The organism is Paenibacillus forsythiae T98, assembly GCF_000520735.1.
GTDB classification, from domain to species: Bacteria; Bacillota; Bacilli; order Paenibacillales; family Paenibacillaceae; genus Paenibacillus_AQ; species Paenibacillus_AQ forsythiae.
The window spans coordinates 1-44,906 of record NZ_ASSC01000544.1 but is presented as its reverse complement, the minus strand read 5'-3'; the positions used below and the strand labels follow the sequence as shown (position 1 = coordinate 44,906).

Here is a 44,906-nt window from a genome sequence, read left to right as displayed (position 1 = left end):
GCTGGGCAGAGGGGCGGCTGGCTCTTGCGACGACGCATCAGCTGCTAAGATTCCACCAGGGCTTCGACCTGGTGATTATCGACGAGCTGGACGCGTTTCCCTATCATAACGATCCTATGCTCGCCTTTGCCGCCGAGGGGGCCTGCAAGCCCGGTGGAAGCTTCATTTACTTGTCGGCTACGCCGCCGCAGCCAATGCAGCGGGAAGTCCACCGGGGCAGGCTGGCGCATGCAAGAGTGCCCGTCCGGTTCCACGGCTTTCCCCTTCCGGTGCCGGCGCATCTCAAAATGCCTTCAGTCAGCGACTGCCTGAAGCGCGGGCGCTTGCCGGTCAAGCTCTTGAGAGCACTAAGGCAATCGCTTGAACGGGGGGCGCAGATTTTTCTGTTTGCCGCCCGCATCGCGCAGATTGACCCGCTGGTGCGGCTCCTGCGCCGCGCTATGCCCGGCGTCGTCATCGAAGGAACCTCATCGCAGGACCCGGGGAGGGCCGGAAAGGTGAACGCTTTTCGCCGCCGGGAAATATCCCTACTCGTTACGACGACCATTCTGGAACGGGGTGTCACCGTGCCGCGAAGCGATGTCTTCGTGCTGGATGCGGATAACCGGCTCTTTGACGAGGCCTCGCTCGTTCAGATGGCAGGACGGGCCGGCCGCTCCAAGGACGATCCCAAGGGCCGGGTCGTGTTCGCTTCCGTGCAGTGGAATCGTTCGCAGCGGGGCGCATGCGCGCAAGTAAGGACCATGAACCGGATTGCCCGCGCCAAAGGCTATCTGCATAAGGAGGGTTCCTGAATGGCGAGATTTCCGGCGCACATGGGCCGCTGGCTGCGCTCGGCCCATTCCCTGCTGGCCCCTAGACAAGAGAAGTGCCTGGCATGCGGACGCCCGGGACAACTGTCAGCCCTGCTCCCGGGAATCTGCGAAGCGTGCGTGCGGACCGTCCCCTGGATAAGCAAGCCCCGCTGCCGGAAATGCGGCCGCCATGTGGGCTGCCCGGACTGCGCCCGCGGAAACGATGCCTCCGCTCTGATATGCAACCGGAGTGCGGTCGCCTACAGCAGCGAGATGAGGGTCTGGTTAGGACAGTACAAATATAGGGGAGACGAACGTTATGCTGAAGCGCTTGGAGTGATGCTGGACAGAGCTTACCTTATGCTGGAGGCGGAAATGGAATCCCGGGAGAGGACGAATCCGAAACCCGAACACTGGAATACTGCCCCGAGCAGAAATCCGGCGGAACAACGAGTGAAGGGGAGCCTGCTGTCATGGCTTAATTCCCAATGGGGGGCGGCGCTGCGCTCCCGGGTGCCCGGTGCCGGAACGGCTTCGGCATCTTCAAGAGGATGGAAGGCCGACCTGCTTGTCCCGGTTCCCGTCAGTGATATTCGGCTTGCCGAGCGCGGCTTCAATCAGGCTGAAAGATTGACGCGGTTCATATCGGCACGCCGTAACATCCCCGTTATGGAACTGCTGGCCCGCGCGCACCATACCAGCAAGCAGAGCTTTAAAACGAGGGCGGAGCGGCTCGCCGATATGAAGCGTGTTTTTGTGCCGAATCCGGTAGAGGCGGAACAGTTTTCCCGGAGGCTTCTTTTTTCTGGAAATTCCGACTCCCCAATTCGAGCTCTCCCCCCCTCCTTTTTACCGCCGGTACAAATTATTGTGGTGGACGATATCTATACAACGGGCAGCACGATCCGGGCCTGTGCCGATGCACTGCAAGAAATAGCAATGTCCTCCGGGTGCCGGGCTGAAGTTTACAGTCTGACCTGGGCCCGGTCGTGAAGGAAATCTTTTCCGCAAGCTGCAGGAAGTAGACGAAACCTCCGCAATCATGTAATCTAGGAGCATAAGCAGTCTAATTACGGATAACAATGAAAGGAAGGGGGCTGCTGAATATGAATATCGATAATTGTCCCCGGTGCGGACGGATTTACGTCAAGAATATCATGGAGCTCTGCCAGTCTTGCATGAAGGAACTGGAGCAGCAGTATGAGACTTGCGTGAAATACTTGCGGGAGAACAAAGGGGCCAACATTCAAGAGCTCTCCGATGCTACCGGGATTTCGGTTAAAGAAATTACCCGTTTTATTCGGGAGGGACGGATTTCCATCGCCAATGCGCCGAATATGATGTACCCCTGCGAGGTGTGTGGAACGCTGATCCGGGAAGGGCATATGTGCGACAGCTGCCGCGGCCGGCTGACCAAGGATTTGATGAATGCGTCAAAGGAAGCCGCAGCGACGAAAGCCTCTCAGAAAAATTCCACGGGGGCCTACCGGGCGGTAGATAAGCTTCGCGGTCAATAATTTCCACAAAAAATACGCTTACAGGTATAAAGTATGTTTCAATCGGGGCCGATAAACTTAGTAAAGATTATCGGGCCTTTTTATTTTAGAAAGAAGGTGTAGGTAATGAAGGTTAATGATACCGGAAGAGTTAACCCGATTAATCCGTATCAACGCAGTATGGAATCACAAAGGCAGGATCAGATGAAAAAGAACACACGCAAAGACGAGGTATCGATTTCCACGGAAGCCATGAAGCTTCTGGAGGCGCAAAACAGCGGGAAAGCAGACCAAGAACGCGCTCAAAGAATTCAAAGCCTCAAGCAGCAGGTCTCCGCCGGTACTTATCAGGTCGATGCATCCAAACTCGCTGAGAAACTCGCCCCTTACTTCAAGCAATCCTCCGAGAATTAGGTGAACCCATCTATGTCATTGACAACATTGATCCAACTGCTGGAGCGGCTGGACGAGACGCATTTGCAAATGCTTGATCTGGCCGCTGCGAAGAAACAAGCTATTATGGATAATAAAGTAGAAGTTCTCATTGAAATCCTTAATCGCGAATCCAAGCTTGTGAAGCTTGTCGGGCAATTAGAGGAGCAGCGAACGCAAGCGGCTTATGCTTTCCTGCAGGGGGTGGGCATCCGTTCCAACCTCAATCTGAACCTTACCGAGCTATCCCGGCTTGTATTTGACCCTGAAGACAAAGCGCGACTGCTGCATATTCAAGGCCAGCTTGCCGATACGCTGGACCGTTTGAAGAAAGCCAATGAGCTGAATCAGAGGCTGATTGAGCAGTCGCTTGCATTTATAGATTACTCCCTGGATTTGCTAGTCGGCACACCGAATCAGGATATTACCTATCAGCACCCGGCCAATCGGGACCATGCGGCTAAAGGGCCTGGTTTTTTTGATGCACGGGGATAAATGAACCCGGCAGAATACCGTTTAGATACAGCAAACATAAGGGAGGAGCAGATAGATGACATCCACATTTCATTCCATAGAGACAGCAAGACGAAGTCTCTTTACCCAAACGGCTGCCCTGAATACAACCGGCCATAATATTGCCAATGCCAACACGGAAGGCTATTCGCGTCAAAAGATCAACATGACAACCTCTCTGCCTATCGAGGCTTATGGCTTGAATCATTCAACTGTGCCCGGACAGCTTGGCACCGGCGTTGAATTTTCCTCAATTGAGAGAGTCAGGGAACGCTTCCTTGATGAGCAGTTCCGCAACGAGAATAAGAGTTTGGGGTCTTGGAATGTTCAATATGACACGCTGGATAAATTGCAAACGATCATAAATGAGCCATCCGATACAGGCATTAGTACATTGGTGAACAGTTTTTGGAAATCATGGTCCGACTTAAGCAAGGATCCGGAGAGCATAACCAATCGTAAGATTGTAAAGGAAACTACGTTGGCTCTGACCGACGCCCTTAATCATACGAGCAAGCAATTGAGTGATTTAAGTTCGGATTTGACAAGTAATATAGAGGTCAATGTGAGTAAAATGAATACAATTCTGACCTCTATAGCCGATTTGAATTACCAGATCAACCGAATTGAGCGGCTAGGGGATAAGGCTAACGATTTAAGGGACCAGAGGGACTTGTTGACGGATGAACTGTCCAAACTTGCCAACATCCAAGTAACAGAGCTTTCTGACGGATACCAGATTTCTATGGGGGGTCAAATTCTCGTAACAGGACAGGTAATAACGGCTGCTACACCTGAGACGATGGAAACGGCCTTTGCTTCCGGGGCGCTAAACAGCGGTGAACTTTATGGTACTATCCTATCCCGTGATCGCTATGTTTCTGATTATCGGCAACAGTTAGATCAGCTTGCGAATACTTTGGTTAACGGAAAGATTTCTCTCACCATTCCTGCGGGAGCAGTCCTGCCTGAAGGAACAATACTAAACGGAGTAACTTACACAGGGGCCTCGCGAACTTTGACTTCCGATTTACCTGTTACTCTTGATGGAATAAATGCTTTGCATAAGCTGGGGTATGCATTAAGCAACGGTGCTCCTTTGGCGGGCGGGGATTTTTTTGCTGCATCAGACGGAGGAAATATTACTGCAGCTAATATAACGGTAAGCCAAGACATTCTTGATGACCCCAGTCTTATAGCGACTTCCTTCAGAACTACAGGCACTGGAAGCGATGAAAAGGTGGTTAAAGGGAACAACGGATTAGCGTTATTGATGGCTGATTTGAAGGATACTAAATTTGACTTTGGAGATGGTCTCTCATCTGCGACGACCATAGATGATTATTTCAAGGCACTTGTAGGACAGGTTGGTGTTCAGGCCAATGAGGCCAAGCGTCAGGCTGATAATGCATTGATCCTTACTAGCCAGGTTGACTCAAGACGTCAGTCAGTCAGCGGCGTCTCGCTTGATGAGGAAATGTCCAATATGATTATGTTTCAGCATGCTTATTCTGCTGCCGCTCGTTTTATGACGACCTTCGATGAATTGCTAAATAAACTCATCAACGGCACCGGTGTAGTTGGCCGCTAAATTTAGGGAGGTTAAACTATGGCTTTTCGTGTGACATCTAATATGATGAGCAGTCAGGTTCTTATAAATTTGAATAGAAATTTAAACAAAATGTCCGAGCAGCAAAATCAAATGTCCACAGGGCGCAAGCTCAACAAACCCTCGGACGATCCTGTTGGTGTAACGTATGCGCTTCGTTATCGTTCAGATTTGTCTGCCAACGACCAGTATCAACGTAATGTAGACGCTGCGCTAGGATGGCTGGACACCACTGATTCCGTGATGTCTCAAACAGAGAGTGTAATGAACCGTTTGAAGGAATTAACTGTTCAAGCCAGTAACGGAACTAATCCGCAAAACGCGCTGGACAGTATTGAGTCGGAAATTCAGCAGCTTAAACAGCAGCTTGCAGATCTTGGAAACACGCGAATTAACGGAAAGTATATTTTCAACGGACAAACCTATGACGTGAAGCCATACGACGCGTCCAATCCTCTGTCACTAGCTTCGGCTGAGACGGATTCGGGTTCGGTTGAATATGCGGTGGGACAGGGAGTTATCTTCCAAATCAATACTACAGGCAATGATTTTTTTGGCGATAAGAATGGGGGCGATAATGTATTTAACATCATCGACAAGCTCTCTATGGCAATGAAGAATTCCGATTTTGGTGCAATTGCCCAAGAAATCCCTAATATTGAGTCTAGAATGGATAAGATGGTATCCGTTCACGCCGAGACAGGGGCACGAACCAATCGCGTAGAGTTAATGCAAAACCGCTTGTCAAGCGAAGACTATAGTCTTACACAGCTTCAATCCAAGACTGAGGATGCTGACATTGCTGAATTAACTATAAAATCGAATGTGGCAGCTAACATATATCAGGCGTCGCTGTCTGCAGGAGCTAAGATTATTACTCCTACACTTGTTGACTTTATTCGTTAGTTTCTCTGCAGGTTATATAAATAGTATTTAATCTAAGCTATGAACAGAAAGCAGTTCGTAGCTTTTTTGTACAAGGAGGATAACTCTATAATGGCTAATTCGCTCCAAAATGAAATAGAAGTTAGTGAGGATCAAGTGTTTGTTTTTAACAAAGGGATCCCAGGCTTTGAAGATTTCAAGCAATTTACTATATACAATCACGATGAGCATTTTTCCTTCTTGCAATCCGTTGATGATGATCAATTGGCGTTCATTATCATCAACCCTTTTTTGTTCTTTGCCAATTATGAGTTTGAACTAAATCCTCTTGACATGGAAGAGCTTCTAATTAAAGATGAGAACGAGATTGCTGTCCGGTCCATCGTGACATGGGGTTCTGATACAGAAGTCACTGCAAATTTGATGGCTCCCCTTGTATTCAATGTAAAACAAAATTTAGGAAAACAGGTTGTATTGAACAAAACGGTGTATACAACCAAGCATCTGCTCTTATCTAATAACCGTAAGATAGGGGATGGTGAAGATCTGTGCTAGTATTGAGCCGTAAAAAAGGTGAGTCTATTATGATATCCGATACCATTGAAGTTATCATTTTAGAAACGGATGGAGATATGGTGAAATTAGGAATCAAGGCTCCTAAAGAAGTAGGAATTCATCGCAAAGAAGTTTATTTAGTGATTCAGGAGAGCAATAAAGAGGCTTCGAGTGATCGAAAAGCATTGGTAAAGAGACTGACGGATTGGCAAGAAAAGTAGTTGTTAATAATGAAAGGAAAGTAAATATGAAGATTGCGTATTTTATTATGGCACATCATAAGCCGGGGATGTTGCTAAGGTTATTAAATGCTGTTTACTCCGAGGATAATATCTATCTTGTTCATATCGATTCTGGTGCGGAAGAGGAACTTCAGAAGCTGGCACAGAATCTGATAGAGAGTAATTCCAATATCAGGATTTTGCCCTCGCGCTTTCTGACTTGGGGAGGATGGTCTCTCGTTCAGGCCGAGCTTGATGCAATGAATTATCTGTTAAGCTGGGACAGTGAGTGGAGCTACTATATTAATCTAAGCGGACAGGATTTCCCGTTGGTAACTCAACAGCGAATAAAGGATTTTCTGGCGAACTCGGACTCGAATTATTTGGATGCCAGATTAACTACGTCGATTCCAAAGCAGAAGGAATTGACTCAGGCGCATTATCACATAGAGGACTGCGGCAAATTGATAACGATGGAAGAGAGAAAGCCGTTTGAGGAATATTTTGCTCCTTACATTAAGCCCTATTATGGTTCACAGTGGAAAATTATTACCCGTTCGTTTGCGGAATATGCAGCAGCCTCTTACTTGTCATTTGAAATGCAGGACTATTTCCGCTATACGCTTATACCGGATGAAGCTTTTTTTCAAACCCTGCTGTTGAATGGGAGATTTAAAGATACGCATAACAATAACAATTACCGATTCTTAAATATGGAATGTTATGAGGAGGCATTGCAGCGCCCAGCCACATTAACCATGGACTATCTCCACGTTTTATTTAATAGTGAGACATTGTTTGCCCGGAAATTTGACGATGCTATAGATCCGAATATTCTGGATATCATTGAGAGAACATTAAATCTTTAAATAGGCTCAGATAAAAAATATGGGCTAATGATCTAAAAGATCATTTTTTTCTCTAAACAAATGCTTTAAGACTTCCGATATATTGATTAGAGCGGTGGAACGGGCGGCCGACCTATTAAACCGATCACCACAAGGACGTGGGCTAATACCATTTCAGGGAGGAAATTACAATGATTATCAACCACAATATCAACGCTTTGAACACGCATCGCAATTTGGGTCTGAACAACGTGGCTGCAGGCAAGAGCATGGAGAAACTGTCTTCCGGTCTTCGCATTAACCGTGCTGCTGACGATGCGGCTGGCCTGTCGATTTCCGAAAAAATGCGCGGTCAAATTCGTGGCTTGGAGCAAGCGCAACGGAATACTCAAGACGGTATTTCTTTCGTACAAACGGCTGAAGGCGCGTTGAATGAAGTAAGTGCGATGCTCGTTCGTATGAAAGAGTTGAATGTTCAAACAGAAAATGGAACTTACCAAACTTCCGACCAAGCCAACATTACTTCCGAGTTGGACCAGCTGCAGTCTCAAGTTAATGATATTCTATCCAATACCAAGTTTAACGGCGTAAACATTACAAGTGCTATTGATATTACGACGAATGATAATGCAGGTAAAATCAGCATCACTGCCTTGTCCTTTACATCGTTGTCTGCAACAACTCATGCTGCTGTTAGTACTGCTATTACCAGCGTTTCAACTGCACGGGGTACATTGGGTGCGTTCCAAAATCGTCTGGAATATACTTCCAACAACCTGGGAACTACCGTTGAGAACCTGACTGCTTCCGAGTCCCGTATTCGCGATACGGACATGGCGAAGGAAATGGTTAATCTTACCAAGAACAACATCTTGCTGCAAGCTTCGCAAGCTATGCTTTCTCAAGCAAATTCCCAACCTCAAGGCGTATTGCAACTGCTTCGTTAATATCAAAGTTTTTGAAGGGCTGCCTTTATTCGGGCGGCTCTTTTTTATTGGAATCTATAAAATAGTATCAATAACTTACCGATATATTAAGTAAATTAAAGCACTTACGGTAATGGAGGTTGTATCTATGAATATTAGGGTTGCAGGATCTGCTGTATCTCCGCAAGGAAATTTTGTACCCGTAAGGAAAAATACAGATTTATTATCTGCACCAACTGATCCAGTATTGGATACATCCGAGATGACCAGAAAAGAAGTGCGGACAGCGATAAATAACGGCGCCAAAATCTCAATTGGTGAAGAGCAGCTTATTCGAGCTATTGACCGGGCTTTGAAAGCAATGCAGGGACCTTCCACTGAGCTGGAGGTTTCTGTGCATGAGAAAACGCATGCCATTATGGTCAAAGTTCTCAATAAGGATACCGGAGAGTTGATTCGTGAGGTTCCTCCGGAAAAGACATTGGACATTGTCGCTAAAATGATGGAAATAGCCGGTTTGATCATTGACGAGAGAGTCTAGGGAGGAATGAAAAGTGCGGATTAGCGGATTATCTTCGGGTATGGATATCGATAATATGGTGGCCGAACTTATGCAGGCAAAGCGTGCACCTTTAAATAAACTGAATCAACAAAAGCAGCTTTTGGATTGGAAGAGGGAGGCGTACCGGGAGGTCAGCACTAAACTTGTCAGTTTCCGCAACGACAAGCTGCAAAGCAATATTAATGCGTTGAGAGCTCAGACCAAGAGTGCCGGAGTCACAGGAACAAATCCTGATGCAGTAAGCGTCACGGCTTCCAACGGATCAACCAATCTTGCGGTTGACATTAAGGTCAATCAGCTTGCTGAATCGGCAGAAGTTAATGTTCAATTCGCCGGTGTAGATGCTTCAACGACCAAGCTGATGACGGTTCTTGGAACGGACAGCAGTGTCACTTCCTCCAGTGTAACGGTTAAATTAAACGGAGTGGATAATCAAATTACATTTGATCCTACGCAAGATACTATGTCGTCATTAGCCAAGAAGATTAGCAGCGGCACAGGAGCAACCGCGGCATTCGACTCGGCTTCCGGCAAGCTGTTTATCAAATCCAAGGAAACGGGTGCGAATCAGGAAATAGAAGTATCCGGAGATTTGTTCGATCATGGAGTAGTGGATTCTGCCAATTATCAAGGCAAAGATGCGGAATACATTATTAATGAGAAGTGGGGGGGGACAGTTAAGACCAGCGCTTCTAATATACTGAGCTATGATGGATTGCAGATTACTATGAAGGCACAAGGAGAAGCTACAATCCAAACTCAAACAGACACGGATAAAGTTTTGAATACCATCAAGTCCTTCATCAGTGATTATAACACGTTAGTATCATCGCTGAATTCGAAACTGGGCGAAGAGCGCTATCGCACGTTTCTCCCTCTTACGGATGACCAGAAGAAGGAAATGAAGGAAGATGAAATCACGAGCTGGCAGGCAAAGGCCAAGAGCGGTATGCTTAAGAATGATGATATAACCAGCGGACTGGTAAGTTCCATGCGTACTGCCGTGACGGGATACGTTGCCACCGGTAGCGGTTCAATAAATATTAACTCCATCGGTATTGCAACAGGTAAGTGGAATGAAGGCGGGAAATTAGTAATTGAAGACGAGGCTAAGCTAAAGCAAGCCATAGAGCAGGATCCGGATCGGGTACTTGCATTGTTTACAGCATCTGGAACAGCGCCGGACAATTCCGATCAGGGCATTTTCACCCGAGTATCTAATATTATAAGTAAAGGATTGGACGATCTTGCGAAAAAGGCGGGTACATCACGGGTAAGCAGTGAGTTGACCAGCTCCCTTTTACCGGGCAGCCAGATGGGGGAAGAGGCCAGGACACTGGATATTCGGATTAGCGATATGAAGAGAAAGCTAACAACTTTGGAAAATAATTATTTCAAACAATTTACCGCTATGGAAACGGCCGTTAATAAATATAATGCACAATCCGGCAGTTTATCCAGTTTTCTTAACTAAGGAGTGAGGATTTGTTGATTTCACCATATGACAAGTATAAAGAAGCGCAAACCCAGACAGCCAACTCTTCCAAACTGCTTCTCATGCTGTATGATGGGGCTATTCGTTTTCTAAAGCTTGGGATCGAAGGTATTGAACAGGGGAATATTGAGAAAGCGAACAATAATTTAATCAAGACCCAGGCAATCATTAATGAATTGGTGGCCTCTCTCAACCTTGAATATCCTATAGCCCATAATCTTGCTCAAATCTATGAATACATGATCTATCAGTTGATTCAGGCGAATATCAAGAAAGATAAGCAATGTGCAGAAGAAGTATTAACTCATTTGATTGATATGAAAGAAGCATGGATTGAAGCCAGCCGTGTGAGTGGAATGTAATTTGGTAATAAATTATCAGTAAAGGCGATGTTAGTTTATGGAAGACTTGTTGCATAAGCTTAATAAGCTCACCCTGAAGTCAGTAAACAGATTGCCTAGGTCCTCTTATGAGGAGCTTGAGTCCTTCGTTGAGCAACGTCAGGCTATATGCGAGGAGATCTCACAGGAGTACAATAAGATCGGTAAGCTTAATGCTGAACAGAAAGCACTGTTGACTTCCATTCTGGCATATGATGAAGTTATATTAAATAGAATGCATCGTCTCAAGACAGAAGCAAGTGATTGGTTGGAAAGAAAGCAGCATATCAGAACACAACAAAATGCTTACCATTCAGTACAAGCAGGTGAGAGCTACTTTATTGATTGGAAGAAGTAGATAGACCGGGTAACCGTCTCAATTTAGGGGCGTTATCCGGTTTCTTTTTTACAATGGCATGTTTTGGTTATCAAAGAGGAGTGAACTTTTACCGATATTATTCATATGTAGATAGGAAATAGCTGCATGCGATACATTACAGAATGGAGATCATATGATGAGTTATGCTGCACAAAATATGCATTATCTTAAGGAAAAGTACAATCACACATATAACATGTTGCAGAATTATCCTAATAATGATCGACTCTATCAACAAATTATTATGCAGGATGGCTTAAAGAATATTATATTCCCGACTTCGACAGGTACAGAACTCTATCTATATGAAAGGCAGAATACAGTGCTTAGTCTTGCACTTTGGATGCAGTCCATTGCAGAGATGTTGTCCAAGTATGATCATATACTGCTCTATGGTCTGGGTTTGGGGTATCATCTTAAACTACTGTTGGAGCATTATCCGAATAAATGGATCTATGTCTATGAACCGGATGCGGACATGTTTATGACCGCTTTGGCCACTGAAGATTTTAGTAGTCTGCTCAGTCATCCTAATGTGAAGGCTGTTGGCGTTGGTCAGACTATAGAGGAGAAACGCCAGGTGATATATCCTATTTGTAATCTGGCTCAAGGTTCATGCGCATTTATAACAATTCCCTTTTATGAACAAAGAAATCCTGAGGAACTTAACCGTTTTCGTGAAGAGTTCCCTGTTACTGTATCCGAGTATAACGTCAATCAAAGCACACTTATTCGTTTCAAGGATGATTGGATGCATAACAGGCTGAATCATTTGGCTACAAATTTGAATTCCTATTCTATTACCGGTTTTAAGGATCGACTTGCGGAAATACCAGCTTTAATTGTTGGCTCAGGCCCCTCGCTTCAGCAGGATATCGAAACAGTGAGAAAGTTGAAGAGCCATTGTCTTGTCATAGCGGCGGGTTCCAGTCTGCAAGCATTGCTTCACCATGAAATTACTCCGCATATTGTTGTAGTTGTAGATGGCGGCCCAGTGGTAGAGAATATTTTCCAAGCGTCAGAATCATTGCAAATACCCATTGTATATACCTCCACCTCGAATTATAAAGTAACGGATAAGACCCAGGCATCGCGTATTCATGTATTTGATGATACTGATCGGGTAACGTGCTACTTTATGGGAGAAGATGAAAGAGAACCAGTGTTCCGTTCTCTCGCTTCTGTGTCTGGTATGGCCGTGCAAGTGGCTGCTTATCTGGGCTGTACAACGATTGCTCTTGCCGGGCAAGATTTCTCTTTTCCTGAGGATCGGCATTATGCTGAGGGCGTAGCGCATATCGGGGAGCAACAACGTCAGGCTACGGTCCAGAGTGCCGACATCTATGTGGATAATGTTAAAGGCGGACAGAATCGGATCACCCTTCCTTATAAAGTGCTGCAGCGTAATATGGAAGAGGTTATTTCCTGGTATCCGAACATTCACTTTATTAACACATCCAAGATTGGAGCAAGCATTGCAGGAACAGAATGGTTAGCTGCGGAGCAATTATATGAGCAGTGGCAACAAGGCAGCGTTGTTCAGCAGGATTGGTTCGAGAAAGAAATTGTGCATAATGCGGCAGGATACGGTTCTGAACGAATGGAACATACTACTGCCAAATTAGCATCTGTCCCTGGCAAGCTTGAACGTATTCAACAGACGTTAAGAGGGATTATTAGACAGTTGTCGAGGCTGGCCGAGCTTAGCCGCAAGAATCCTCAAAAGTGCTTGAACAGTATGAGAGTGATCGAGAGAGATTGGTCATCAATTGTAGATGAAGAAGTGTTCAACATCCTCTTTGAACCGCTACTGCCTGCTGAATTGCAGTTCTTTGACAGCCACTTATCTCTAATTATTGAAGAGCAAAATATTATAAAAAAAGCGAAGTATTTTGAAACCTATTTAGGTAAAATAGTACAAGAAATCAGTAAGACTGTGCCGAAGTTGGAAGGGTTGTATAGGGAGGCGAAGGAACGAATAAATGGAGGGAATTCGGGATGAACAGCTATAAAGACAAAAAAATACTAATAACTGGAGGAACTGGAACAATCGGTTATCATTTAACTAAGCGTTTGCTTGCAGAGCATCCTAAGGTTATTCGAATTTTCAGTCGGGATGAATATAAACAATTTGAAATGGCACAGGAGTTCCAGGAACATCTACCGCAGCTGCGTTTTTTAATAGGGGACGTACGTGATCAACAGCGTTTAGTTCGTGCAATGGAAGGGATTGATTATGTATTTCACTGTGCAGCAATGAAGCATGTTCCGGCTTGTGAGTATAATCCGTTTGAAGCTGTTCAGACCAACGTGGTAGGCACTCAGAATGTAATCCAAGCTGCAGTTGCAAATGAAGTAAGCAAGGTTTTGTTTACCAGCACAGATAAAGCTATCTCTCCTACTAATACCTACGGGGCGACAAAATTGACGGCAGAGCGCCTTATTTCTGCAGCTGAATATCAAAAGGGGCCAAGGACAACAACCTTCTCCTCAGTACGTTTTGGCAATGTAATGGGTTCAAGAGGTTCAGTGATTCCATTGTTTAAGAAGCAGATTTTGGAGCAAGGGATGATAACTGTAACGGACCCTGATATGCTCCGATACATGATGACTCCTGCACAGGCTATAGAGCTTATCTTGAAAGCCAATGAGATGGCTAGTGGCGGTGAAGTATTTGTGCTTAAAATGCCGGTGGTGCGGCTTGGGGATTTAGCTGATGTAGTCATAAAGATGGTTCAGAAAAAATATCAGATAGATGATAAAGTTGAACTAAGAGTTATTGGCATTCGCCCTGGCGAGAAACGTTTTGAAGAATTAATGACCTCTGATGAGCAAGCTTTAGTCACTGAATCGAAAGAAATGTATATCATCCCTTCGATCTTCGCAGATAGTCACGATTACAGTCATGAGAATTCGACATTAAACTATAGAATAGATTTAGAAAGCAGTATAATAGCTCCGTCTACTTTGGAGCATTGGCTATTGACTGAGAAACTTGTGTAGAACTTGTGAAGCTTGTGGTGATAGCGATTTTGAATTAAGGAGATCCAACATGACATTAGAAGACAGACCTTATATTATAGCTGAAATTGGTTGTAATCACAAAGGAGAAATAGCAATTGCTAAAGAGATGATTCAAATAGCAGCAACTTATTGTAAGGTTGATGCTGTAAAGTTCCAAAAGCGTAATCCAAAGGAATTGCTTACTGGAGATGAATATGGCGCTCCACACCATAATAGTTTTAAAAACTATGAAGAATTAAAGACATTGATTGAAAGCTTTGAGATTAATTATAGTACAAGTATGGACAAGTTATTTATTTTTTTGAACGAATACATTTTGATTTCCAGTCAGAATTCCTCTCGTGCTTGTTCTAACTTTATTGAAAGCATCGCATGGGTCAACTAAACACTACAGAGAAGCAGGTATAAATGTTTTGGTGACATTTATTATTGGAAGAGGTGGAGTTATGGACTTTACAGGGGAGAGACATATACCACATATGTCTGATAAGCTTACAGAATTTGAGCATTTAGCGAGGTATCATGCTGTAAAGGATATTGTTAAAGGCCAGACAGTGTTAGATGCAGCGTGTGGAGAAGGCTATGGTTCTTATTTGCTTTCTTTTTATGCAGCTAAGGTAATCGGTTTAGATATTAGTGAAGAATCTATTTATCATGCCAATAATAAATACTCGACTGACAATCTGTCATTTTATCAAGGATCCATTGATAAATTACCTCTACCAGATGCATCTGTTGACATAGTTGTTTCATTTGAGACTATTGAGCATGTTGACGGTGACACTCAAAGAGACTTTTTAAATGAAGCTATACGTGTTTTAAAAAAGACAGGTAAGTTAATTATCTCTACTCCTGATAAGTTTTTTTATTCAGATGAACGAAAATACCAAAATCCTTTTCACATAAAAGAGTTTTATAAGCAAGAGTTTTTGGATTTTTTGAAAGGTTACTTTAGATATGTGGAGCTATATTATCAAAGGCAAGAGGTTTCAATGGTAATAACAAATGCAAACAGAAAAATAATGAATCACATGTATACTAATGATCCTCAGCCAAAAGAAGATGGTATGTACCTGATTGCCATGTGTAGTCAACATCCAATTTCTGAAGACAATATATCATTTATGTCTGTATCAACTCATACTACTCATAATGATGAGGTGATTAATTATTTTGGCTTTCCAGATGAAATTAGATCATATAAAAACGAAATTGAGAAGATAATCGCTCAAAGTCGTTTTTTGCAAACTGATTATTTATTACAGATTTTAAAAACCATCAAATCGGATAGAAAAATTTATTTGTGGGGCACGGGAATCGCTGCAAGAAACACATATTATGCTCTAACAAAAGAAGGTTATAATATTGAAGCGTTTATTGACAGCAATAGCGCGAAATGGGGAGGAACATTTTTAAATCGGCAAGTAGTGCCGCCTGAAAGTATTAATGGCTATGAGCAAAAACATTTTATTGTAATAGCATCTTCTTATTTTTCAGAAATAATTCCAAATTTAGAGCGAATGGGATATATAAAGGGGATAGACTACACTCTGGGATTGGTAATGTAATTTTTACCAAGTATATGGATAGTGGGGCCGATTGTAGATTCGGTTTTATAACAAGATTAAAGAGAAACTAGAGCACAGAGGATAAAAGAATTGTTGTATGAAGGCGGGATATTATGAACAACATTGTAAAAGAATCTGAATCCAATGTTTCTATTATAATTCCAGTATATAATCAATGTCAGTATACATTAAACTGTATAAGCATGGTAGAGAAGAATTCCAAAAATATTAATTATGAGATTATTTTGGTAGACGATTGTTCTCAAGATCAGACTTCTGAAATAATTCGAAAGATGAATATCAAATATATTCGAAATGAAGTTAACGAAGGATTTATTAAGTCCTGTAATAAAGGAGCATCTTATGCCAGTGGTGAATATTTAATTTTTCTTAACAATGACACTGAAGTTCAGCCGGGTTGGCTAGAAGCTTTATTAGGAACTTTTAAGCGGTTTGAAGACGCAGGAATTGTAGGCAGCAAATTAATTTTTGGAGATGGAACGCTGCAAGAAGCCGGTGGTATTGTTTGGAGTGATGGAAGCGCCTGGAATTATGGTAGGGGAGAAAATCCGAATGATTGGAAGTATAACTATGTACGTGAGGTTGATTATGTAACAGGTGCATGTATATCTATTAAAAAAGATTTATTTAAGCAATGTGGTGGATTTAGTGAGTTATATTTACCGGCGTATTATGAGGATACTGATTTATGTTTTGAAGTAAGAAAAAGAGGCTATCGTATATATTATCAGCCTAAATCAGAAGTGGTTCACTATGAAGGTGTTACTTCAGGCGTTGATTTAACTGATGGGGTTAAAAAATACCAGATTATTAACGGTGAAAAGTTTTTCGAGAAGTGGAAAAATGTATTGCAGGAAAAACATTGGCATCGAGATATGGATCTTATGTTAAGAGCAAAATCACACGGTTCAAGGGCAGAGGTATTGATTGTCGATCATAAAGTACCGGAAGAAGATAAGGATGCTGGATCCGTTAGAATGCTTAATATTATACTTCTTTTCTTAAATAAAGGGTTTCGTGTAACCTTTTACTCAGATACTACGCCAAATGAAGAATATTCTGAATATTTTAAAAAAATTGGAGTAGAAATCATCTTTTGTAATGAGGACTTCGAATCTTTTATTAAAGCACGATCACTTCAATTTGACTTAGTTTGGTTAGCTAGACCCAATGTCTCACTTTTTAAACTGGATGTGGTTAGAAAGTGGATTCCAAATGTAAAAATTGTATACGATACGATTGACTTATATTACTTGAGAACTCAAAGACAAAGTGAAATTGAGAATAATAAGGAGCTTGAAAATAGCGCACAGCTTTATTTAATAGAGGAGAGTTACTTAGCTCGTCAAGCTGACTATACCATTACTGTAACTGAAGATGAAAGGAAAAGATTAAACGAAATTGACCCTAGTATCAATACATTTGTAATTCCTACTATCCATGGGGATGAAGATGCAAAATTGATCCCTTATGAAGATAGAGAAGGAATTATGTTTTTAGGAGGCTATCAACATAGCCCAAATGTGGATGCAGTTACGTGGTTTGCTCAGGAAGTGCTACCATTAATACGTAATAAGCTAAAGGGGATTGTGTTTTATATTTTAGGTAGTAATCCAACTTCTGAAGTGTTAGCTCTTCAAAAAGATGGTGAAGTCGAAGTGGTTGGATGGGTGAAGAATATTCGTCCATGGTTTGAAAAGACTCGTGTTTTTGTAAGCCCATTGCGTTATGGAGCTGGGATGAAAGGGAAGAACGGACAATCTATGAGTTACGGACTGCCGATTGTAACTACCACAATTGGGGCTGAAGGAATGAACATGGCTCAAGGTCAACATGCCTTAATAGCTGATACTGCTCAACAATTTGCCGAATCCGTCATTAACTTGTATCAATCAAAAGAAGTATGGACTAGAATTTCAACTGAATCAAAAAAACTCGTTTCAGATTGCTATTCACCTCATCGTGCAAAAGAAATGCTAAATAAATTGTTGGATTTATTATTCGAAGGTAAAACTGGAATCAGTGATATCATTCGTCCTGATATTCAAAGACTTAGGTCAACTCTCCTTCAAAAAGGGGATGTTATAAATAAGAGGAAAAAATGGTTGTTAGATTCCTTGAATTTTGAAAATGGACGAGAGGTATATATTTGGGGGTCTGGAAGTGGTGGAAAACGTACACTTCAAATGCTTAAAGAGTTTGGCATTGAAGTTAAGGGGTTTATTGACTCTGATTTTACCAAAGAGGGGTTTTTATTAAATGGGTTAATCATTCAGTCCCCTCAATATTTATTGCAGCAAAAAGAGAGAAATCCGTTTATTGTTATTGGCTCGATGTACCGAAAGGAAATTGAACGTGATTTATATAATATGGGTTTTGATTTACATGGAGATGTATGGGCAAACTCGGTATTATAAAGGAGCCATTGATAGAATCAAGGTCGAGACACTAATTGCAGAGAAAAACCAAGAGAAAGATCAGTGGTTTCATTTTGGATGAAGTGTAAACTTAATAATCGACAAAGCTTTATGTACTATGTTAAATAAGTAAATCATAGATTCAAAAGAATCAAAGACTAATAATTGTTATGAACAAGCTACCGGATTTTATAAAACTATTAAACAAAAGTTCGATAACCATCAAATTATTGGGAGTGAATATATTGGTTACGAATATGCTCCTGGCATATTCCATATATTTACAATATATGAAAGAGGCATATAGAGTATTAAAAGAAGGCGGGGTCAGTCTTATTTCGATACCTTTTCATTCGAAAGAGGATACAACTGTCAAAAGAGCTGAACTTATAAACGATGAAATTAAATCCTATTTCTAAGATGGTTCTCTTGTGTTTTATGATTATGGGTGGGATTTTTTAAATTAATGTCGTGATGTTGGGTTTAAGGATACTTATTGAAAAATAAAGAGGCATAACTCTGGCTGGTACGTAAAGCTGTTAGAAAGTAGAGGGGAACACCATATATCCAATCGAGATCAATATTATCACTCCGGTTTATAACGGTGAGCGTTATCTCTCCTCCTACTTTCAAAGTTGGGAGAATCAAACATATCAAAATTATAGAATTATTTTGGTTGATGATGGAAGCAATGATAACTCTGTAAACATTATTGAAGAAAGAGTGAAAGGTGATTCCAGAATTCATCTAATTACCCAACAACATGGCGGGATTTCCTCAGCAATAAGCCGAGGGCTTCAAGAAGCTTCAAGCAATTATATTGTACTCATGGACCAGGATGACATTTCCGCATCCAACAGATTGGAAAAGACAGTGGAATTGTTCACACAAGGCTACGAGCTTATTATGTCAGCTTATGAGATAATTGATGCACATGGCACAACATCTAGTAAAATTATCCACATCCCAAATTATATTAACTCAGGTAATATATTGCTGGAATCATTAAAAAGAAACTATTTTTTAGGTACTTCTATGGCTTTTCATTATCGACATGATTTCACTTTCAATTTTTTAAGTGGTGGAACGACTGATTACGATATCGCGTTAAAAATGTTATTTAAAGGATACCGTTTTGGTTACATTCCGGAGGTTCTTCTCTATTATCGGGTTCATAACAACAATACCTCCGCCAATTACAAAACCATAAAAAAAGATGCCCTTCAAGTTTTAAGAATTTATAATTTTGAAGAGCTTGAGCATTGTTTGAAGCAACAGGACTATAAGGAATATCAGATCACGTTAACACTAGGAATTATGGCGCAATTTCTCGGAGACTGGCAAACAAGTTTCAGCTATCTAAAAAGGTGCGAATCTCACCTGGATTTGGATGATGAATTGTCCAAGCAAGAATTACATTTTTATTTTTCGGTATATTTCTATCAAACAAGCGATTACTTGAACTGCCAGAAATATTTGGAGAAAGTTATGTCTTTGAATGCTGCAGCGGCAAACAACATGGGAGTGCTGGAAGCTCTAAACCGACACTTTGACATATCAGAAAAATGGTTTCGTAAAGCTTTACAAATCAATAGCGATTATCTTGATGCTAAGCGGAATTTAATATACTTGAAAACCATAGATAAAGAGGCTCCAGAACCGAAATGCTTTTATTTTACGAATCGATTACTAAGAAGCACATTGCTTCACACTCGATATATAAACGGGATTTAGTTTGGAATATTTCTTAATATAGGAGTTCTTTTATGCTCAAGTTTATTAAACTACAAGCTGAACATTTAGCGCTTCTGCTCGATTGGAGAACGCAGCCTGAAGTAACAAAATACATGTTCTCGGATATTGAATACAATTATGACAAACAGCTCCAGTGGTATGAAGCTATAATAAATAATCCTAATGAGCGATATTGGGTTATTGAGCTGAATGATCGGTTAATTGGACTCGTTTCTTTAAATAATATCCAATGGCGGGATCGGCGGTGCTACTGGGGATTTTATATTGGTGAAGCAGACGCAAGAATTTATGGCGGGTTAATTGGCCCATATGTCTATCGTTATGTTTTTGAGGAACTGGGGTTTAAAAAAATTATGGGTGAAATTATGGAAGGGAATGAGAATGTAAGGAAAATACAAATTATTCAAGGGTGCAGAGAAGTAGGTGTGTTAAAGGATCATGTTTATAAGTATGATAAATTCCACAATGTATATGTTCTGGAAATGCTTAATACTGACTGGTTACATTTGAAACATCGTTATGGTCACTGCATTGCTGAGTTTGATTATTACTATTAAGTGAAGATGCTGTAGTGGTACATAACTGAAAGAATTAGCCGATATATAGCTATATAATAAATCAGGATTTTCCAGGAGGAAACTCATATGACTGACTCGAATAACAAACTCAAACTGTTATTAACCGATATATTTATGATGGAAGAAGTACTGTATCTTGACGATAACGGCCCTGATCAGATTGAAGGCTGGGACAGCCTGGCTACAGTATCAATGGCAGTGGCGTTGCAGCAGGAGTTCGGACATCATATGACGATTGAAGAAGTGGTCAATATTCGCACAATCGGTGACATTAAAGACTATCTTCGCTCCAAAGGTGTAGAACTGTAATGATAATCATAGATGAACTGGAACGGCGGGCATTCGATTCCCCGGATCGGCCGTTTATTCGAACGGATGAGCGGGAATGGAAGTACGCCGATTTTTTCTATGAGGTGGGTTGTTTCGCCTCCTATTTAACGGATATTTGCGGAGTTGCTGCCGGCGATCGGGTTGTTCTTTGTTTTCCAAATGAAGTCGAATACCTGATTGCTTATTTTGCGTGCTGGTATATTAATGCAACAGTAATGCCTGTCGATTTCGATATTCGGGAGCAGACACTGTTATCTATTGTTCAGGATGCAAATCCTAAGCTGATTTTGTTCAGCCGGCAAAGAACGGCTATTTGTGAGGTGGGCGAGGCGGCGACACTCATCTTCCCTGAGTCTAAGCGGTATATGTGTCTCGTTCCGGCAAAGCGTGCACATATTGCGAGCGATTCGGTTGCTCTTATTATGTATACAAGCGGAACAACCGGGCTTCCCAAGGGTGTTGTTCTTTCGCACGGAACGGTCACGTATACAGCCAGGAAAATTATTGAATGGTCCGAGATGAAATCAGATAATTGCGAGGCTACGGTACTTCGGTTGACGCATTCCTTCGGATTGGGGCATGTTCATTGCTCAGTCATGCTTGGCTCCAGCATATATTTGCTCGATTCGCTTCGGGAACCCCAGAAGTTAATTCATACGATTGCCAATCATAACATAACAGGAATTCCGGCGACACCAGCCATGATTCATTTGCTGCTTACCTATCATAGAAGGGATTTTCAAGAGGCTGCCGTGAAGCTTGATTATATCATAATTAATACGTCACCCATCACTGGAGAATTAGTTCAGGACTTGCTGGACTTGATTCCGGGTACACGAGTTTATATGTACTATGGCCTTACGGAAGCGAGCCGTACAACTTACATTGCGTACAGACTTCATCCGGAGAAATTGGAAAGCGTGGGTAAGCCGCCAGAAGGTGTCCAAGTTCGGCTTGCTCCTACTACAGATGAAGTCCAAATCCGAGGTTTAAATGTTATGAGCGGTTATTTAAATAATAAAGTCAGTTTTACAGAGGACGGCTGGTTTGCTACAGGTGATATTGGGAAATTGGATGAAGAAGGACTTTTGTATATCACAGGTCGTATTAAAGAGCAGATTAACATGGATGGTTTAAAGATCAACCCTATAGAGGTGGAGCGTGTTATTAACTCGCATCCTCAAGTATTAGGCAGCATGGTCTTTGGCGTGACTGATTCCGTAACCTATGAGAAGGCGGTTGCGGTTGTTACCGTACGGGATTTTCCTGAGCAGCCGCGAGCTCTATTCGCGGACATCAAGAAATGGTGTAAATCGTATCTTGAACCATATAAGATCCCAAAGGAATTTCAAATATGGAACGAGCTTCCGAAGACAGACAGCGGTAAACCCAAGAGGGTTGAAGCCAGAAAACGCTGGGAGAATGGGGGCAGGATGTGAACGGGTTAAAGTGGCCGGCAATTATAGAAGGAACCGGAATCCTCCAGAATGTGCTTGGTCAATATTCTGATGCGATATGGGTCATTTCTCCTTCCATCATGGATCAGCTTAAGGATTTCCCTTCTAGCTACCGAGTGTTGATTGTAAAAAGAGCTGATACGAGTACTCTGAGCCAATTGCAGGATTTGATTGCCGATTCCAATGCCTCTTCTGTTATCGCTATTGGAGGCGGTAAGGTGATAGATATTGCCAAGCTGGCGGCGAATTATGAACGTATAGACCATTGTGATCATTGGGGAGAAAAAGCTGTGCTTGCTCAAAAGCAACTAAGGCAGCCGCTGCAGCTTATTGTTGTTCCTTCAACGGCTGGTTCGGGAAGTGAAGCCAGTGAAACGGCAGTGTTAACTGTAAATGATCGTAAAATCCCTATCTACTCGGAAAGATTGCTCCCTGATTTGGTTCTGCTTGAGACAGAATTAGTCGCCTTGGCTCCGCCGCGTGTGCTTTGGAACGGGGTATGGGATACACTGGTGCATGCTCTTGAGAGTTCGCTTTCCCCGCTAGCCAACTCATATACTCTGCCGCATTCTCTGGAAGTTTTTCGAAGCTCCAAAAAAATTATTGATCAAGCGTTGGAAACTGGTTCGATAACAAAGGAGTTTCCAGCCGCAACAGCCCAATGGAATAGTATCCGCGCCGGTAAAATTCAAAGTAAAGCATCGGTAGGACTGGCCCACGCGTTGGCACATCAATCAGAGCATACGGATCAATGGCATGGCGAAGCTTGCGCGCGTGTGCTGCCACGGGTTCTGTCTAAGAACACCGAGAAGGCAGAAGGTAAAATGTTGAAATTTGCTCATTCCGTTGGTTTTGAATCCATAGCTGCTTTATTGAGATGGGTTGAGGGTTCAGTGAACCATAGTGTAGGGGCTTATATTCCGAAGTTAATTCCGTATGAAGAGAAGGAACAGGTAATTTTACGAACGATGAAGGACCCTTGCTTCAGAACCAATCCTGTGTTTTGGACTAGGTCGGAATTGACGCTATGGTTGGAGGAGTGGTTTTATGGATGAACAGCCGCCTGTACCATTTACCGAAAGTATGGACGTATATTCAATGAGACAGGCTGATAAGGAGATGTGGCTCCTGAAAGGCATGCGGAAGCTGACAGCTTGGCACCAAGAAAGATGTACGGAATACGCCCGTTTCCTGTACGGAAGCCGAGTGAGCTTGGATGACGTTGAACAAATTGAACAGTTGCCTTATTTGCCGACTTCAATTTTCAAACGATTCGAGTTAAAGAGTGTGGCTGATGTGGATATCCCTAAATTGAAATCGGTGCAATCGAGCAGTACTTCCTCAGGAGTACCCTCCCGAATTTTTGTGGATGAGTCAACATCAATCCGCCAAAAAAAATCGGTCCAGCTTATTTTTGACAGCTACCTTGGGACGAGACGCCGCCCCTATATTATATTTGATGCTATGGAAACGGCAAGAGGGAAAAACAGTATGTCAGCGCGCGGTGCGGCAATTATGTCCCTTATGGGATACGCCAGCAAATTTTATTTTGTAATGGATATACAAGATGGACAATTGGTACTAAACGAAGAACGGCTGAGTGAGGCGGTTCAAGCAGCGAAAGCCGCTGGTGATTTCATTGCCTACGGTTTTACGTATATCTTGTATCAAGCTCATGAGAAGCTGCAAGGTATGAGCCTTTCTTTCGAAGGATTTGGAAACCAGACTTTCCTTATCCATAGTGGCGGATGGAAGAAACTTCAAAGTCTGGCGGTTGACAAAGAAATCTTCAACCAAACTATATCTTCAGTCTGGACAGTTTCTCCTAATCAAGTCATCGATTTTTACGGTCTGGTTGAGCAGACGGGTGTGATTTATCCGGATTGTCCTTATGGTAACAAACATGTGCCTTATTATGCGGATGTAATTATTCGCGAGCCCCATACGTTGCAAACTTTGCAGCCTGGAGAAACGGGTCTTCTTCAACTTATGAATTTGCTGCCCTTAGCGGGCCCCAATCATTCTGTTATTACAGATGATCTGGGGAAGATCATTCATATTGATGACTGTCCTTGCGGGAGAAAAGGCAAAGCGTTTCGTTTTAACGGGCGTGCCCCTAAAGCAGAGATCCGTGGGTGCGGAGATGTATATGCGGAGGAGAGCTTATAGTGAAGATCCGACCATACGTATCCGGAGACCTGGAGGGGGTCGAGAGATTATTTATTGAAAGAGAGGTATTGCTTGACCGGGAACTCTTTCTTTGGAAAAAGAAGGCTCCTTCTATATTCTCTTGGGTTGGTGAAAAGAATGAGGCCATTGTTGCACATTACTCTATTATCGAAATGCCACTGATTCAAGATATTCGAACGGGCTTTGCGGTTGATGCCATATTTACCAAACACGCCTCGCAAATTCCTGATATAGCTATGATGCTGAGTCATGCATTACAAGAGGTACAGCTGGCCGGGCTGGACCTGATTGTTGGTATCCCCAATCAACGAATGAGCCCGGTGAAACGGATGCTGGGTTGGACTCCGATGCCTGTCTATTATTGGAACATTTCGAAAGGAAGAGAGCGTATCTCTAAGCCTTTTGTGTGCTGCGAAACAGCCTTCTCGGATTATGAGCGTTGGCGCTACAAGGAATGTCCAAGGCAATATACTCAACAGAGAGATTGTGGAATAGTGCTTTCCGGAGAACGCGAATATGCCGGAACTCCTTATCTTATGAGGTATGATTGCTCCAATTGGAATGATATTGAGCAGACCTACGCCTTCTCCTATCTCCACACTAATCTTAGTGGTAATCTACCTGTTGTGCAGCCGTTATACATGCTACTTACAGAGAAGAGGGAGCAAGCTTCACTGATATGGCCTGATATATGGCCGTTAGAGACTTTGGAGGGAGTGACACTGGGGTGGTAATTCATTATCATGATGTATTCAGCAGGACAGTGGAAGAACTCTCTCTTGAAAAATTTGATGATAAATTACATGAGATAGAAAAGCGAGCTTCCCATATTCGAAAGCTTTCAATGGAGGAAATGATTCAAGCCTTATATACTCTTTATCAAGCTTGGGCAATACCTTCCCACCCAATGCATCAAAGATATAGGAATGCCGGTCTAGCTTATCTTCTTACCTTCCTTCATCCGGAGTCACTACGAAAGCTCTTGTCAAAAGGGCTGCGCAGAGATTCAGCGATGGATTGTATTTCTGGGGCGGGTGGATTTGAGGGGATAGCTGTTCCCAGAGGGGTAGTTGGACACTGGGTGGCCGGAAATGTCCCTTTACTTAGCTTAATATCAGTGCTGCAAGCATTACTAACCAAGAACGCTTCTATCGTGAAGCTAAGCACGAAGCAAGAGGATTGGATTACTCCTTTTCTTCATTCGCTGGCTCATACATGTAAGGCAGGACAGGTTATGGCTGAAGCTGTTTTGGTCTTTTCCTTTCCTGGTGAATGGAAGGATCCTAGTGCGGCAATGGCCGGGTATTGTGATGTTAGAATTGCCTGGGGGGGACTAGAGGCCGTACGCTCCGTAGCTGAAATGAAGGGTAAGGAGGAATCCACTAGCCTTATATTCGGCCCCAAATATAGTTGTTCGGTCATCGATCCAGTCCTCATGTCGGATAAGGATTGGGTAAACTTGGCGAGAGACACGGTACTGTTTCAGCAATTGGCATGTACCTCACCCCATGCGGTCATTTCAAAGGGCGGAGTTTCTGGAATAAAGGAAACAGTATCTCGTTTGGCTTTAGCTTATAGTACAATTGTACATCAGCGTTACTATGAGCCTTTAGAGGCGGGAGAAGCTGTGAAACTGCTCGAATATAGAGCTGCCGCATGGATGAATGGAGAATCGATAACGGCTTCTAATGGCACCGAGTGGACGATTCACGCTCACAAGCGGCTTGAACAATTGAGCGGTCAGGGGATGCGAATCATCCATGTGTATCCCTGTGAGGATTGGAGGGAACTGGTGAGCTGCCTGCCCTCTACGATCCAGACCATCTCCCATCGTCTTGACCAACAATCTTTGGAAGAACTGGTCTATACTTCGAAATATAGCGGCGTATCCCGATTTGTACATGTTGGGGAAGCACATACCTATGATATTCCGTGGGATGGAATGCTTGTTCTTGATCAGTTGATACGTTGGATTAGAGTAGATTGTTAGCATATTGGACGTGGGGGGTAACCAATGAGTACTATCATCATTATTCAAGCTAGAATGGGTTCAACCCGATTGCCGGGAAAAATTCTGATGGAGCTTGGGAACAGTACAGTTTTGGATTATGTTGTGCAGCGATGTAAATTAATTGAATCCATCGATCAAGTGATTGTGGCTACTTCAAATTGCCCAGAAGATGACTCAATCGCTGCCTGGTGTTCTTCACATAGAGTTCAATGTTTCAGAGGGAGCGAAGAGGATGTCCTTTCTCGTTACTACGAATGTGCTAAAACGTTTCAACCCAAATATGTAATGCGAGTGACTGCTGACTGTCCATTTGTCGATTTTCACTTTGCAAATATGACAATGGAAGCGATGAAGAAGAATCCTTCGGATATTGTGGTTAACCGACAGCAAGCCGAACTGACACGGGGGTTGTCGGTTGAACTGTTGTCGTTCTCTGCGCTGGAGCGGATATATCAGATTTCTACTGAGGGGCGTCATCGTGAGCATGTCACCTTCTATGCTTATGAGTTTCCGGAACAATTCACCCAAACTATTCTGGAGGTTCCGGCTTCACTGCTCCATCCTAATCTGCGGTTGACCATAGATACTCCAGAGGATTATGAATTATGCAAGTTCCTTTCCAATCAATGGAACAATGAGAAAACTGTGAGATCCGAAAAATTAATCGCCTACTTGCTTGAACATCCCGAGATCGCCCGAATCAATGCGCATATCTCGCAAAAGCCGGTGATATAAATGCATAAATACACGATAATCCGTGCAGATGCCTCGAATGAGATCGGAACCGGACATATTATGCGTTGTCTTGTACTGGCTGATGAACTGAAGCAGAATCATTTGGAAACCGTATTTGTATGCAGAAATCTTCCGGGAAACCTTTCGGATTATATCAATCAAAGAGGCTATCGTGTGTTTTCCAGGTATACCCACCCCCTTTCTCCAGATGATATGGAAAAAGATGCTTCTTATACGATTCAGGTTATACATAACATAGGAAGACTCCCCGAGTGGACTATTATAGACCATTATGCTATTGGTGAAAAATGGGAATTGTTAGTTCGTGCGCATACATGTAAAATACTTGTCATTGATGATTTGGCTAATCGTAGACATCATGCGGATATACTTCTGGATCAGAATTTGGCGGAAAATGCTGAGCTTAGATATATGGGGCTGGTACCTGAGAGTTGCAGATTATTGTTAGGCCCGTCTTACTTATTATTGAGGCCGATTTTTTTAAACGAACGTCGCAATTTAAGACAAAGAACCGGAGAAATTCGCCGGCTCTTAGTTTTTTTTGGCGGTAGTGATTCAACGAACGAGACTGAAAAAGCGCTTGATGCTTTGATTCGGCTCCGTCCGAATATAGAAGTTGATGTTATTGTTGGCCAGACATATGAATATAGGGCAGGGATACAACAAAAATGCCTGCTTCTTGGCCGTGCAAACTTGCACATACAGGTTGAGAATATGGCAAATTTTATTGCTTCTGCAGATTTTGCCTTAGGTGCGGGAGGCATTTCCATGTGGGAGCGTTGTTATTTAGGTTTGCCGTCGGCTATAACGATTGTAGCTGATAATCAGAAAGATTCAGTCTGCCTAGCTGAGCGTCTTGGTGCAGTCTGGAAAACAGGATATCATAATGAAATAAATTCGAGTCATTATGCCGATATATTATATAGGGCTATGAATTCACCGGAGCAATTAGTCCGAATGAGTAGTCGCTCATTGGATTTGGTGGGAAGCAGCCCAGAATCTATAACTAGCCGTGTGGTCGAAGTAATGATGATGGAGTAAGAAAGAGATGATTGTAACAAACGAAGATTCTTTGAGGATTTTACAACCTGATTGATGGATAGAGGAGAGTATAATGGAAGAGGACTTGAAAATTCTGAACGAAGTAAAAACGTTATATTCGAATCATGGGAATATTATGAATTATCTTAAAAAGGGCAGTGTAAATCAAGAAAATTCTACCTATCAAATCTTGATCAGTTATGATTTTCAAGCTGGAAGCTATATACAACACTATAAGGATAATAAGGAGTTACGAGATTCTTTTTGTGAAAGACTTGCTGATGTACTAAATCAATTAGGAAGCTTTTCTTCACTGATGGAAGCAGGCGTAGGGGAAGCAGTAACACTTGGCAACACTGTTTCCCGTTTGGAACTTACCCCGCAACACATTTACGGCTTTGACCTTTCTTGGTCACGAATCAAATATGCTGAAAGATTTTTGGCCGATATTGAGGTTGAGGGGATTGAACTGTTTGTTGCTGATTTATTCTGCAGCCCGTTTCTCGATAACTCGATTGATGTGGTTTACACAGTTCATTCCATTGAACCAAATGGGGGGAGAGAGCAGGAAGCGCTAAGCGAGCTGTATCGGATTGCCCGAAATTACTTAGTGCTGGTCGAGCCGGCATTTGAATTTGCGGATGGGCAGGCACAACAACGGATGCGGTCCCATGGTTATATTACTAATCTATATAGTACGGTCAAGGATCTGGGGTATCATATCTTGGAGCATCGACCTTTCGATATATCGTTGAATCCATTAAATCCTACAGGTCTTATTATTATCCAAAAAGATGGTGGCGCCGAGAATGATCCTACGGGGTCTCAAAGCCCCCTATGCTGCCCTCTCACTAAAGCGCGGATACAACGGTTGAAATCAGCGTACTATTCTCCTGAGAGCATGTTGGCTTACCCAATTCTTGACGGCATCCCATGTTTGTTGCCCCAGAACGCCATTGTCGCCACGCATTTTATGGATTTTGCCTAAGGAGATGGAGATTAAGTATGGAATTTCAAATTGGAGGCCGGCTGATTGGAAAACAGCACAAACCGTTTGTTATCGCTGAGATGTCCGGTAATCATAACCATTCACTGGAGCGAGCCCTGTCAATCGTCGAGGCTGCCGCCAGAGCGGGAGCAGATGCTGTAAAGTTGCAAACGTATACGGCCGATACGATGACACTTGACATGGATGAGGGGGACTTTTTCATAGAAGATTCGGAAAATCTGTGGAAAGGTACTTCTCTGTACAAACTCTATCAGGAGGCATATACGCCTTGGGAGTGGCATAAGACAATTTTCCAGAGGTGCGAGGAGCTTGGAATGCTTGCTTTCAGCACTCCCTTTGATGAGACTGCGGTGGACTTTCTCGAATCGCTGAATGTCCCGGCCTATAAAATAGCATCCTTTGAAAATACAGATATTCAGCTCATTCGAAAAGTTGCTTCCACAGGCAAGCCGATGATTATCTCGACCGGTATGGCTTCAATTGCGGAATTGGCTGATACGATGCAAGCTGCAAGAGAAGCTGGCGCAGGGCCCATCGTGCTGCTGAAATGTACCAGTACTTATCCGGCAGCGCCCGACAACACGAATTTATTAACAATCCCTCATATGGAACAGCTGTTCAACTGTCAGGTCGGGATATCAGACCATACGATGGGTATCGGAGTGTCCATAGCCAGTGTTGCGCTTGGAGCAACGGTGATAGAGAAGCATTTTACTCTTAATCGGGCAGATGGTGGGGTGGATTCGGCTTTCTCTATGGAACCGGCAGAGTTTGCTTCCCTGGTAGCGGAGTCAGAGCGGGCTTGGCAGGCCAAGGGGGAAATTGTTTATGGGGCCACTGACAGGGAGACTCCATCCCTTAAGTATCGCCGTTCTTTGTATATTTCTCGGGATATGAGATCAGGCGAGGAGTTTACCAAAGAGAATATCAAGGCAATTCGTCCCGGCTTAGGACTGCCAACAAAATATCTGGACCAGTTTTTGGGTAAGCGAATTGGCAGGGATGTCAGTAAAGGTACTCCGGTAACCTGGGATTTGCTGTAATATTGCTCGGAATCATTCGTATGGAAAGGGAACAAGTTTATGAAAATTCTTCTTACTGGCGGAGCCGGCTTCATCGGTCGGTGGGTGGCCAAGCGGTTGCTTGATGAAGGTCATCAGTTATGGATTTTGGACAATTTGTCGAATGGTCGCGAAGATAATCTGAAGGAGTTTCGAGAGCATCCGGGCTTCATGCAGTTTATTAATAGGTCGATTCTGGACGAAGCTTTCCTGGAGGATTTGTTTCGTCAACATGGATTCGAAATCTGCTATCACCTTGCTGCGTCAATTAACGTACAAGATTCGATCGATGATCCGAGAACTACTTTTAATAATGATACTCTTGGCACCTTTTTCATTCTGGAGCAGTGTCGCGAGCATCGCACCAGAGTTGTATTCATGAGCACCTGCATGGTATATGATCGCTGTACAGATAAAGAGGGCATAACCGAACTGCATCCCATCAAGCCCGCTTCCCCTTACGCCGGTGCCAAGGTGGCGGCCGAGAACATGGTGCTCTCCTATTATTTTGCCTATGGTCTGCCGACGGTCGTTATTCGTCCCTTTAATACGTATGGTCCGTTTCAGAAAACGGGTGGCGAAGGTGGAGTTGTTGCGATCTTTATTAACAATTATTTAAGCGGGAAAGATTTAAATATTTATGGGGAAGGTACACAGACCAGAGACCTCCTGTATGTGGAGGACTGTGCGAGATTTGTTGTGGCGGCCGGTTTCTCGGATGCGGTCAACGGAGAGATCGTCAATGCGGGACTGGGATGGGATATTTCCATTAATGATCTGGCGCTTCTCATAGCTGGTGATAAAGCACGAATCAGACATATAGAGCATATTCATCCGCAAAGTGAAATTCAGAAGCTGCTGTGTAATTCCGACAAAGCCAGACGCTTGCTCCAGTGGAAACCTGAAGTCAGTCTGGAAGAGGGAATTGCACGAACAACGGAATGGATTCGTTCCGGCGGTCTGACATAGGCCTAAGTTTGGAGAAGGAGGCAGAACATGTTCGAGAAGCCTGATTTATCGTTGCCGAAACATGTACGTACCACCATGTTGCCATATGGTCAGCAGTGGCTTGACGAACAGGATATTGAGGCCGTCACTAAAGTGCTCCGGGGGGACTTTATTACTCAGGGTCCGGCTATTATAGCTTTTGAAACGAAGATAGCCAATTATGTGAATGCGAAGTACGCTGTGGCTTTTGCCAATGGAACGGCTGCTCTTCACGGGGCCTGTTTTGCCGCCGGTATCGGTGAGGGGGATGAAGTGATTACAACACCGATTACTTTTCTGGCAAGCAGCAACTGTGTTTTGTATCAGGGTGGGACTCCTGTGTTCGCGGACATCGATATGGATACCTATAATGTCGATCCCGAACAGATCGAGTCGAAAATAACATGTCGAACAAAAGCGATTATTGCTGTTGACTTTACGGGACAGCCTGTAGAGATTGACAGAATATCCATGCTTGCACGTGACCGTGACCTTATACTCATTGAAGACGCTGCCCATTCGCTGGGAGCAAGCTACGCAGGGCGTAAGATAGGTGCTTGGGCGGACATGACGATGTTCAGCTTTCATCCCGTCAAACATGTAACCACTGGAGAAGGCGGAGTCATTGTCACTGATAATGAAGTGTTCTATCGACGGTTGTTGCTGTTTCGTAACCATGGAATGACTAAAAATCCAGAAGAGCTGACTCGCAATGACGGTCCATGGTATTACGAGATGCAGGAGCTCGGATTCAATTACCGGATGACTGATATGCAGGCAGCGCTAGGCGTCACCCAGATGGATAAGCTGGACTTCTTTGTAACTAGAAGGCGGGAAATCGCAGCTAGATACAATGAGGCATTTTCCAAGCTGGAGGGACTTGTTATTCCCGGACAGCAGTCGAGGGCGGAGTCTTCCTGGCATTTGTATATCCTACGCTGGATACCTGAGCATTTTAGCGCTGGCCGCGACGTTATTTTTAATGAACTTCGTTCTTTGAACATAGGTGTCCATGTACATTATATCCCCGTATATCTGCAACCTTATTATCAGCGAATGGGCTATCGCGACGGAATATGTCCTAATGCTGAACAGTATTATCGGACCGCAATTACAGTTCCGCTATTTCCAAAAATGACCGATCAGAATGTGAACGAGGTAGTAGATGCGATAGAAACGGTTTACCGCAAGTATCACATGCAAATTAAAGGAAGACTATTATGAAGACCTTATCCCTTGTTATGATTGCACGAAATGAAGCTGAGACATTAGCGCGATGCCTGGATAGTGTTTATTCATTGGTTGACGAAATCATTCTGGTGGATACTGGGTCCACCGATAATACTAAGGAAATAGCACGGTCATACCATGCCAAAGTGTTCGATTATACGTGGAATCAGCATTTTGCCGAAGCCCGAAACTACGCGCTGGAACAATCTACGTCAGACTGGAACCTGATCTTGGATGCGGATGAGTACATTTCAAATGAATGCGGTGAAACCATTCGCCAATTTATTAACGGCGGCAATGCAATCGGAAGGATCAAAAGAATAGATAAATTTATGGATAAGAATGGGGAAGCTTACGCACAGTGCTATATTTCCAGGATTTTCCCCAAAGGGATTGTCTATGAAGGCCGAATTCATGAACAGGTTCAATCCAATCTTTCCCGCAAGAAGCTATCTGTTGAGGTACAACATGATGGTTATTATATGAAGGTTAAATCGGATAGGAATATCCCTCTGTTGAAGCTGGAACTCGAAGCTGACCCCTCAGACCCATATTATCATTATCAAATTGCTAAGGAATATAAGGCCATTGAAAATCACAACTTAGCGTATGTTCATTTGCAAAAGGCCTATCAGCTTATTACCAGGAAGGAAATATATGCACCGAACGTTATAGTTAACTTTTTGTATGCGATCATTGCAGTGGGGAAACTCGAAGAAGGTCTGGGGTTAATTGAGAGAGAACGTGAATTTTTGCATGATTTTGCTGATTTTCATTTTGCTTCAGGCGTATATTATCTCGATCTTATACTCGGCAACACCGAAAAATATATAGGTTTACTGCCTTTGATTGAGCAAGCCTACTTACAATGTTTAGAGATTGGAGAAACCGATCGGTACGACAGTGTAATAGGTACGGGTAGTTACGCATCTCTTCATAATTTGGGTGTGTTCTATGAGGTGACCGGAAATGAAACGAAATCAAGAATCTGCTACCAAAAAGCGGCGGCTTTAAATTACCAGCCATCCATTCAGCGCTTATAATCAGAGCTTTTTGCTATTAAAGGACAGCGGTTGTAGCAGTTTCTCATTGCCACGATAAGCATCATGCTCTTTTAACTTTACCCTAACTGCCAACTCCACCCCGTATTCAATTTGTGTTTTGGAGACCTGGGAATATTCATTATTAAAAATCCTAATGCAATTTTTGTTAGAGTATGTTTCAAAGCCGATCTGTGCGGTTATGTTAAAGTATGTTCATTATTTTGACTTTGCCAGAATGGAGTTTTCCGGGACAATACCAGTTGGGAATTCTAATGCAGAAAGCATTTTCTTTTCCAATTGACAATGGGGAAGCAGCGGTGGTATAGTCAGAATTGTGAGCAAAACTCACGTTCATTTGATGATGAAGGGAATGTTTAAGCAATGGAAGGTAAAGTTAAATGGTTTAACGCAGAAAAAGGCTATGGCTTCATCGAGACTGCAGAAGGTGGCGACGTATTCGTTCACTTCTCCGCAATCCAAACCGAAGGTTTCAAAACGCTGGAAGAAGGACAATCCGTCGAGTTTGACATCGTGGAAGGCGCACGCGGACCACAAGCAGCTAACGTAATCAAATTATAATCATCCGGCACAGCCGACCTACATATACGGTAGATGGTTAGCCAATTGAGACAACGCTAGCACAAGGCTCCAGGTTATCCTGGGGTCTTTTTTGATGCTATCAGAAAAGTGTAAACCTCAAGGACTGGACGTCCTGATACTGCATGAGCAATCACCGTTTCGGCAACATCTGCGAGAGACTCCAGTAGAGGTCATTCTTAGGCTTTGACAAGCCTTTGCGGCCCATGGCGGAGGCAGCTGTAAGGAGCGGACAGGCGATTCAGGGGAGTCTGGAGAGCTGAAGGGTCGGCTTCTTTTTTGCACTTGAAAGCGTATTTACACAATTTTAAACTTTTTACATGGAGCTTACGTTTTGGTATAATGGAGGTGCAAAGGAGGAGTGCCCATGCAATTCAGCATTCGAGGTCAACAAATTGAAGTGACCGACGCTTTGAGAGAGTATGTTGATAAGAAGCTCAGCAGACTTGAGAAGTATTTCGATGCGCCCCCTACCCAGGAAGGATACGTGACGCTCAGCGTGTTACGGGGTCTTCATACGGTGGAAGTGACGATCCCGTTGGCCGGTGTCACGCTTCGGGCGGAAGTCCGCAGCGAAGATATGTATGCTTCGATCGACGGTGTAGTGGACAAGCTTGAGCGCCAAATCCGCAAGCACAAGACCAAGCTTAATCGCAAGTTCCGTCAGGAGGGAAGCCTGAAGACGCTATTTGTCGAGAACGGATCGACGGGTGCCGTCGCCGTGGAGGAACAGGATGAAGAATTGGAGGTCGTGCGCAACAAACGCTTCACCTTGAAGCCGATGGACGTGGAGGAAGCGATCTTGCAGATGAATATGGTGGGACATAATTTCTTTGTATTTTCTAACATTGACACTTCCGAGGTTAGCGTTGTGTATAAGCGCAATGACGGCAAGTACGGCTTGATTGAACAAGGCTGATTGGTGAGCCAGGCTGCCGCGATTGCTTGAGAACATCCCTCTATAGGCGAACAGACATTAACTGAAAAAATTAACCCGAGCCCTTATTCGCGTGAAGCGGATGGGGCTCTTGTGCGTATATATGTAAGTCTCGGTTACAGGCAGTTTCTGCTTGTATTGCGGCAACTCTTACAAACTGATACAATTTATGAAGCGGCCCGGACAAGCCGTGCTTTTTGAAACGTCAATTGTCTGACATATGTGATAAAATAACAATGAACGAGTCTGTTGTAGGAGCCTTCATAAATGGCTCTCATCTGCCGACTATCGCTCATTTATAGCATTCAAGAGTAACGGAAACTGTTCAACGAGAGGCATGGCAACCAAGTGTCCAGCCCAACAGAGATTGAAAGTCAATACGATTTCGTATTCAACCGTAGGGACTGCGGGGGTAGCCTGCTTATCTTCACTCATTGGGAGTGTTCAGCGCAGGAATCTCGTGGCTTTAGCCATGAGAGGTTCAGGAAGCAGCGGAATCGAACCGATACAGCGGCCCTTTCAATATTGTGAGGATGGGCTTCAGGTTCCACCATCTGTGTTGCATGAAAGGGGTTAACGATGCTAGGACTTGTTAAGAAAATATTCGGCGACACGAATGAACGCGATGTCAAACGTCTGATGAAGACGGTCGAAATTATTAATGGACTGGAGCCGGAATTTCAGGCGCTGTCCGATGATGCCTTAAGAGCCAAGACCGGGGAGTTCCGCGCCCGGATTGAACAAGGGGAGACGCTGGAGGAGCTTCTGCCGGAGGCGTTCGCAACCGTACGCGAAGCTTCGAAACGGACGCTGGGTATGCGGCATTTTGATGTCCAGCTCGTCGGGGGGATGGCGCTGCATGAAGGCAGGATCGCCGAGATGAAGACCGGCGAGGGCAAGACGCTGGTAGGCACGCTGCCCGTGTACTTGAACGCTCTGCTTGGACAAGGCGTGCATGTCGTTACGGTCAATGATTATCTGGCCCAGCGCGACAGCGCCCAAATGGGACAAATCTACAATTTCCTGGGCATGACGGTCGGGGTCAACCTGAACGGCATGAACCATGCCGATAAACAGAATGCTTACGCCTGCGATATTACGTACGGCACGAACAACGAATTCGGTTTTGACTATTTGCGCGACAATATGGTGCTCTACAAAGAGCAGATGGTGCAGCGCCCGCTCTACTTCTGTATCATCGACGAAGTGGACTCCATTCTGATCGATGAAGCGCGGACGCCGCTCATCATCTCCGGACAAGCCGAAAAGTCGACGGAGCTGTACTATGCGGCGGACCGTTTTGTAAAGAGATTGCAGCCTGAAGAGCATTACACCGTCGATATCAAGGTGAAGTCCGTCGCGCTGACGGAGAAGGGCGTGGCGCTGGCGGAGAAGGCTTTTGGCATCGAGAACCTGTATGACCACAGCCACGTTACGCTCAATCACCATATTGTGCAGGCGCTCAAGGCCAACGTCATTATGCGCCGTGATGTTGACTATGTGGTGACGGACGACGAGGTTGTCATCGTCGATGAATTCACGGGACGGCTGATGGCGGGACGCCGCTATAGCGACGGTCTGCATCAGGCGATTGAAGCGAAGGAAGAAATTCAGGTACAGAACGAGAGCATGACACTCGCCACGATTACGTTCCAGAACTACTTCCGCATGTACCGCAAGCTGGGCGGCATGACCGGTACGGCCAAGACGGAAGAAGAGGAATTCAAGAAGATTTACGGGCTGGAGGTTCTCCAGGTGCCGACGAACAAGCCGAACCGGCGCGCAGATCTGCCGGATGTCGTCTACAAGAGCGAGAACGGCAAGTTTAACGCCGTTGTTGAGGAGATTGTGGAACGGCATAAGAAGAACCAACCGGTGCTGGTCGGTACGGTATCGATTGAGAATTCCGAACGGGTGTCGGAAATGCTGAAGCGCAAGGGCGTCAAGCATCAGGTGCTGAACGCCAAGCATCATGCGGCGGAAGCGGAAATCATCTCGCATGCGGGACAACCCGGGACCGTGACGATTGCAACCAATATGGCGGGACGCGGCACGGACATTATCTTGGGTGAAGGTGTATCGGAGCTCGGCGGCCTGCATATTATTGGTACGGAGCGCCATGAATCGCGGCGGATCGACAACCAGCTTCGCGGCCGGGCGGGCCGCCAGGGCGATCCGGGCTCGACGCAGTTCTATCTGTCGCTGGGCGATGAACTGATGAAGCGTTTCGGCGCGGACAATGTGCTGAATATGATGGAGCGCCTGGGCTTCGAGGAGGACCAGCCGATCGAGAGCCGCATGATTACCCGTGCGGTAGAGTCGGCCCAGAAACGGGTCGAGGGCAACAACTTTGACATCCGTAAGGTCGTTCTCCAATATGATGATGTTATGAACCAGCAGCGTGAAATCATCTACAAGCAGCGCCGCGAAATTCTCGAATCGGATAATATCAAGGATGTTGTCGTCGAAATGATCCGACCGGTCATTGATCGGGTCGTAGAGGCGCATTGCAGCGATGATATCCCCGAGAACTGGGAATTACAGGAAGTGGCTGACTATGTGAACAGCAAGCTGCTCGATGAAGGTGCCCTTACCCGCGACGATTTGTGGGGCAAGGAAGCGGAGGAGATCGTGGAGTTCATCTTCGGGAAGGTGCTGGAGAAATACGCCGCCCGTGAAGAACGCCTTGGCTCCGAGCTCGTGCGCGAGTTCGAGAAGGTTATCGTGCTGCGCGCCGTCGACAGCAAATGGATGGATCATATTGATGCGATGGACCAGCTTCGCCAAGGGATTCACCTGCGCGCTTACGGCGGCACCGATCCGCTGCGCGAATATCAGTTTGAAGGCTTTGAGATGTTCAATGCGATGACGGCGACCATCCAGGAAGAAGTGGCGACCTACATTATGAAGGCCCACATTGAGACGAACCAGGAGCGTCAATCGGTTGTGGAAGAGAACAAAATCTCCACCAACGGCGAGCCTGCCGAGAAGCGTCCGGTAGCGGTCGAGGCGACGGTGGGGCGCAATGATCCTTGTCCTTGCGGCAGTGGCAAGAAATTCAAGAATTGCCACGGACAAAATGCCTGAGCAGGGCTTAAGCCGCCCGCTAAGGCGGTATGGCGACAACGTAGAACGGCTGGGCCGGGGAGATTCCCGTAAGCGGCTCAGCCGTTTCTTCCTGAATACATCTATCTCAAGTACAAGGTTACGGAAAGGTGCAGTGAGTCCATGATTGATCCAAGTGTAAAGCAAGACTTGCGCGAAATCGGCAAGAAATTAACCAACCTTAGGGGGTCTCTTTGACTTAGACCTCAAGCAGGAGATGATCGCCAACTTCGAGGAGAAGATGGCCGCTCCGGATTTCTGGGATGATAATGAGAAGGCGCAGAGCGTGATTGCCGAAATGAACGCCGTGAAATCCGGCGTGGACCAATACCAGAGGCTTCAGCAGGAGTATGACGACGCGCTGCTGATGGCCGAGCTCGCCGAGGAAGAAGGAGACGAGGAACTGGCTGCTGAAATCGGCTCGAATGTAGAGGCGCTGACGGGCAAGCTGGAGGAGTTCGAGCTTCAGCTCCTGCTTAATCAGCCATACGATAAGCTGAACGCCATCCTGGAGCTTCATCCGGGGGCCGGGGGGACCGAATCCCAGGACTGGGGCCAGATGCTGCTGAGAATGTACACCCGCTGGGCCGAGAAGCGCGGCTTCAAGGTAGAGGTTCTGGACTATCTGCCGGGCGATGAGGCCGGAATCAAGAGCGTGACGCTGCTGATCAAAGGCTATAACGCCTACGGCTATTTGAAGGCGGAAAAAGGCGTTCACCGTCTGGTGCGCATTTCTCCGTTCGACGCCTCGGGCCGCCGTCATACCTCCTTTGTATCCTGTGACGTCGTGCCGGAAATCAATGAGGACATCGAAATTGAGGTGCGCACCGAGGATCTGAAGATCGACACGTACCGGGCTACCGGCGCGGGCGGACAGCATATCAATACGACGGATTCGGCGGTCCGGATTACCCACCTGCCGACCGGCATAGTCGTTACCTGCCAGAATGAACGCTCCCAGATCAAGAACCGGGAGCGCGCGATGACGATGCTGCGCTCCAAGCTGTATGAGCGCAAGCTGGAAGAACAGCAGCGCGAGCTGGATGAGATTCGCGGCGAGCAGTCGGATATCGCCTGGGGCAGCCAGATCCGTTCCTACGTCTTCCACCCGTACAGCATGGTCAAGGATCACCGGACCTCGGTGGAGACGGGGAATGTGGGTGCCGTGATGGACGGTGATCTGGACGCCTTTATCGACGGTTATTTGCGCGGCCAGATCAAGACCGAGGCCGAATAACCCATGCCCAAACTAAATAGACGGGGCAGGCCGCCGCTGATTCCGCTGAACGGACCGCTCCGCCATGTTGCGGATACAACGATGATCGCAGCCGGCTCGCTTATTACCGCGCTCGCATTTAACTTGTTCATGCTGCCGAACCGGATCGCTTCCGGCGGCATATCGGGCTTGTCCGTCTTGGCGGAGGCGTGGCTTGGAGCGGAGCCGGCTTTTACGCAATGGGCGCTTAACCTTCCGCTCTTTATTCTTGGCGTGCTCATCCTGGGCCGGAACTATGGACTAAGGTCGCTGCTGGGCAGCATTGTGCTGCCGCTGTTTATTTATTTGACCAAGGACGGTCCGGTGCCGACCAATAATCCTCTGCTGGCCTCAATCTACGGCGGAATTGGCGTCGGTCTGGGTCTGGGTCTTGTGTTCCGCGGACGAGGATCGACAGGGGGCCTGACGATTCTGGCGCAGATTATCCAGAAGGTGACCGGACTCAGCTTCTCCATGTCCGTCGTGCTGCTGGACGGCACGGTAATTACGCTGGCGGCCTTCGTGCTGGGGATGGAGCAGGCGATGTATGCGCTGATCGGCCTGTTCGTGACAGGCCGGGTGATCGACGCGCTGGAAGTGGGCTTCAGCTACACCAAGGTTGCCTACATCATTTCGGATCATCCCGAGGAGATCTCCGAAGCGATTTTGCATGATCTGAACCGGGGATTAACGAAGCTGGACGCGCAAGGAGGATATACCGGCGACAGCCGCACGGTGCTGATGGTAGCGGTCGGACAGAATGAGACGACCCGTCTGAAGGCGATTGTCCGCTCGGTGGACCCCGGAGCCTTCGTTATTATCAGTGACGCGCATGAGGTGCTGGGCCAAGGATTCAAGAGAGATGCGTAGTTTTTCCTATGCCGGATAGGGGAAGCGCGCTTCTTTTTTTTCGAAAATAAGGGCGGCAGAAATGTGCACAATAAGGGGAGGCGAACCGCCGTTTCTACATCCGGCAAATGTTACATAATCGGTTGTATTTATATTAATTTGGACGTATAATAATACATACTTCTTAGGACGGCGGATAGTGGATATATCCGGTATAATAGAGAGAAAAGGCAGGAGGAACCGGAATGACGGTGGAAGGCAAGTTAAGGGCGGCAATTGTAGGATCGACAGGATATGGAGGCGTGGAGCTGATCAGGCTGCTGCAGGGTCATCCGAAGGTTGAAATTACTTCAGTGATCTCCTCGTCAAGCGCGGGAGCGCCGCTCGAAGAAGGGTTTCCGCATTTGACCGGCGTGCTAAGCCGAAATCTGGATGGGGTGGAACCGGCGGAGATCAAGGAGAGGGCGGATGTCGTGTTCACGGCGACGCCGCACGGCGTCAGCGCCGAGCTGGTTCCGCAGCTGCTGGAGGCGGGGCTTAAGGTTGTGGATCTGTCGGGCGATTTCCGGCTGAAGGACGGCAGCGAATACGAGCGCTGGTACAAGCGTCCGGCTCCCTTGGAGAGCTATCTGGAGCAGGCGGTCTACGGGCTGTGCGAGGTATTCGGGGAACGTGCAGCGGGCGCGGAGCTCATCTCTAATCCGGGCTGCTACCCGACAGCGACGCTGCTTGGTCTGATTCCGGCGGTAAAGGCGGGCTGGATCAAACCGGACAGCATCATCGTTGACGCGAAATCGGGCGTATCAGGCGCCGGGCGCGGAGTGAACCTGGGCGTTCATTATGCGGAAGTGAATGAGAACTTCAAAGCCTATAAGATCAACAAGCACCAGCATACTCCCGAAATCGAGCAGGCGCTTGCGGAGATTGCCGGAGAAGCGGTGACGGTCACGTTCACCACGCATCTCGTTCCGATGACCCGGGGGATTATGGCTACGATTTACGCTGGCATGACCGGGGATTACAGCGAGCAGGACTTTATTGAATTGTACCGCAGCTATTACGAAGGCCGATCTTTTGTTCGGGTGCGGGGTGCCGGAATTTGGCCGGCGACGAAGGAAGTCAGCGGATCGAATTACTGCGACATCGGATTTGCGGCGGACGCCCGTACGGGCCGGATCACCATTGTTTCGGTCATCGACAATCTCGTGAAAGGCGCAGCGGGGCAGGCGATTCAGAATCTCAATTTAATGATGGGATGGGAGGAAACCCTTGGGCTCGGTTACACGCCTGTGTATCCGTAAAGTCAAGTGGGAAATAAGAACATGAGCGAGAAGCTGTACACCGTCGTGGAAGGCGGAAGCATCACGACACCCAGAGGATTTACATCCGGAGGCCTGCACTGCGGCTTGAAAAAGACCGACCGCAACGATCTCGCCGCCATACTGTGCGAGGTGCCGGCGACGGCTGCGGCGGTATATACGACCAATCTGTTCCAGGCCGCTCCTCTTAAAGTCACACGCGAAAGCCTCGGCAGCGGCATTCTGCGGGCTGTAGTTGTCAACAGCGGCAATGCCAATGCCTGCACCGGAGAACAGGGTGAAGCCGATGCCTATGAGATGCGGGCGGTCGCCGCGAGTCATCTGGGCGTAAGCGAAGACGATGTGGCGGTTGCATCGACGGGCGTGATTGGCGAGCTGCTGAAGATGGACCGGGTGCGCAGCGGCCTGGCCGCTCTCCCGGAGAAGCTGTCGGGCGATGCGGACGGGGCGGAGGAATTCTGCCAGGCGATTTTGACCACTGATCTGGTAAAAAAGGAATGCTGCGTCAGGCTCAAGGTCGGGGATACGGAAGTCTTGATCGCCGGTGCGGCGAAGGGCTCGGGCATGATTCATCCGAATATGGCCACGATGCTCGGCTTTATTACAACCGATGCGGCCATCCGGCAGGAGGAGCTTCACGCCCTGCTGCGCAAGGCGACGGATACAACCTTCAATATGATTACCGTTGACGGGGATACAAGCACGAACGATATGCTCGTTGCGATGGCCAGCGGTCTGGCCGGGAGTGAAGAGCTGAACGGAGAGCATCCGGATTGGGAGGCTTTTGAAGCGGCGTTCACGCATGTGTGCCGCCATCTTGCCAAGGCGATTGCCAGAGACGGCGAAGGCGCAACCCATTTGGTCGAGGTGCAGATCAACGGAGCGGGCGATGAAGCGGCGGCTCGGGCGATTGCGAAGACGGTGGTAGGCTCCAGCCTGGTTAAATCCGCGATTTTCGGCGCGGACGCGAACTGGGGACGGATTATTGCCGCAGTAGGCAGAGCTGGCGTTCCGGTTTCGGTCGACAAGGTGGATATATCGCTCGGCACGATCGAGGTGCTGCGCCAGTCCAAGCCGGTGGCGTTTGACGAAGCGGAAGCCCTGGCCTATTTGCAGGGTGATACCACGCTGATAACAGTAGATCTGGCCGACGGCGAGGGCAGCGCCACCGCATGGGGCTGCGATCTGACATACGATTATGTGCGGATTAACGCCGCATACCGGACTTAAGCGAGGGTTCTCCGGCCAAGTTATGACCAGGATATATGAATCAGGCATAATAGTGCCTTTTATAAGGAAGGATAACGAACTCATGACGCAAAGCGACGCATATGAAACGAATAGCGCGGGCAACGAGAGAATGTTTGTGATGAAGTGCGGCGGAAGCACGCTGACCGCGCTTCCGGATTCTTTTTTCGATGAGCTTCGGCATTTGCAGGAGGACGGTGTACAGGCGATTATCGTCCACGGCGGCGGCCCGGCGATATCGGGCAATCTGTCTCGTCTCGGCATCGAGAGCAGCTTTGTGAACGGCCTGCGGGTGACAACCGAGGAGGTGCTCGACGTAGTGGAGATGACGCTGTCGGGCAGCATCAACAAGGCCATTGTGAGGCGGATTCAAGGGAGCGGCGGCAGGGCGATCGGCTTGTCCGGCGTGGATGGCAACCTTATTACTGCCGCTCCTGTGGCGAATAGCGACGAGGTGGGGCTGGTAGGCCATGTGACCGCAGTTGAGGCGGACATTATAGCCGGTATTCTGGCGCTCGGATATATTCCTGTAATCGCGCCGCTGGGCGTGGACGGCTCCGGCCAACGGTACAATATTAATGCGGATACGGCTGCGGGAGCGGTCGCCTCTTACATGAAGTCGCCGCAAATGATTGTCGTGACGGATGTTCCGGGCATTTTGACGACTGCGGAAGATGGAAGCAAGCAGGTTCTGCCGGTAGTAACGGTTGCGGAGATTGACAATATGATTGACAGCGGCGAGATTTACGGGGGCATGATTCCCAAGGTCCGGGCTGCGGTGGACTGTATCCAGGGCAGCGTGTCCGAAGTCGTCATTGTCGACGGCAAAGAGCCGGGCGTGCTGAGCCGGGTGCTGTCCGGCGAAACGATCGGTACGCGGATTGTGCGGGAGTAGTAGCGCTTTAAGGGCGTAAGGATTGTTATCAATCGGCAATGAAGCAATGAGGCGGCCAGCGGGCTGAGTCTTTTCACGGACGCCGCCAGGCGTTTCTTCTTGAGTACAAATGAACGATGAATATTACCGGCAACCGCGTCAGGCGGTGTGGGCGGGGGGAGAGTGTATGGAAATGAGCAAGCTTACGCAGGTGGAGAACCATGCTTTGAAGGAACTGCAAGCCGCAGATACGGGGGCAGGAATCAGCACGGCGGGCCAGACGGCGGCTTCCGGCAAGCTGGAGCATGTGTTTCCTTCCTATGGGAGATACGACATCAGTCTGGTCAAGGGCAAAGGAAGCTGGGTATGGGACGACAAAGGCAATAAATATCTGGATTTCACCTCCGGTCTGGCGGTAACGAGCCTTGGACATGCTCCGGAGAAGGTTGGCGAGAAATTGAAGGCCCAGATCGATACGCTGTGGCATGTATCCAACCTGTTCCACATCCCCGGACAAGACAAGGTCGCCGAACTCTTAACCGAGAATAGCTGCGCGGATCAGGTGTTCTTCTGCAACAGCGGAGCGGAATCCAATGAAGCCGCGATCAAGCTGGCTCGCCGCTATCACCAGAAGGTGAAGGGCAACGGCCGCTATGAGGTCATTACGTTCGAGCAGTCCTTCCACGGACGCACGCTGGCGACGCTGACGGCAACGGGACAGCAGAAGGTAAAAGACGGCTTCCTGCCCCTTCCGCAAGGCTTCGTCACCGTACCGCTGCATGATCTTCCCGCGCTCGAAGCGGCTATCGGGGAAAATACGGCGGCAATTATGCTGGAGATGGTGCTGGCGGAAGGCGGCGTGCTTGAGGTGCAGCAAGAGTTCCTGAACAGCGTCGTGGCGCTGTGCGAGCAGCACGGTCTCTTGCTGATCGTGGACGAGGTGCAGACGGGAATGGGCCGCACGGGCAAGCTGTTCGCGCATCAGCGTTACGGCATCGAGCCGGATATTTTCACGGTGGCGAAAGGAATAGCGAGCGGTTTCCCGGCAGGGGTCATGCTGGCGAAGGGGTATCTGCGCGAGGCGTTCACGCCGGGCAGTCATGCCTCGACATTCGGCGGCACTCCGCTGGCGACGGCTGCCATGGCGGG

Annotated in this window: 44 protein-coding genes; all 44 read left to right on the top strand. The window is 46.2% G+C overall.

The genetic code is table 11. From position 1 onward, the window contains the following. On the top strand, nucleotides 1–794 hold a 794-nt coding region (locus L692_RS0117155), incomplete at its 5' end, for a helicase-related protein (protein WP_025701339.1). Next, nucleotides 795–1,787, top strand: a complete 993-nt coding sequence (locus L692_RS0117150) for a ComF family protein (protein WP_025701338.1) — start codon at nucleotides 795–797, stop codon at nucleotides 1,785–1,787. It abuts the gene before it with no gap. Between the two features lie 113 nt (nucleotides 1,788–1,900). Then, a complete protein-coding gene (locus L692_RS0117145; protein WP_025701337.1) occupies nucleotides 1,901–2,311 on the top strand; it encodes a TIGR03826 family flagellar region protein in 411 nt (136 codons plus the stop codon). A gap of 105 nt (nucleotides 2,312–2,416) precedes the next feature. Next, nucleotides 2,417–2,704, top strand: a complete 288-nt coding sequence (flgM, locus tag L692_RS0117140; RefSeq protein ID WP_025701336.1) for a flagellar biosynthesis anti-sigma factor FlgM — start codon at nucleotides 2,417–2,419, stop codon at nucleotides 2,702–2,704. A gap of 12 nt (nucleotides 2,705–2,716) precedes the next feature. Continuing rightward, on the top strand, nucleotides 2,717–3,217 hold the full coding sequence (locus tag L692_RS0117135) for a flagellar protein FlgN (RefSeq protein ID WP_025701335.1): 501 nt from the start codon (nucleotides 2,717–2,719) through the stop codon (nucleotides 3,215–3,217). Between the two features lie 55 nt (nucleotides 3,218–3,272). Beyond that, a complete protein-coding gene (gene flgK / locus L692_RS0117130) occupies nucleotides 3,273–4,826 on the top strand; it encodes a flagellar hook-associated protein FlgK (protein ID WP_025701334.1) in 1,554 nt (517 codons plus the stop codon). 18 nt (nucleotides 4,827–4,844) lie between these two features. Then, nucleotides 4,845–5,750 carry a flagellar hook-associated protein FlgL gene (flgL, locus tag L692_RS0117125; protein ID WP_025701333.1) on the top strand — a complete coding sequence of 302 codons (906 nt, stop codon included), beginning with the start codon at nucleotides 4,845–4,847 and terminating at the stop codon, nucleotides 5,748–5,750. A 90-nt stretch (nucleotides 5,751–5,840) separates the two neighbouring features. Further along, complete coding sequence (gene fliW / locus L692_RS0117120) at nucleotides 5,841–6,284, top strand: flagellar assembly protein FliW (RefSeq protein WP_036724190.1); 444 nt, start codon at nucleotides 5,841–5,843, stop codon at nucleotides 6,282–6,284. Further along, the gene (gene csrA / locus L692_RS0117115; protein WP_025701331.1) at nucleotides 6,278–6,505 is read left to right on the top strand and encodes a carbon storage regulator CsrA; all 228 of its coding nucleotides are present in this window, start codon (nucleotides 6,278–6,280) and stop codon (nucleotides 6,503–6,505) included. The genes fliW and csrA overlap by 7 nt, the downstream gene beginning before the upstream one ends. After that, nucleotides 6,490–7,374 carry a beta-1,6-N-acetylglucosaminyltransferase gene (locus L692_RS0117110; RefSeq protein WP_156940479.1) on the top strand — a complete coding sequence of 295 codons (885 nt, stop codon included), beginning with the start codon at nucleotides 6,490–6,492 and terminating at the stop codon, nucleotides 7,372–7,374. Before csrA ends, L692_RS0117110 begins: the two co-directional genes overlap by 16 nt. Nucleotides 7,375–7,544: 170 nt before the next feature. After that, complete coding sequence (locus L692_RS0117105; protein WP_025701329.1) at nucleotides 7,545–8,300, top strand: flagellin N-terminal helical domain-containing protein; 756 nt, start codon at nucleotides 7,545–7,547, stop codon at nucleotides 8,298–8,300. Nucleotides 8,301–8,427: 127 nt separating this feature from the next. Then, nucleotides 8,428–8,820 (top strand): flagellar protein FlaG, encoded by a 393-nt coding sequence (locus tag L692_RS0117100; protein WP_025701328.1) that lies wholly within the window; start codon nucleotides 8,428–8,430, stop codon nucleotides 8,818–8,820. A gap of 13 nt (nucleotides 8,821–8,833) precedes the next feature. Then, entirely contained in the window at nucleotides 8,834–10,315 is a 1,482-nt protein-coding gene (gene fliD / locus L692_RS0117095; protein WP_025701327.1) for a flagellar filament capping protein FliD, read from the top strand. 11 nt (nucleotides 10,316–10,326) lie between these two features. After that, complete coding sequence (gene fliS / locus L692_RS29190) at nucleotides 10,327–10,698, top strand: flagellar export chaperone FliS (protein WP_036724187.1); 372 nt, start codon at nucleotides 10,327–10,329, stop codon at nucleotides 10,696–10,698. A 37-nt stretch (nucleotides 10,699–10,735) separates the two neighbouring features. Next, on the top strand, nucleotides 10,736–11,074 hold the full coding sequence (locus L692_RS0117085) for a hypothetical protein (protein ID WP_025701326.1): 339 nt from the start codon (nucleotides 10,736–10,738) through the stop codon (nucleotides 11,072–11,074). Between the two features lie 154 nt (nucleotides 11,075–11,228). Beyond that, entirely contained in the window at nucleotides 11,229–13,097 is a 1,869-nt protein-coding gene (locus L692_RS0117080) for a motility associated factor glycosyltransferase family protein (RefSeq protein ID WP_084463236.1), read from the top strand. Further along, nucleotides 13,094–14,098, top strand: coding sequence for a UDP-N-acetylglucosamine 4,6-dehydratase family protein (locus L692_RS0117075; protein WP_025701324.1), 1,005 nt, complete (start codon nucleotides 13,094–13,096; stop codon nucleotides 14,096–14,098). The genes L692_RS0117080 and L692_RS0117075 overlap by 4 nt, the downstream gene beginning before the upstream one ends. A gap of 49 nt (nucleotides 14,099–14,147) precedes the next feature. Then, a complete protein-coding gene (locus L692_RS32900; RefSeq protein ID WP_025701323.1) occupies nucleotides 14,148–14,504 on the top strand; it encodes an N-acetylneuraminate synthase family protein in 357 nt (118 codons plus the stop codon). A 31-nt stretch (nucleotides 14,505–14,535) separates the two neighbouring features. Continuing rightward, on the top strand, nucleotides 14,536–15,687 hold the full coding sequence (locus L692_RS30700) for a class I SAM-dependent methyltransferase (RefSeq protein WP_232238810.1): 1,152 nt from the start codon (nucleotides 14,536–14,538) through the stop codon (nucleotides 15,685–15,687). Nucleotides 15,688–15,800: 113 nt separating this feature from the next. Next, the gene (locus L692_RS29180) at nucleotides 15,801–18,125 is read left to right on the top strand and encodes a glycosyltransferase (RefSeq protein WP_025701321.1); all 2,325 of its coding nucleotides are present in this window, start codon (nucleotides 15,801–15,803) and stop codon (nucleotides 18,123–18,125) included. Between the two features lie 561 nt (nucleotides 18,126–18,686). Continuing rightward, nucleotides 18,687–19,859: a glycosyltransferase gene (locus L692_RS0117050; protein WP_084463235.1), complete on the top strand. Its 1,173-nt coding sequence runs from the start codon at nucleotides 18,687–18,689 to the stop codon at nucleotides 19,857–19,859. Nucleotides 19,860–19,891: 32 nt separating this feature from the next. After that, nucleotides 19,892–20,437, top strand: a complete 546-nt coding sequence (gene pseH, locus L692_RS0117045) for a UDP-4-amino-4,6-dideoxy-N-acetyl-beta-L-altrosamine N-acetyltransferase (RefSeq protein WP_025701319.1) — start codon at nucleotides 19,892–19,894, stop codon at nucleotides 20,435–20,437. Nucleotides 20,438–20,524: 87 nt separating this feature from the next. Then, nucleotides 20,525–20,767, top strand: coding sequence for an acyl carrier protein (locus L692_RS0117040; protein ID WP_025701318.1), 243 nt, complete (start codon nucleotides 20,525–20,527; stop codon nucleotides 20,765–20,767). After that, the gene (locus tag L692_RS0117035; RefSeq protein WP_025701317.1) at nucleotides 20,767–22,227 is read left to right on the top strand and encodes a class I adenylate-forming enzyme family protein; all 1,461 of its coding nucleotides are present in this window, start codon (nucleotides 20,767–20,769) and stop codon (nucleotides 22,225–22,227) included. Before L692_RS0117040 ends, L692_RS0117035 begins: the two co-directional genes overlap by 1 nt. Beyond that, nucleotides 22,224–23,300, top strand: a complete 1,077-nt coding sequence (locus tag L692_RS0117030; RefSeq protein WP_025701316.1) for an iron-containing alcohol dehydrogenase — start codon at nucleotides 22,224–22,226, stop codon at nucleotides 23,298–23,300. The genes L692_RS0117035 and L692_RS0117030 overlap by 4 nt, the downstream gene beginning before the upstream one ends. Continuing rightward, complete coding sequence (locus L692_RS0117025; protein ID WP_025701315.1) at nucleotides 23,293–24,414, top strand: LuxE/PaaK family acyltransferase; 1,122 nt, start codon at nucleotides 23,293–23,295, stop codon at nucleotides 24,412–24,414. The genes L692_RS0117030 and L692_RS0117025 overlap by 8 nt, the downstream gene beginning before the upstream one ends. Then, nucleotides 24,414–25,169, top strand: a complete 756-nt coding sequence (locus L692_RS0117020) for a hypothetical protein (RefSeq protein WP_025701314.1) — start codon at nucleotides 24,414–24,416, stop codon at nucleotides 25,167–25,169. Before L692_RS0117025 ends, L692_RS0117020 begins: the two co-directional genes overlap by 1 nt. After that, entirely contained in the window at nucleotides 25,163–26,425 is a 1,263-nt protein-coding gene (locus L692_RS0117015) for an acyl-CoA reductase (RefSeq protein WP_025701313.1), read from the top strand. The genes L692_RS0117020 and L692_RS0117015 overlap by 7 nt, the downstream gene beginning before the upstream one ends. A gap of 24 nt (nucleotides 26,426–26,449) precedes the next feature. Then, nucleotides 26,450–27,181 (top strand): cytidylyltransferase domain-containing protein, encoded by a 732-nt coding sequence (locus L692_RS0117010; RefSeq protein ID WP_025701312.1) that lies wholly within the window; start codon nucleotides 26,450–26,452, stop codon nucleotides 27,179–27,181. Beyond that, nucleotides 27,182–28,243 (top strand): UDP-2,4-diacetamido-2,4,6-trideoxy-beta-L-altropyranose hydrolase, encoded by a 1,062-nt coding sequence (pseG, locus tag L692_RS0117005; RefSeq protein ID WP_025701311.1) that lies wholly within the window; start codon nucleotides 27,182–27,184, stop codon nucleotides 28,241–28,243. It abuts the gene before it with no gap. Nucleotides 28,244–28,316: 73 nt separating this feature from the next. Beyond that, a complete protein-coding gene (locus L692_RS0117000; protein ID WP_025701310.1) occupies nucleotides 28,317–29,231 on the top strand; it encodes a methyltransferase domain-containing protein in 915 nt (304 codons plus the stop codon). Between the two features lie 17 nt (nucleotides 29,232–29,248). Further along, the gene (pseI, locus tag L692_RS0116995) at nucleotides 29,249–30,295 is read left to right on the top strand and encodes a pseudaminic acid synthase (protein WP_025701309.1); all 1,047 of its coding nucleotides are present in this window, start codon (nucleotides 29,249–29,251) and stop codon (nucleotides 30,293–30,295) included. Nucleotides 30,296–30,334: 39 nt separating this feature from the next. Beyond that, nucleotides 30,335–31,282: a dTDP-glucose 4,6-dehydratase gene (locus L692_RS0116990; protein WP_025701308.1), complete on the top strand. Its 948-nt coding sequence runs from the start codon at nucleotides 30,335–30,337 to the stop codon at nucleotides 31,280–31,282. A gap of 27 nt (nucleotides 31,283–31,309) precedes the next feature. Next, nucleotides 31,310–32,524, top strand: coding sequence for a UDP-4-amino-4,6-dideoxy-N-acetyl-beta-L-altrosamine transaminase (pseC, locus tag L692_RS0116985; protein WP_025701307.1), 1,215 nt, complete (start codon nucleotides 31,310–31,312; stop codon nucleotides 32,522–32,524). Then, on the top strand, nucleotides 32,521–33,573 hold the full coding sequence (locus L692_RS29175) for a glycosyltransferase family 2 protein (protein WP_232238808.1): 1,053 nt from the start codon (nucleotides 32,521–32,523) through the stop codon (nucleotides 33,571–33,573). Before pseC ends, L692_RS29175 begins: the two co-directional genes overlap by 4 nt. A 381-nt stretch (nucleotides 33,574–33,954) precedes the next feature. Further along, nucleotides 33,955–34,152, top strand: a complete 198-nt coding sequence (locus L692_RS0116975; RefSeq protein WP_025336789.1) for a cold shock domain-containing protein — start codon at nucleotides 33,955–33,957, stop codon at nucleotides 34,150–34,152. A gap of 385 nt (nucleotides 34,153–34,537) precedes the next feature. Continuing rightward, entirely contained in the window at nucleotides 34,538–35,089 is a 552-nt protein-coding gene (gene hpf / locus L692_RS0116970; protein ID WP_025701306.1) for a ribosome hibernation-promoting factor, HPF/YfiA family, read from the top strand. A 597-nt stretch (nucleotides 35,090–35,686) separates the two neighbouring features. Then, nucleotides 35,687–38,194, top strand: a complete 2,508-nt coding sequence (secA, locus tag L692_RS0116965; protein WP_025701305.1) for a preprotein translocase subunit SecA — start codon at nucleotides 35,687–35,689, stop codon at nucleotides 38,192–38,194. Nucleotides 38,195–38,335: 141 nt separating this feature from the next. Next, nucleotides 38,336–39,449 (top strand): peptide chain release factor 2 gene (prfB, locus tag L692_RS0116960; protein ID WP_156940476.1). Its coding sequence is split into 2 segments (ribosomal slippage): nucleotides 38,336–38,407 and nucleotides 38,409–39,449, totalling 1,113 coding nucleotides; the frame shifts between segments, so codons are not numbered across the junction. Between the two features lie 3 nt (nucleotides 39,450–39,452). Further along, nucleotides 39,453–40,337 (top strand): YitT family protein, encoded by an 885-nt coding sequence (locus L692_RS0116955; RefSeq protein WP_025701303.1) that lies wholly within the window; start codon nucleotides 39,453–39,455, stop codon nucleotides 40,335–40,337. 224 nt (nucleotides 40,338–40,561) lie between these two features. Further along, nucleotides 40,562–41,617: an N-acetyl-gamma-glutamyl-phosphate reductase gene (argC, locus tag L692_RS0116950; protein WP_036724180.1), complete on the top strand. Its 1,056-nt coding sequence runs from the start codon at nucleotides 40,562–40,564 to the stop codon at nucleotides 41,615–41,617. Between the two features lie 21 nt (nucleotides 41,618–41,638). Beyond that, the gene (gene argJ / locus L692_RS0116945; protein ID WP_025701301.1) at nucleotides 41,639–42,865 is read left to right on the top strand and encodes a bifunctional glutamate N-acetyltransferase/amino-acid acetyltransferase ArgJ; all 1,227 of its coding nucleotides are present in this window, start codon (nucleotides 41,639–41,641) and stop codon (nucleotides 42,863–42,865) included. 82 nt (nucleotides 42,866–42,947) lie between these two features. Then, nucleotides 42,948–43,778 (top strand): acetylglutamate kinase, encoded by an 831-nt coding sequence (argB, locus tag L692_RS0116940; protein WP_025701300.1) that lies wholly within the window; start codon nucleotides 42,948–42,950, stop codon nucleotides 43,776–43,778. Nucleotides 43,779–43,950: 172 nt separating this feature from the next. Next, on the top strand, nucleotides 43,951–44,906 hold a 956-nt coding region (locus tag L692_RS0116935; protein ID WP_025701299.1), incomplete at its 3' end, for an acetylornithine transaminase.

Coding starts and splice junctions, on each gene's coding strand:
- L692_RS0117150 (WP_025701338.1), top strand. CDS start 795: ATGGCGAGATTTCCGGCGCACATGGGCCGCTGGCTGCGCTCGGCCCAT.
- L692_RS0117145 (WP_025701337.1), top strand. CDS start 1,901: ATGAATATCGATAATTGTCCCCGGTGCGGACGGATTTACGTCAAGAAT.
- flgM (WP_025701336.1), top strand. CDS start 2,417: ATGAAGGTTAATGATACCGGAAGAGTTAACCCGATTAATCCGTATCAA.
- L692_RS0117135 (WP_025701335.1), top strand. CDS start 2,717: ATGTCATTGACAACATTGATCCAACTGCTGGAGCGGCTGGACGAGACG.
- flgK (WP_025701334.1), top strand. CDS start 3,273: ATGACATCCACATTTCATTCCATAGAGACAGCAAGACGAAGTCTCTTT.
- flgL (WP_025701333.1), top strand. CDS start 4,845: ATGGCTTTTCGTGTGACATCTAATATGATGAGCAGTCAGGTTCTTATA.
- fliW (WP_036724190.1), top strand. CDS start 5,841: ATGGCTAATTCGCTCCAAAATGAAATAGAAGTTAGTGAGGATCAAGTG.
- L692_RS0117105 (WP_025701329.1), top strand. CDS start 7,545: ATGATTATCAACCACAATATCAACGCTTTGAACACGCATCGCAATTTG.
- L692_RS0117100 (WP_025701328.1), top strand. CDS start 8,428: ATGAATATTAGGGTTGCAGGATCTGCTGTATCTCCGCAAGGAAATTTT.
- L692_RS0117085 (WP_025701326.1), top strand. CDS start 10,736: ATGGAAGACTTGTTGCATAAGCTTAATAAGCTCACCCTGAAGTCAGTA.
- L692_RS0117080 (WP_084463236.1), top strand. CDS start 11,229: ATGATGAGTTATGCTGCACAAAATATGCATTATCTTAAGGAAAAGTAC.
- L692_RS0117075 (WP_025701324.1), top strand. CDS start 13,094: ATGAACAGCTATAAAGACAAAAAAATACTAATAACTGGAGGAACTGGA.
- L692_RS32900 (WP_025701323.1), top strand. CDS start 14,148: ATGACATTAGAAGACAGACCTTATATTATAGCTGAAATTGGTTGTAAT.
- L692_RS29180 (WP_025701321.1), top strand. CDS start 15,801: ATGAACAACATTGTAAAAGAATCTGAATCCAATGTTTCTATTATAATT.
- pseH (WP_025701319.1), top strand. CDS start 19,892: ATGCTCAAGTTTATTAAACTACAAGCTGAACATTTAGCGCTTCTGCTC.
- L692_RS0117040 (WP_025701318.1), top strand. CDS start 20,525: ATGACTGACTCGAATAACAAACTCAAACTGTTATTAACCGATATATTT.
- L692_RS0117035 (WP_025701317.1), top strand. CDS start 20,767: ATGATAATCATAGATGAACTGGAACGGCGGGCATTCGATTCCCCGGAT.
- L692_RS0117025 (WP_025701315.1), top strand. CDS start 23,293: ATGGATGAACAGCCGCCTGTACCATTTACCGAAAGTATGGACGTATAT.
- L692_RS0117010 (WP_025701312.1), top strand. CDS start 26,450: ATGAGTACTATCATCATTATTCAAGCTAGAATGGGTTCAACCCGATTG.
- pseG (WP_025701311.1), top strand. CDS start 27,182: ATGCATAAATACACGATAATCCGTGCAGATGCCTCGAATGAGATCGGA.
- L692_RS0117000 (WP_025701310.1), top strand. CDS start 28,317: ATGGAAGAGGACTTGAAAATTCTGAACGAAGTAAAAACGTTATATTCG.
- pseI (WP_025701309.1), top strand. CDS start 29,249: ATGGAATTTCAAATTGGAGGCCGGCTGATTGGAAAACAGCACAAACCG.
- L692_RS0116990 (WP_025701308.1), top strand. CDS start 30,335: ATGAAAATTCTTCTTACTGGCGGAGCCGGCTTCATCGGTCGGTGGGTG.
- pseC (WP_025701307.1), top strand. CDS start 31,310: ATGTTCGAGAAGCCTGATTTATCGTTGCCGAAACATGTACGTACCACC.
- L692_RS29175 (WP_232238808.1), top strand. CDS start 32,521: ATGAAGACCTTATCCCTTGTTATGATTGCACGAAATGAAGCTGAGACA.
- L692_RS0116975 (WP_025336789.1), top strand. CDS start 33,955: ATGGAAGGTAAAGTTAAATGGTTTAACGCAGAAAAAGGCTATGGCTTC.
- hpf (WP_025701306.1), top strand. CDS start 34,538: ATGCAATTCAGCATTCGAGGTCAACAAATTGAAGTGACCGACGCTTTG.
- secA (WP_025701305.1), top strand. CDS start 35,687: ATGCTAGGACTTGTTAAGAAAATATTCGGCGACACGAATGAACGCGAT.
- L692_RS0116955 (WP_025701303.1), top strand. CDS start 39,453: ATGCCCAAACTAAATAGACGGGGCAGGCCGCCGCTGATTCCGCTGAAC.
- argC (WP_036724180.1), top strand. CDS start 40,562: ATGACGGTGGAAGGCAAGTTAAGGGCGGCAATTGTAGGATCGACAGGA.
- argJ (WP_025701301.1), top strand. CDS start 41,639: ATGAGCGAGAAGCTGTACACCGTCGTGGAAGGCGGAAGCATCACGACA.
- argB (WP_025701300.1), top strand. CDS start 42,948: ATGACGCAAAGCGACGCATATGAAACGAATAGCGCGGGCAACGAGAGA.